At 72.6% G+C, this 55,916-nt stretch carries 57 protein-coding genes and 1 tRNA gene (2 of these 58 only partly in view); 23 read left to right on the forward strand and 35 right to left on the reverse strand.

The window, feature by feature from the left end:
* Positions 1-291, reverse strand: partial view of a 3-hydroxyacyl-CoA dehydrogenase family protein gene (locus tag FHS37_RS04730; RefSeq protein ID WP_184817768.1) — the 5' portion only. Its footprint begins 558 nt before the window's first position; 291 of the gene's 849 nt are visible here — the first part of the coding sequence; it begins with the start codon at positions 289-291; its stop codon lies off the left edge, out of view.
* A gap of 218 nt (positions 292-509) precedes the next feature.
* Here FHS37_RS04730 and FHS37_RS04735 point away from each other — a divergent pair, with 218 nt between their 5' ends.
* Positions 510-1,172, forward strand: coding sequence for a maltokinase N-terminal cap-like domain-containing protein (locus FHS37_RS04735; protein WP_184817769.1), 663 nt, complete (start codon positions 510-512; stop codon positions 1,170-1,172).
* 42 nt (positions 1,173-1,214) lie between these two features.
* Here FHS37_RS04735 and FHS37_RS04740 read toward each other — a convergent pair whose 3' ends face one another.
* A complete protein-coding gene (locus FHS37_RS04740) occupies positions 1,215-1,850 on the reverse strand; it encodes a TetR/AcrR family transcriptional regulator (RefSeq protein WP_184817770.1) in 636 nt (211 codons plus the stop codon).
* A 90-nt stretch (positions 1,851-1,940) separates the two neighbouring features.
* Here FHS37_RS04740 and FHS37_RS04745 point away from each other — a divergent pair, with 90 nt between their 5' ends.
* The 3 genes from FHS37_RS04745 to FHS37_RS04755 are packed head-to-tail and all read left to right on the forward strand — an operon-like array spanning position 1,941 to position 4,073.
* Positions 1,941-2,723, forward strand: coding sequence for an ATP-binding cassette domain-containing protein (locus tag FHS37_RS04745; RefSeq protein ID WP_184817771.1), 783 nt, complete (start codon positions 1,941-1,943; stop codon positions 2,721-2,723).
* Positions 2,724-2,737: 14 nt separating this feature from the next.
* Complete coding sequence (locus FHS37_RS04750) at positions 2,738-3,487, forward strand: ABC transporter permease (RefSeq protein ID WP_184817772.1); 750 nt, start codon at positions 2,738-2,740, stop codon at positions 3,485-3,487.
* A 13-nt stretch (positions 3,488-3,500) separates the two neighbouring features.
* Positions 3,501-4,073, forward strand: a complete 573-nt coding sequence (locus FHS37_RS04755) for a cob(I)yrinic acid a,c-diamide adenosyltransferase (protein ID WP_184817773.1) — start codon at positions 3,501-3,503, stop codon at positions 4,071-4,073.
* Between the two features lie 14 nt (positions 4,074-4,087).
* Here the strand turns inward: FHS37_RS04755 and FHS37_RS39105 are convergent, their stop codons facing one another.
* Genes FHS37_RS39105 through FHS37_RS04765 form a run of 3 tightly spaced genes read right to left on the reverse strand, consistent with a single transcriptional unit; the run spans position 4,088 to position 4,862 of the window.
* Entirely contained in the window at positions 4,088-4,192 is a 105-nt protein-coding gene (locus FHS37_RS39105; protein WP_229889946.1) for a DUF5708 family protein, read from the reverse strand.
* Positions 4,189-4,284, reverse strand: a complete 96-nt coding sequence (locus tag FHS37_RS39110; RefSeq protein ID WP_229889947.1) for a DUF5708 family protein — start codon at positions 4,282-4,284, stop codon at positions 4,189-4,191. The genes FHS37_RS39105 and FHS37_RS39110 overlap by 4 nt, the downstream gene beginning before the upstream one ends.
* Complete coding sequence (locus tag FHS37_RS04765; protein WP_184817774.1) at positions 4,281-4,862, reverse strand: hypothetical protein; 582 nt, start codon at positions 4,860-4,862, stop codon at positions 4,281-4,283. Before FHS37_RS04765 ends, FHS37_RS39110 begins: the two co-directional genes overlap by 4 nt.
* Before the next feature lie 152 nt (positions 4,863-5,014).
* Here FHS37_RS04765 and FHS37_RS04770 point away from each other — a divergent pair, with 152 nt between their 5' ends.
* The 3 genes from FHS37_RS04770 (at position 5,015) to FHS37_RS04780 (ending at position 8,831) form a co-directional block, all read left to right on the forward strand.
* Positions 5,015-6,217: a sensor histidine kinase gene (locus FHS37_RS04770; protein WP_184817775.1), complete on the forward strand. Its 1,203-nt coding sequence runs from the start codon at positions 5,015-5,017 to the stop codon at positions 6,215-6,217.
* Positions 6,214-6,855 carry a response regulator gene (locus FHS37_RS04775; RefSeq protein WP_184817776.1) on the forward strand — a complete coding sequence of 214 codons (642 nt, stop codon included), beginning with the start codon at positions 6,214-6,216 and terminating at the stop codon, positions 6,853-6,855. The genes FHS37_RS04770 and FHS37_RS04775 overlap by 4 nt, the downstream gene beginning before the upstream one ends.
* A 146-nt stretch (positions 6,856-7,001) precedes the next feature.
* Entirely contained in the window at positions 7,002-8,831 is a 1,830-nt protein-coding gene (locus tag FHS37_RS04780; RefSeq protein ID WP_184817777.1) for a glycoside hydrolase family 18 chitinase, read from the forward strand.
* Positions 8,832-8,971: 140 nt separating this feature from the next.
* Here the strand turns inward: FHS37_RS04780 and FHS37_RS04785 are convergent, their stop codons facing one another.
* The 25 genes from FHS37_RS04785 to FHS37_RS04905 form a co-directional block, all read right to left on the reverse strand.
* A complete protein-coding gene (locus FHS37_RS04785; RefSeq protein WP_184817778.1) occupies positions 8,972-9,418 on the reverse strand; it encodes a DUF2550 domain-containing protein in 447 nt (148 codons plus the stop codon).
* Between the two features lie 128 nt (positions 9,419-9,546).
* Entirely contained in the window at positions 9,547-9,924 is a 378-nt protein-coding gene (locus FHS37_RS04790; protein ID WP_184817779.1) for a F0F1 ATP synthase subunit epsilon, read from the reverse strand.
* A gap of 108 nt (positions 9,925-10,032) precedes the next feature.
* Positions 10,033-11,469: a F0F1 ATP synthase subunit beta gene (atpD, locus tag FHS37_RS04795; RefSeq protein WP_184817780.1), complete on the reverse strand. Its 1,437-nt coding sequence runs from the start codon at positions 11,467-11,469 to the stop codon at positions 10,033-10,035.
* Entirely contained in the window at positions 11,469-12,386 is a 918-nt protein-coding gene (locus FHS37_RS04800; protein WP_184817781.1) for a F0F1 ATP synthase subunit gamma, read from the reverse strand. Before FHS37_RS04800 ends, atpD begins: the two co-directional genes overlap by 1 nt.
* Positions 12,387-12,407: 21 nt before the next feature.
* Positions 12,408-14,015: a F0F1 ATP synthase subunit alpha gene (atpA, locus tag FHS37_RS04805; RefSeq protein WP_184817782.1), complete on the reverse strand. Its 1,608-nt coding sequence runs from the start codon at positions 14,013-14,015 to the stop codon at positions 12,408-12,410.
* A gap of 134 nt (positions 14,016-14,149) precedes the next feature.
* Entirely contained in the window at positions 14,150-14,965 is an 816-nt protein-coding gene (locus FHS37_RS04810) for a F0F1 ATP synthase subunit delta (RefSeq protein ID WP_184817783.1), read from the reverse strand.
* A complete protein-coding gene (locus tag FHS37_RS04815) occupies positions 14,962-15,510 on the reverse strand; it encodes a F0F1 ATP synthase subunit B (RefSeq protein ID WP_184817784.1) in 549 nt (182 codons plus the stop codon). The genes FHS37_RS04810 and FHS37_RS04815 overlap by 4 nt, the downstream gene beginning before the upstream one ends.
* Positions 15,511-15,552: 42 nt before the next feature.
* Positions 15,553-15,789 carry an ATP synthase F0 subunit C gene (gene atpE / locus FHS37_RS04820; protein ID WP_184817785.1) on the reverse strand — a complete coding sequence of 79 codons (237 nt, stop codon included), beginning with the start codon at positions 15,787-15,789 and terminating at the stop codon, positions 15,553-15,555.
* Positions 15,790-15,867: 78 nt separating this feature from the next.
* Positions 15,868-16,686, reverse strand: a complete 819-nt coding sequence (gene atpB / locus FHS37_RS04825) for a F0F1 ATP synthase subunit A (RefSeq protein WP_486388693.1) — start codon at positions 16,684-16,686, stop codon at positions 15,868-15,870.
* A 225-nt stretch (positions 16,687-16,911) separates the two neighbouring features.
* Positions 16,912-17,349 carry a Cg1360 family ATP-synthase-associated protein gene (locus FHS37_RS04830; protein ID WP_184817786.1) on the reverse strand — a complete coding sequence of 146 codons (438 nt, stop codon included), beginning with the start codon at positions 17,347-17,349 and terminating at the stop codon, positions 16,912-16,914.
* 361 nt (positions 17,350-17,710) lie between these two features.
* Positions 17,711-19,123 (reverse strand): MraY family glycosyltransferase, encoded by a 1,413-nt coding sequence (locus tag FHS37_RS04835; protein ID WP_184817787.1) that lies wholly within the window; start codon positions 19,121-19,123, stop codon positions 17,711-17,713.
* A gap of 138 nt (positions 19,124-19,261) precedes the next feature.
* A complete protein-coding gene (gene glyA / locus FHS37_RS04840) occupies positions 19,262-20,500 on the reverse strand; it encodes a serine hydroxymethyltransferase (RefSeq protein WP_184817788.1) in 1,239 nt (412 codons plus the stop codon).
* A 512-nt stretch (positions 20,501-21,012) separates the two neighbouring features.
* Positions 21,013-21,690 carry an arsenate reductase/protein-tyrosine-phosphatase family protein gene (locus tag FHS37_RS04845; protein ID WP_184817789.1) on the reverse strand — a complete coding sequence of 226 codons (678 nt, stop codon included), beginning with the start codon at positions 21,688-21,690 and terminating at the stop codon, positions 21,013-21,015.
* Complete coding sequence (locus tag FHS37_RS04850) at positions 21,687-22,334, reverse strand: L-threonylcarbamoyladenylate synthase (protein WP_184817790.1); 648 nt, start codon at positions 22,332-22,334, stop codon at positions 21,687-21,689. The genes FHS37_RS04845 and FHS37_RS04850 overlap by 4 nt, the downstream gene beginning before the upstream one ends.
* A 48-nt stretch (positions 22,335-22,382) precedes the next feature.
* Positions 22,383-23,228: a peptide chain release factor N(5)-glutamine methyltransferase gene (gene prmC / locus FHS37_RS04855; protein WP_184817791.1), complete on the reverse strand. Its 846-nt coding sequence runs from the start codon at positions 23,226-23,228 to the stop codon at positions 22,383-22,385.
* A 48-nt stretch (positions 23,229-23,276) separates the two neighbouring features.
* A complete protein-coding gene (gene prfA, locus FHS37_RS04860; RefSeq protein ID WP_184817792.1) occupies positions 23,277-24,344 on the reverse strand; it encodes a peptide chain release factor 1 in 1,068 nt (355 codons plus the stop codon).
* Positions 24,345-24,448: 104 nt separating this feature from the next.
* On the reverse strand, positions 24,449-24,670 hold the full coding sequence (gene rpmE / locus FHS37_RS04865) for a 50S ribosomal protein L31 (RefSeq protein WP_184817793.1): 222 nt from the start codon (positions 24,668-24,670) through the stop codon (positions 24,449-24,451).
* 151 nt (positions 24,671-24,821) lie between these two features.
* Positions 24,822-25,949 carry an LCP family protein gene (locus tag FHS37_RS04870; protein ID WP_184817794.1) on the reverse strand — a complete coding sequence of 376 codons (1,128 nt, stop codon included), beginning with the start codon at positions 25,947-25,949 and terminating at the stop codon, positions 24,822-24,824.
* A gap of 613 nt (positions 25,950-26,562) precedes the next feature.
* Positions 26,563-28,599, reverse strand: coding sequence for a transcription termination factor Rho (rho, locus tag FHS37_RS04875; RefSeq protein ID WP_184817795.1), 2,037 nt, complete (start codon positions 28,597-28,599; stop codon positions 26,563-26,565).
* A gap of 420 nt (positions 28,600-29,019) precedes the next feature.
* Positions 29,020-29,937 (reverse strand): homoserine kinase, encoded by a 918-nt coding sequence (thrB, locus tag FHS37_RS04880; protein ID WP_184817796.1) that lies wholly within the window; start codon positions 29,935-29,937, stop codon positions 29,020-29,022.
* 418 nt (positions 29,938-30,355) lie between these two features.
* Positions 30,356-31,414, reverse strand: coding sequence for a threonine synthase (gene thrC, locus FHS37_RS04885; RefSeq protein WP_184817797.1), 1,059 nt, complete (start codon positions 31,412-31,414; stop codon positions 30,356-30,358).
* Between the two features lie 6 nt (positions 31,415-31,420).
* A complete protein-coding gene (locus tag FHS37_RS04890; protein ID WP_184817798.1) occupies positions 31,421-32,713 on the reverse strand; it encodes a homoserine dehydrogenase in 1,293 nt (430 codons plus the stop codon).
* Between the two features lie 183 nt (positions 32,714-32,896).
* Positions 32,897-34,288, reverse strand: coding sequence for a diaminopimelate decarboxylase (gene lysA, locus FHS37_RS04895; RefSeq protein ID WP_184817799.1), 1,392 nt, complete (start codon positions 34,286-34,288; stop codon positions 32,897-32,899).
* 28 nt (positions 34,289-34,316) lie between these two features.
* Entirely contained in the window at positions 34,317-35,411 is a 1,095-nt protein-coding gene (gene nrtL, locus FHS37_RS04900) for an ArgS-related anticodon-binding protein NrtL (protein WP_184817800.1), read from the reverse strand.
* Positions 35,412-35,506: 95 nt separating this feature from the next.
* On the reverse strand, positions 35,507-35,938 hold the full coding sequence (locus tag FHS37_RS04905) for a response regulator (RefSeq protein ID WP_184817801.1): 432 nt from the start codon (positions 35,936-35,938) through the stop codon (positions 35,507-35,509).
* A gap of 185 nt (positions 35,939-36,123) precedes the next feature.
* On the opposite strand from FHS37_RS04905, the gene FHS37_RS04910 reads away from it, so the two are divergent.
* From FHS37_RS04910 to FHS37_RS04925, 4 genes are all read left to right on the forward strand, one after another.
* Positions 36,124-36,195 (forward strand) — tRNA-Arg (locus tag FHS37_RS04910).
* 216 nt (positions 36,196-36,411) lie between these two features.
* Complete coding sequence (locus FHS37_RS04915) at positions 36,412-37,917, forward strand: hypothetical protein (RefSeq protein ID WP_184817802.1); 1,506 nt, start codon at positions 36,412-36,414, stop codon at positions 37,915-37,917.
* 110 nt (positions 37,918-38,027) lie between these two features.
* Positions 38,028-38,393, forward strand: a complete 366-nt coding sequence (locus tag FHS37_RS04920) for a MerR family transcriptional regulator (RefSeq protein WP_184817803.1) — start codon at positions 38,028-38,030, stop codon at positions 38,391-38,393.
* A gap of 47 nt (positions 38,394-38,440) precedes the next feature.
* Positions 38,441-39,457: a zinc-binding dehydrogenase gene (locus tag FHS37_RS04925; RefSeq protein WP_184817804.1), complete on the forward strand. Its 1,017-nt coding sequence runs from the start codon at positions 38,441-38,443 to the stop codon at positions 39,455-39,457.
* A gap of 85 nt (positions 39,458-39,542) precedes the next feature.
* Here the strand turns inward: FHS37_RS04925 and FHS37_RS04930 are convergent, their stop codons facing one another.
* On the reverse strand, positions 39,543-39,926 hold the full coding sequence (locus tag FHS37_RS04930) for a winged helix-turn-helix transcriptional regulator (protein ID WP_184817805.1): 384 nt from the start codon (positions 39,924-39,926) through the stop codon (positions 39,543-39,545).
* Between the two features lie 63 nt (positions 39,927-39,989).
* Between FHS37_RS04930 and FHS37_RS04935 the strand changes: the two genes are divergently transcribed.
* The 4 genes from FHS37_RS04935 to FHS37_RS04950 all read left to right on the forward strand — a co-directional run bounded on the left by FHS37_RS04935 (position 39,990) and on the right by FHS37_RS04950 (position 43,238).
* Positions 39,990-40,409 (forward strand): YybH family protein, encoded by a 420-nt coding sequence (locus tag FHS37_RS04935; RefSeq protein ID WP_184817806.1) that lies wholly within the window; start codon positions 39,990-39,992, stop codon positions 40,407-40,409.
* A gap of 469 nt (positions 40,410-40,878) precedes the next feature.
* On the forward strand, positions 40,879-41,517 hold the full coding sequence (locus FHS37_RS04940) for a hypothetical protein (protein WP_229889950.1): 639 nt from the start codon (positions 40,879-40,881) through the stop codon (positions 41,515-41,517).
* Positions 41,518-41,781: 264 nt separating this feature from the next.
* Positions 41,782-42,156 (forward strand): hypothetical protein, encoded by a 375-nt coding sequence (locus tag FHS37_RS04945; protein ID WP_184817808.1) that lies wholly within the window; start codon positions 41,782-41,784, stop codon positions 42,154-42,156.
* 200 nt (positions 42,157-42,356) lie between these two features.
* Positions 42,357-43,238: an SCO4651 family lipoprotein gene (locus FHS37_RS04950; protein ID WP_184817809.1), complete on the forward strand. Its 882-nt coding sequence runs from the start codon at positions 42,357-42,359 to the stop codon at positions 43,236-43,238.
* A 144-nt stretch (positions 43,239-43,382) separates the two neighbouring features.
* On the opposite strand, the gene FHS37_RS04955 is transcribed toward FHS37_RS04950, so the two are convergent.
* The gene (locus FHS37_RS04955) at positions 43,383-44,153 is read right to left on the reverse strand and encodes a hypothetical protein (protein WP_184817810.1); all 771 of its coding nucleotides are present in this window, start codon (positions 44,151-44,153) and stop codon (positions 43,383-43,385) included.
* On the reverse strand, positions 44,143-44,658 hold the full coding sequence (locus FHS37_RS04960; RefSeq protein ID WP_184817811.1) for a SigE family RNA polymerase sigma factor: 516 nt from the start codon (positions 44,656-44,658) through the stop codon (positions 44,143-44,145). The genes FHS37_RS04955 and FHS37_RS04960 overlap by 11 nt, the downstream gene beginning before the upstream one ends.
* 227 nt (positions 44,659-44,885) lie before the next feature.
* On the opposite strand from FHS37_RS04960, the gene FHS37_RS04965 reads away from it, so the two are divergent.
* From FHS37_RS04965 to FHS37_RS04975, 3 genes are all read left to right on the forward strand, one after another.
* On the forward strand, positions 44,886-45,968 hold the full coding sequence (locus FHS37_RS04965; protein ID WP_229889951.1) for a sigma factor-like helix-turn-helix DNA-binding protein: 1,083 nt from the start codon (positions 44,886-44,888) through the stop codon (positions 45,966-45,968).
* A 113-nt stretch (positions 45,969-46,081) separates the two neighbouring features.
* Entirely contained in the window at positions 46,082-47,728 is a 1,647-nt protein-coding gene (locus FHS37_RS04970; RefSeq protein WP_229889952.1) for a transglycosylase domain-containing protein, read from the forward strand.
* A 200-nt stretch (positions 47,729-47,928) separates the two neighbouring features.
* Positions 47,929-49,704: a beta-ketoacyl-[acyl-carrier-protein] synthase family protein gene (locus tag FHS37_RS04975; protein WP_184817813.1), complete on the forward strand. Its 1,776-nt coding sequence runs from the start codon at positions 47,929-47,931 to the stop codon at positions 49,702-49,704.
* A 112-nt stretch (positions 49,705-49,816) separates the two neighbouring features.
* Here the strand turns inward: FHS37_RS04975 and ku are convergent, their stop codons facing one another.
* Entirely contained in the window at positions 49,817-50,860 is a 1,044-nt protein-coding gene (ku, locus tag FHS37_RS04980) for a non-homologous end joining protein Ku (protein WP_444545128.1), read from the reverse strand.
* Positions 50,861-50,981: 121 nt separating this feature from the next.
* Complete coding sequence (locus tag FHS37_RS04985; protein WP_184817815.1) at positions 50,982-51,785, reverse strand: nuclease-related domain-containing protein; 804 nt, start codon at positions 51,783-51,785, stop codon at positions 50,982-50,984.
* A 119-nt stretch (positions 51,786-51,904) separates the two neighbouring features.
* Between FHS37_RS04985 and FHS37_RS04990 the strand changes: the two genes are divergently transcribed.
* From FHS37_RS04990 to FHS37_RS05010, 5 genes are all read left to right on the forward strand, one after another.
* Complete coding sequence (locus tag FHS37_RS04990; protein WP_184817816.1) at positions 51,905-52,411, forward strand: protein-tyrosine phosphatase family protein; 507 nt, start codon at positions 51,905-51,907, stop codon at positions 52,409-52,411.
* Between the two features lie 124 nt (positions 52,412-52,535).
* Complete coding sequence (locus FHS37_RS04995; RefSeq protein ID WP_184818747.1) at positions 52,536-53,288, forward strand: hypothetical protein; 753 nt, start codon at positions 52,536-52,538, stop codon at positions 53,286-53,288.
* A complete protein-coding gene (locus FHS37_RS05000; RefSeq protein WP_184817817.1) occupies positions 53,285-54,553 on the forward strand; it encodes an ATP-binding protein in 1,269 nt (422 codons plus the stop codon). Before FHS37_RS04995 ends, FHS37_RS05000 begins: the two co-directional genes overlap by 4 nt.
* A 111-nt stretch (positions 54,554-54,664) precedes the next feature.
* Positions 54,665-55,579 carry an SH3 domain-containing protein gene (locus FHS37_RS05005; RefSeq protein ID WP_184817818.1) on the forward strand — a complete coding sequence of 305 codons (915 nt, stop codon included), beginning with the start codon at positions 54,665-54,667 and terminating at the stop codon, positions 55,577-55,579.
* Between the two features lie 43 nt (positions 55,580-55,622).
* Positions 55,623-55,916, forward strand: the 5' portion of a protein-coding gene (locus tag FHS37_RS05010) for an FtsW/RodA/SpoVE family cell cycle protein (RefSeq protein WP_184817819.1). It continues 1,071 nt past the right edge of the window; 294 of the gene's 1,365 nt are visible here — the first part of the coding sequence; it begins with the start codon at positions 55,623-55,625; its stop codon lies beyond the right edge, outside the window.

Raw genomic sequence — 55,916 nt, forward strand, 5'->3', positions numbered from 1 at the left:
GTGCTTCACCTCGAGCTTCTCGAACACGGCCTCGACCACGATGTCCGCGTCCGCGCAGGCGTCCAGGTCGGTGGTCGCGGTGATCCGGGCGAGGGCGGCGTCGGCGTCGTGCGCCTCCAGCCTGCCCTTGCTCACGAACTTGTCGTACGACGCCTTGATCCCGTCGGTGCCCCGCGTGAGCGCCTCGTCGGTGACGTCGCGCAGGACGACCTCCCAGCCCGCCTGGGCGGAGACCTGGGCGATACCGGACCCCATGAGGCCGGCCCCGATGACGGCGAGCTTGCGTGCCACTGTGCGACTCCCCTGATACGCGCTGTCGTTGTTCTCCAGGAGCGGACACTAGCGGGCGTCAGGGTCCCTGTGACTGACTTAGTAACGCGTTTCACGTCTCACGGAGTGAGACCCCTGTCACGTCCCGTACGACGGGTCCGGCGCGAAGTGATCGCCGTGCCCGCGGCGGGTGCGAGGGTGGGAGGGCCGGTGTCCGCTCAACGGAGGAGAACCTCGGCATGGCCGTGATCCACCGCACCACCCTCAAGCCGACCAAGCTGGAACTGCTGGCCTCCTGGCTGCCCTCACGCCCCTGGTACCACGGCGGCGCGGGGGACCCGCGGTTGGCCAGGGCCGGCGGTTTCCGGCTCGACGACCCGGAGGGGGAGGTCGGCATCGAGTTCATGGTGGTCACCGACGCCTCCGGCGCCGAGCCGGCCGCCTATCTGGTGCCGCTCACCTACCGGGGCGCTCCGCTCGGCGGTGCGGAGCACGCCCTCGTCGGCACCGCCGAGCACGGCGTCCTCGGGCGGCGCTGGGTCTACGACGGCTGCCACGACCCGGTGCTCGTCGCCGAGTTGGCGGCGCTGATCGAGGGCCGGGCCCAGGCGCAGGCCCAGAGCCTCACCGACACCCCCGACCGGGAGGTCACCCGGGCCTACGCGGGTGAGGACCCGGTCCCGGCGCGCTTCACCGCGGTCGACGACACCGAGGAGCACACCGAGCTGTCCGCACCGGACGGCACGGTCCTGCGGGTCCTGCGCACCCTGCGGCCCGCTCCGGACGGCTCGCCGCTCCCCGAGCCCGGGGCGTCGGGTCACGTGGCCGGCGCGTGGGACCTGCCCGGCGGAACCCGCGCACAGGGCCTCTTCCTCGTCCTGCACACGCCCCCTCGGGCGTAGCACCCGGCCGACAGGCCGTGCCGGACGGACCGGCGGCCCGGTTCAGCCGCGCACCGCGTAGTCGAGCACCCCGTCGCTCAGCAACTCCTCGATGTCGTCGACGAGTCCGAGCACCTCGCGGGACACCTCGGCCGGTGCGCGGCCCTTCACCATCTCCCGGCCGATCGTGACGAACACCGTGCCGTGCATCCAGCAGATCTGGCCGGCGACCAGGCCCGGCAGCGGGTCGTCGGGGGCGGCGCCCGTCTCCTCGCGGAGCGTCGCCTCCAGGTGGTCCTGGATCTCCTGCTGCAGGCTCCACAGCCGGGAGCGCAACTGCGGCGACTCGTGGATGACGCGCATGAAGCGGTCGTACCCCTCCATCAGGCCGATCCGGGGCGAGACCGCCTCGATCTCGGCGCGCAGTTCGCGCAGCACGGCGCGGGCGGCCGACTCCCCCGCGTCCCGGCCCCGCACCCAGCGGGAGAGCCGGTCGACGACGTCCTCGGAGCGGTCGAAGAAGAGGTCCTCCTTGGCGGGGAAGTAGTTGTAGACCGTGTTCACGGACACGTCGGCGGCCTCCGCCACCTCCGCCATCGTCACGGTCGTGAAGCCGCGCTCCAGGAAGAGTCCGGTGGCGACGTCCGAGATCCGCTGCCTGGTCTCACGCTTCTTCCGCTCCCTGAGCCCCTCTGCCATGCCCTCATCGTAGGCGCGCCCGACGATCGCTGGGGAAACTGAAAAATTGGGTACGTTGCAAAACTTCAGCGTCTCTGTTTTTCTGTGCTCATGACCATCATCAGTACGGCCGGTCTGGCCCGTACCTTCCGGAGCAGGCGCGGCCCGGTGGAGGCGGTGCGCGGGATCGACCTCGCCGTCCGCGAGGGCGAGATCCTCGGCTTCCTCGGTCCCAACGGCGCCGGCAAGACGACCACCCTGCGGATGCTGACCACCCTGCTCGCCCCCACCGGCGGCACGGCCACCGTCGCCGGGCACGACCTGGCGGCCGATCCGGCCGGGGTGCGGCGGGCCTGCGGCTACGTGGCGCAGTCCGGCGGAGTGGACCCGCAGATCACCGTGCGGGAGGAACTGGTCACCCAGGGGCGGCTCTACCGGCTGACCAGGGCGCGTGCGGCCGAGCGGGCCGAGGAACTGGCCCGCGAGCTGGACCTGACCGGGCTGCTCGACCGCAGGTGCGCCGCGCTCTCCGGCGGGCAGCGGCGCCGCCTGGACATCGCGATGGCGCTCACCCACCGTCCGGGGGTGCTGTTCCTGGACGAGCCGACCACCGGTCTCGACCCCGGCAGCCGTGCCGATCTGTGGGACCTGGTGCGCCGACTGCGCGACGAGCACGGCACGACCGTGTTCCTCACCACCCACTACCTCGACGAGGCCGACGCGCTCGCCGACCGCCTGGTCGTCGTCGACCGGGGCGTGGTCGCCGCCGAGGGCACGCCGGGCGCCCTGAAGCTGGCGTACGGCGGCTCGCTCGACGCCTCGCTCCAGGACACCTTCCTCGCCATCACGGGCCGGGGCCCCGCACCGGCCGACGCCGCCCCCGTAGCCGTATAGGACACCGACGCCTCATGCTGCTCCACGACACCGCCCTCATCTACGGCCGCTACATGCGCCAGTCCCTCAGGTCCCGCTTCGCACTGCTCTTCGGCGTGCTGACGCCCCTGCTGTACCTGCTGTTCTTCGGCCCGCTGCTCACCGGTCTGCCACTCGGCGGGCGCGGCGACTCCTGGCAGGTGCTGGTGCCCGGCCTGCTGCTCCAGCTCGCCCTCTTCGGCGCCTCGTTCGCGGGCTTCATGATCATCCTGGAGAAGGACCAGGGCATCGTCGAACGCATGCGCGTGACTCCCGTCAGCCGGCTCGCCCTGCTGCTGGGCCGCGTCCTGCGCGAGGCGACCGTGTTCGTCCTCCAGGCCGTCCTGCTGGTGCTGGCCGCCGTGGCGATGGGCCTGCGCGCTCCCCTGCCGGGCGTCCTGATCGGCTTCGGCTTCGTCGCCCTGCTCACGGTCGCGCTGGCCTCGCTGTCGTACGCGCTGGCGATGAGGGTCCGCACACCGCAGGAGTTCGGTCCGACGGTCAACGCGCTGACGGTGCCGTCCATGCTCCTGTCCGGTCTGATGCTCCCGATGACCCTGGGCCCGGCCTGGCTGGACGTGCTGTCGCACCTGATGCCGTTCCGCCACCTGGTGGACGCGGTGCGGGACGCCTACGTCGGTTCGTACGCGACGGCCCACGTGCTGTACGGCGCGCTGGTCGCCGTCGGTCTCGCGGTGCTCGCCGTGACGGTGGGCACACGAGTGTTCCGGACGGCCGGGGCGTAACTAGGCTGGCCGCATGGTCAATCTGACGCGCATCTACACCCGGACCGGCGACCGGGGCACCACCAACCTGGGGGACATGAGCCGGGTCCCCAAGACCGACCTGCGGATCTCCGCCTACGCCGACGCCAACGAGGCGAACGCGGTGATCGGCACGGCGATCGCGCTGGGCGGTCTGGAGGAGGAGGTCGTCGGGGTCCTCACGCGCGTCCAGAACGACCTGTTCGACGTGGGCGCGGACCTCTCGACGCCGGTGGTCGAGGCCCCGGAGTACCCGCCGCTGCGGGTCGAGCAGTTCTACGTCGACCGGCTGGAGGCGGACTGCGACCGCTTCAACGAGCGGCTGGAGAAGCTCCGCTCCTTCATCCTGCCGGGCGGTACGCCGGGCGCGGCCCTGCTGCACCAGGCCTGCACCGTGGTGCGGCGGGCCGAACGCTCCACCTGGGCCGCGCTGGAGGTGCACGGCGAGACCATGAACCCCCTCACCGCGACCTACCTCAACCGCCTGTCCGACCTGCTGTTCATCCTGGCCCGCATCGCGAACAAGGAGACCGGCGACGTGCTGTGGGTGCCGGGCGGGGAGCGCTGAGCCCGGGGCCCGCCCTACCGGGGCCCGGCCGAGGTCCGCGCGGCCCGGTACAGGCCCAGCAGGATCTCCGCGCCGCCGACGCAGGTCATCACCACGCCCGCCCTGGCCGGGTCGATCACCGGCAGGTCCACTCCCCGGCGAACAGCCACAGTCCCGGACCCGTCACCAGTGCGGCGGTCCCCGCGAGGAGGTTCCCGGACGCCCGGGTCATCGGCCGACACGCTCCTTTCCGGCGTTCGGCTCGGTCTCCGGCGCGCCCGCCGGGGCCTTCTTCGGCCAGATCCAGTACGCCAGAGTGATCAGGCCGTGGATGCCCGCCGCTCGCCAGGCCGTGTGGCGCCAGCTCTCCAGGGACGTGACGCGACCCGGGTCGTCGACGTACCAGATGGCCAGCTGGAGCAGGGCCGTCGCCACGGCGGCGCCCAGCAGCGTGCCCAGCCAGACCTTGGCCTCGTGGCGGGCCCTGGCGTAGCCGTACCGCGGGGGCCGTGGCAGCGGGCGGCCGTCGAAGCGGTGGGCGGCGTGGCCGTCGAGCCACTTCACCGTGCGGTGGCCGTGGCCCACGGTGTAGCCGATGTAGAGCGCGGCCAGGCCGTGCGTCCAGTTCGGCTCGGCACCGTTCTTCAGGTCCAGCGCGGTGGCGACCAGCAGGACGACCTCCAGCAGCGGCTCGCACAGCAGCAGCGCCAGGCCGGCGCGCGGCATCCTCAGCAGGTAGCGGCAGGCCAGTCCGGCGGCCAGCAGCACCCAGAAGCCGATCTCACAGGCGGCGATCAAGGCGACGATCACGGTTCGCTCCTCTCGGTCACCCTTTCAGGCTCCCGTGCGGACCGGCCCGTTTCGTCGTCGCCGCCGGTGAACCCGCAGTACATCGAAAGATGCAGTCCAGGACCGTTCCCGGGGATCAGGCGCCGGGTGCGCGCACCGTGTTGGATGGTGCCATGGCCGTACGACTGTCCCGCCCCCACCGCTTCGACGTGTGGGCCGCGCTCGCCGGACTCGGCGGCGGGCTGCTGCTGTGGGGCATCGGGCTGGGCACCCGGCCGGCCGACGAGCCGATCGTGCTCTTCGACGGCCGCTGGCCGCTCCTCGTCCCGCTCGCCGTGATCGCCGGCTGCGAACTGCTGCGCCGCTCCGCACCGCGCACCGCGCTGCTCCTCGGGACCCTGGCGCTGATCGCGGACACCGTCACCCGGGGCAGCATCGCCACGGTCGTGATGTACACCGACCTGATGTACGCCGCCGTCCTGTACGGCACGCCCGCCTCCGCCCGCCGCATCCCGTGGGTCACCGGCCTGCTCACCATCGCCGCGACGCTGGTGCCGTACGCCGTGTGGCGGGTGCCCGAGGCGCTGCTGATCGGTGTCGCCGTCGGCATCGTCTCGTTCGCGCCCGCGTCGACCGGCCTCATCGTGCGCAACCACCGCGACGCCGCCGAGGCCGCCCGGCTGCGGGCCGAACAGACCGCGCTGCTCGCGGAGATGGACCGCACCCAGGCGGTGACCGCCGAACGCGCCCGGATGGCACGGGAGTTGCACGACATGGTCGCCAACCACCTCTCGGCGATCGCCATCCACTCCACGGCCGCGCTCTCCCTCGACGACCCCGGGACCTCCAAGGAGGCGCTCACCGTGATCCGGGAGAACAGCGTCCAGGGGCTGTCCGAGATGCGCCGTCTGATCGGCATCCTGCGGGACGGCGCCGACGACCGGGAGCCGGCGGCGACCCCGACCCTCGAGGGCCTCGGCGCCCTGGTCGAGGGGGCCCGCGCCAACGGCCTGGACGTCGCCCTCGACGCCGCGTACGACTCCGTCCCGGCGCCGGTCGAGCTCGCCGCGTACAGGATCGTGCAGGAGTCCTTGACGAACGCGCTGAAGCACGCCGCGCGGGGGAAGGTCACGGTGTGGCTGCGCGGCCGGGGCGGCACCCTCGAGCTCCGCGTGAGCAGCCCCTACGGCGACCGGGACGCCCCGCGCGCCCCGGGCTCCGGGGCCGGCCTGGTCGGGATGCGGGAGCGGGTCGCCCTGCTGCACGGCACCTTCGGCGCGGGCCCCGAGAACGCCCCGGACCCCGCGGACGGCAAGCTCTGGGTCGTCCGCGCCTCCCTCCCCGTCTCCGACACCACCCGAGGAGAGACCCGATGATCCGCGTCCTGGTCGCCGAGGACCAGTCCGCCGTCCGCGCCGGACTGGTCCTGATCCTGCGCAGCGCGCCCGACATCGAGGTGGTCGGTGAGGCGGCGGACGGCGAGCAGGCGGTGGCGCTCGCCCGTGAACTGCGCCCCGACCTGGTGCTGATGGACGTGCAGATGCCGCGTCTGGACGGGGTGTCGGCGACCCGTCAGGTGGTCGCCGAACGGCTGGCCGACGTGCTCGTGCTGACCACCTTCGACCTCGACGAGTACGTCTTCGGGGCGCTCAGGGCGGGGGCCTCCGGGTTCCTGCTGAAGAACACGGAGGCGAAGGACCTGATCGCCGCCGTGCGCACGGTGGCGGGCGGCGAGGGGATCGTCGCCCCGGCCGTCACCCGGCGGCTGATCGCCGAGTTCGCCGCGCGGCCCGCCCGCCCGGCGACGGCCGATCCGGCGGTGCTGGACTCCCTCACCCGGCGCGAGCGCGAGGTGCTGTCCTGCCTCGGCGACGGTCTGTCCAACGCCGACATCGCGGACCGCCTCGACATGGCGGAGGCCACGGTGAAGACGCACGTCAGCCGCCTGCTGGGCAAGCTGGAGCTGCGCAGCCGGGTGCAAGCCGCGGTGCTGGCTCAGGAGTTGGGGATCTAGCGGGAACAGCGGGACAGTGGTCCAGACCTATTGACCCGTGGTCCAGACCTTTCTATTCTCGCGGCACTGCGGGCGTGATGGCTCAGTCATGCCCGCGACAACATCCCCGTTGCGCCCCGTGGCGCAAACACAAGAGGAGGCGCACCGTGCGCTTCAGACACAAAGCCGCGGCAGGGCTGGCAACCCTGCTGCTCCCCCTCTCCGGCCTCGTCGCCCTCGCGAGTCCCGCCCAGGCGGCGACCACGGCGACCGCCACCTACACCAAGACCCAGGACTGGGGCTCCGGCTTCGAGGGCAAGTGGACGGTGAAGAACACCGGCACCACGACCATCAACTCCTGGACCATCGAGTGGGACTTCCCCTCCGGCACCAAGGTCACCTCCGCCTGGGACGCCACGGTCACCAACTCCGGTGACCACTGGACCGCCAAGAACCTCGGCTGGAACGGCACCCTCGCCCCCGGGGCGTCGGTCTCCTTCGGCTTCAACGGCAGCGGCTCCGGCGACCCGTCCGGCTGCAAGCTCAACGGCGGCAACTGCGACGGCGGTCCGGAGGTGCCCGGTGACGCGGCCCCCTCCGCCCCCGGCACCCCCACCGCCTCGGACGTCACCGACACCTCGGTGAAGCTGACCTGGAAGGCGGCCACCGACGACAAGGGCGTCAAGAACTACGACGTCCTGCGCGACGGCGCCAAGGTCGCGACGGTGACGGGCACGTCGTACACCGACACCGGCCTCACCAAGGGCACCGACTACTCCTACACCGTCCAGGCCCGTGACACCGCCGACCAGACCGGTCCGGTGAGCGGCGCGGTCAAGGTCACCACCACCGGCGGCGGCGACGGCGGCAACCCGGGCGGCGGCGAGAAGGTCAACCTCGGCTACTTCGCCAACTGGGGCGTCTACGGGCGCAACTACCACGTGAAGAACCTGGTCACCTCCGGCTCCGCCGAGAAGATCACGCACATCAACTACGCCTTCGGCAACGTCCAGGGCGGCAAGTGCACCATCGGCGACGCCTACGCCGACTACGACAAGGCGTACACCGCCGAGCAGTCCGTCGACGGCGTCGCCGACACCTGGGACCAGCCGCTGCGCGGCAACTTCAACCAGCTGCGCAAGCTGAAGGCGAAGTACCCGCACATCAAGGTCATCTGGTCGTTCGGCGGCTGGACCTGGTCCGGCGGCTTCCCGGACGCGGTGAAGAACCCGGCGGCCTTCGCCAAGTCCTGCCACGACCTGGTCGAGGACCCGCGCTGGGCCGACGTCTTCGACGGCATCGACCTGGACTGGGAGTACCCGAACGCCTGCGGTCTGAGCTGTGACACCACCAGCGCCAAGAACGCCTTCAGCTCCATGATGAAGGCCATGCGCGCCGAGTTCGGCGACGACCTGGTCACCGCGGCCACCACCGCCGACGCCACCGACGGCGGCAAGATCGACGCCGCCGACTACGGCGAGGCCGCGAAGTACATCGACTGGTACAACGTGATGACGTACGACTTCTTCGGCGCCTGGGCGAAGAACGGCCCCACCGCTCCGCACTCGCCGCTGACCTCGTACGACGGCATCCCGCAGCAGGGCTTCACCTCCGCCGAGGCGATCGCGAAGTTCAAGGCGAAGGGCGTGCCGGCGAGCAAGCTGCTGCTCGGCATCGGCTTCTACGGCCGCGGCTGGACCGGCGTCACGCAGTCGGCGCCCGGCGGCACCGCCACCGGCCCGGCGACCGGCACCTACGAGCAGGGCATCGAGGACTACAAGGTCCTGAAGAACTCCTGCCCGGCCACCGGCACCATCGCGGGCACGGCGTACGCCCACTGCGGCACCAACTGGTGGTCCTACGACACCCCGGCCACCGTCAAGAGCAAGATGGCCTGGGCCAAGAGCCAGGGCCTGGGCGGCGCCTTCTTCTGGGAGTTCAGCGGTGACACCGCCGACGGCGAGCTGGTGAGCGCCATCGACAGCGGCCTGAAGTAGACGCTTCCGGCCATCCGCCGCGTTCACCCTCCCCCGGGCCTCGTCCTGGGGGAGGGTGAACGCGGCTGCGCGACGTTCACCCTCCCCCAGCAGCTCCGCTGCCGGGGGCGCCCCCACCCAGCGGGTCCCTGAACGTCGCTCTACGCGACGTTCACCCGCTGTCCGGGCGGGGCTGCCTCCAGCCACGCGAGGAAACCGGTCAGCGCGTCTTCGCTCATGGCGAGCTCCAGACGCGTGCCCCGGTGCAGACAGGCGAGGATCACCGCGTCGGACAGCAGGGCCAGCTCCTCCTCGCCCTCCGGGACGCGGCGGCCGACCACCTCGATCGCGGAGCGCTCCAGGAGGCGGCGCGGGCGGGGGGCGTAGGAGAAGACGCGGAACCACTCGACCCGGTCACCGTTGTAGCGGGCCACCCCGTAGGCCCAGCCCTTGCCGCCGGAGTCGGCCGCCTCGGGGACGTCCCAGCGCAGGCTGCAGTCGAAGGTTCCGCCGGAGCGCTGGATCAGACGCCGGCGCAGACCGAAGACGAAGAGCCCCACCACCACGAGCGCCACGACGATTCCGCACACAGTCAGAGCGAGGACCATCGACACCGACCTCCTCGTCTCCTAGGTAACGGAACGGAAAAATCATCCAGATCTGCCTCAGCCGCGACCGGCTCCGGATCGCTCCGGTGCCGGCCGCGGCTGAGTGACGTCATCTCACCGCGCTGGTGTCAGCGTCCCGCCGTCGCCGCCCGCAGACGGACATCCGCGCGGCGCTCGGCCTCGGTGTCGTCCTCGGCCTTCGCGCGGGCCAGCTCCTGCTCCGCGCGCTGGACGTCGATCTCGTCCGCCAGCTCGGCGATCTCCGCCAGCAGCGACAGCTTGTTGTCCGCGAACGAGATGAAACCGCCGTGCACCGCGGCGACGACCGTGGAACCTTCACTCGTACGGATGGTCACCGGGCCCGACTCCAGCACACCGAGCAGCGGCTGGTGACCGGGCATGACGCCGATGTCGCCGGACGTGGTGCGCGCGACGACCAGGGTGGCCTCGCCGGACCAGACCTCTCGGTCGGCCGCGACCAGCGCGACGTGCAGCTCAGCAGCCAAGGTGGCTCCTCGGGTCACCACCCGGCGGGTCTGCCGGGTGTTGGTTACAAGTCTAAGGGGCGTGGCCGAGGGGGCGGGACGCACCCGCCCCCTCGGTGAGCATCAGGCTCAGGAGACGCCCAGCTCCTTGGCGTTGTTCTTCAGGTCCTCGATGCCACCGCACATGAAGAACGCCTGCTCCGGGAAGTGGTCGTACTCACCGTCGCAGATCGCGTTGAACGCGGCGATCGACTCGTCCAGCGGCACGTCCGAACCGTCCACGCCGGTGAACTGCTTGGCGACGTGGGTGTTCTGGGACAGGAAGCGCTCCACGCGACGGGCACGGTGGACGACGAGCTTGTCCTCCTCGCCGAGCTCGTCGATACCGAGGATCGCGATGATGTCCTGCAGGTCCTTGTACTTCTGCAGGATGTTCTTCACGCGCATCGCGGCCTGGTAGTGGTCCGCCGCGATGTACCGCGGGTCGAGGATGCGGGACGTCGAGTCCAGCGGGTCCACGGCCGGGTAGATGCCCTTCTCGGAGATCGGACGGGAGAGAACCGTCGTCGCGTCGAGGTGGGCGAAGGTGGTGGCCGGGGCCGGGTCGGTCAGGTCGTCCGCGGGGACGTAGATCGCCTGCATCGAGGTGATCGAGTGACCGCGGGTCGAGGTGATGCGCTCCTGGAGGAGACCCATCTCGTCGGCCAGGTTCGGCTGGTAGCCCACCGCGGAGGGCATGCGGCCGAGCAGGGTCGACACCTCGGAACCGGCCTGGGTGAAGCGGAAGATGTTGTCAATGAAGAACAGCACGTCCTGCTTCTGGACGTCACGGAAGTACTCGGCCATGGTCAGGCCGGCCAGCGCGACGCGCAGACGGGTGCCCGGGGGCTCGTCCATCTGGCCGAAGACCAGCGCGGTCTTGTCGATGACGCCCGAGTCGCTCATCTCGTCGATGAGGTCGTTGCCCTCACGGGTGCGCTCACCGACACCGGCGAACACCGACACACCGTCGTGGTTGTTGGCCACGCGGTAGATCATCTCCTGGATGAGCACCGTCTTGCCGACGCCGGCGCCGCCGAACAGACCGATCTTGCCGCCCTTGACGTACGGGGTCAGCAGGTCGATGACCTTGATGCCGGTCTCGAACATCTCGGTCTTCGACTCGAGCTCGTCGAAGTTCGGCGCCTTGCGGTGGATCGGCCAGCGCTCGCCCTCGTAGGACTCGTCGACGTTCAGCACCTCACCGAGGGTGTTGAACACCTTGCCCTTGGTGAAGTCGCCGACCGGCACCGAGATGGCGGCGCCCGTGTCGGTCACCGGGGCCTGGCGGACCAGGCCGTCGGTGGGCTGCATGGAGATGGCGCGGACCAGGCCGTCGCCGAGGTGCTGCGCGACCTCGAGGGTCAGCGTCTTCAGCTCGCCCGCCTGCGCCGGGTCGGCGACCTGGACGTGCAGCGCGTTGTAGATGTCCGGCATCGCGTCGACGGGGAACTCCACGTCGACGACCGGGCCGATGACCCGCGCGACGCGGCCCGTCGCCGTGGCCGTCTCAACAGTGGTGGTCATTAGTTGTCACTCCCCGCGGTCGCGTCGGCCAGGGCGCTCGCGCCACCGACGATCTCGCTGATTTCCTGGGTGATTTCGGCCTGGCGGGCCGCGTTGGCAAGACGGGAGAGCGTGTTGATCAGCTCGCCCGCGTTGTCGGTGGCCGACTTCATCGCGCGCCGCGTGGCGGCGTGCTTCGAAGCGGCCGACTGGAGCAGCGCGTTGTAGATGCGGCTTTCCACGTAGCGCGGCAGCAGGGCGTCGAGGACGTCCTCCGCCGAGGGCTCGAAGTCGTACAGCGGCAGGATCTCGCCCTTGGCGGTGCCCTCCTCCGCGACCTCTTCGATGCGCAGCGGAAGCAGTCGGGAGTCGACCGCCGTCTGCGTCATCATCGAGACGAACTCGGTGTAGACGATGTGGAGTTCATCCACGCCGCCGTCCGCCGTCTCCGACCCGATGGCCTCGATCAGCGGAGCCGCGACCTTCTTGGCGTCCGCGTACGAGGGCTCGTCGGTGAAGCCCGTGAACGACTCCGCGACCTTGCGCTCGCGGAAGTTGTAGTGGGCGACACCGCGCCGGCCGACGATGTACGTGTCGACCTGCTTGCCCTCGCGCTCCAGGCGCTCGGTCAGCTGCTCCGCCGCCTTGATGGCGTTGGAGTTGAAGGCGCCGGCCAGACCGCGGTCGCTCGTGAGGAGCAGGACCGCGGCGCGGGTCGGGTTCTCCGCCTCCGTGGTCAGCGGGTGCTTGGTGTTCGAACCGGTGCCGACCGCCGTGACCGCACGGGTCAGTTCCCGCGCGTACGGCGTGGAGGCCGCCACCTTGCGCTGCGCCTTGACGACGCGCGAGGCGGCGATCATCTCCATCGCCTTGGTGATCTTCTTGGTCGCGGTGACGGATCGGATGCGACGCTTGTAGACCCGGAGCTGGGCTCCCATGAGTCAGGTCCCTTCCTTACGTCACTTGGAGGTGCTGGTCGCCTTCGGAGCGGCCGAAGCGTCCTCGCCGAGCAGCTTGCCGTCCGAGGTCTCGAACTGCTTCTTGAACTCCGCCACGGCGTCGGCGATGGCCTGGATCGTGTCGTCCGACATCTTGGCGCCCTCGCGGATGGAGGTCATGAGGCCCTGCTCCTTGCGGTGCAGGTACTCCAGCAGCTCCTTCTCGAAGCGGCGGATGTCACCGACCGGAACCTCGTCCATACGGCCCGTGGTGCCGGCCCAGATGGAGACGACCTGGTCCTCGGTGGCCATCGGCTCGTACTGGTTCTGCTTCAGCAGCTCGACCATGCGCTGACCGCGCTCCAGCTGCGCCTTCGACGCGGCGTCCAGGTCGGAACCGAAGGCGGCGAACGCCTCCAGCTCGCGGAACTGGGCGAGGTCGACGCGGAGACGACCGGAGACCTGGCGCATCGCCTTGTGCTGCGCGGAACCACCGACTCGGGAGACGGAGATACCGACGTTCAGCGCGGGGCGCTGACCGGCGTTGAACAGGTCCGACTCCAGGAAGCACTGGCCGTCGGTGATGGAGATGACGTTGGTCGGGATGAACGCCGAGACGTCGTTGGCCTTGGTCTCGACGATCGGCAGACCGGTCATCGAACCGGCACCCATGTCGTCGGAGAGCTTGGCGCAGCGCTCCAGCAGGCGGGAGTGCAGGTAGAAGACGTCACCCGGGTAGGCCTCGCGGCCCGGCGGGCGGCGCAGCAGCAGGGACACGGCGCGGTAGGCGTCGGCCTGCTTCGACAGGTCGTCGAAGATGATCAGGACGTGCTTGCCCTGGTACATCCAGTGCTGGCCGATGGCGGAACCGGTGTAGGGCGCCAGGTACTTGAAGCCGGCCGGGTCGGACGCCGGGGCGGCGACGATGGTCGTGTACTCCAGCGCGCCGTTCTCCTCCAGCGCGCGGCGGACCGACGCGATGGTGGAGCCCTTCTGGCCGATGGCGACGTAGATGCAGCGGACCTGCTTCTTCGGGTCGCCGGAGCGCCAGTTGTCGCGCTGGTTGATGATCGTGTCGACGGCCAGCGCGGTCTTGCCGGTCTGGCGGTCGCCGATGATCAGCTGACGCTGACCACGGCCGATCGGGGTCATGGCGTCGACGGCCTTGTAGCCCGTCTCCATCGGCTCGTGCACCGACTTGCGCTGCATGACCGTGGGGGCCTGCAGTTCGAGGGCGCGGCGGCCCTCGGTCTCGATCTCGCCGAGGCCGTCGATCGGGTTGCCGAGCGGGTCGACCACGCGGCCGAGGTAGCCCTCGCCCACGGCGACGGACAGAACCTCGCCGGTGCGGGAGACCGGCTGGCCCTCCTCGATGCCGCTGAACTCACCGAGGACGATGGCACCGATCTCGCGCTCCTCGAGGTTGAGGGCGAGGCCGAGGGTGCCGTCCTCGAACTTCAGCAGCTCGTTGGCCATGGCCGAGGGGAGACCCTCGACCTTCGCGATGCCGTCGCCGGCAAGGGTGACCGTACCGACCTCCTCGCGCGAGGCCGCGTCCGGCTTGTACGACTGGACGAAGTTCTCCAGCGCGTCCCGGATCTCCTCCGGCCGGATCGTGAGCTCCGCCATCTGAGTTCCCTGCTCTCCTTGTTGGGCCCGAAGTTTCACTTGGGGGGTATGGGGACTCCCCCCAATATGAGGTGAATCCTCTGCACGGCCCAACCAGGGCCGTAAGTACGTACTGCCTATTAAGAAATTGCTGCTCAGCTCGCCAGTCGGCGGCTCGCGTCCTCCAGCCGGTCCGCGAGGGAGCCGTTGATGACCTCGTCGCCGACCTGCACCCGGATCCCGCCGAGGACCGCGGGGTCCACGTCGAGGTTGAGGTGCATCTGGCGGCCGTAGAGCTTCGCGAGGGCGGCGCCCAGGCGCTGCTTCTGCGTGTCGCTCAGCGGCACCGCGGAGGTGACGACGGCCACCATGCGGTCACGACGGTCGGCGGCGAGCTTGGACAGGGACTCCAGTCCCGCTTCCAGGCTACGTCCTCGCGGCGCGGTCACCAGACGCGTCACCAGACGCTCGGTGGCCGCGTTCGCCCTGCCGCCGAGCAGGCCGCGCAGCAGCTCGCCCTTGGCGGAGGCGGTGGCGCTCCGGTTGGTCAGCGCGGCGCGCAGCTCGGTGTTCGAGGAGACGATCCGGCCGAACCGGAACAGCTCGTCCTCGACGTCGTCGAGCGCGCCCGCCTTCTGGGCGGCGGTGAGGTCGGCCAGGTTGGCCAGCTCCTCGAGCGCGTCCACCAGGTCGCGGGACTGCGACCAGCGGGAGCGCACCATGCCGGACACCAGGTCCGCGGCCGGGCCGCTGACCTGCGAGCCGAGCAGGCGCTGGGCCAGCTGGGCCTTGGCCTCACCGGCCTGCGCCGGGTCGGTGAGGACCCGACGCAGCGACACCTCGCGGTCGAGCAGCGCGGTGACGGCGGCCAGCTCGTCGGCGAGCGGGGCCGCGGCCACGGACGTGGAGTCCGTCAGCGCGTCGAGACGCTCACGTGCGGCTGCCAGGGCCTCGCGGCTCGCTCCGTTCATCGCGCGGCCTCGGCCTTCTGGTCGAGCTCGTCCAGGAAGCGGTCGATCACGCGGCTCTGCCGGGCGTGGTCCTCGAGGGACTCGCCCACGAGCTTGCCGGCCAGGTCGGTGGCGAGCTTGCCGACGTCCTGACGCAGCGCGGACGAGGCGGCCTTGCGGTCGGCCTCGATCTGGGCGTGACCGGCGGCGATGATCTCCTCACGCTGCCGCTGGCCCTCGGCCCGCATCTCGGCGATGAGCGCGGCACCCTGCTCCTGCGCCTCCTGGCGCAGACGCGCGGCCTCGTGCCGGGCCTCGGCGAGCTGGGCCTTGTACTGCTCAAGGACGCTCTGGGCCTCGACCTTCATGGACTCGGCCTCTTCGATACCGCCTTCGATCGCCGTGCGGCGCTCCTCCAGAACCTTGTTGATGTTCGGGAGCAGCTTCTTCCAGAAGAAGAAGAACACGATGGCGAAGGCGATGGTGCCGACGAGCAGCTCGGGGCCCGGAGGCAGGAGCGGGTTCTGCTCCTCACCGGCCGCCAGCTGTACCAGGTTGGCGATCACATCAGTGCCTTTCGTCGAAACGTGTCGGTGAGTAAGGGGCTCTTACTGGCCGAACACGAACGGCATAACGATGCCGATGAGGGCGAGCGCCTCACAGAAGGCGAAGCCGAGGATCTGGTTGGCGCGGATCAGGCCGGCCGCCTCGGGCTGGCGGGCGAGGGCCTGGGTGCCCTGACCGAAGATGATGCCGATGCCGATGCCAGGGCCGATGGCGGCGAGGCCGTAACCGATGGAACCGACCGAGCCGGAGACAGCGGCGAGGGTCTCAGTGGCAGCCATGCTGGATCTTCCTTCTCTTTACATGGACCGGTGGGGGTTGGCCACCGGACGACTGGAGGTGCGGGATGGTGGGGCGGCTCAGTGGTGCTCGGCGAGAGCACCCTGAACGTAGGAGCAGGCCAGCAGTACGAAGACGTACGCCTGGACGGCCTGGACGAAGAGCTCGAAGAGGATCATGACGACGGTCATGACGAACGAGACGCCGGCGGCCGGGATCATCCAGCTGTTCAGCAGGTACCAGCTGGCGACGGTGAACATCACGAGCAGCAGGTGGCCGGCGAACATGTTCGCGAAGAGCCGGACCGCGTGGGTGAAGGGCCGCACGAGGACGTTCGAGAAGAACTCGATGACCACGACGAGCGGCAGCACCGGGCCGAGCGACTTGTCGTAGCCGGTGAGGTTCTTGAACCCGCCCGCGAAGCCGTGCTTCTTGAACGTGAGCCCGAGCCACACCACGTAGACGATCGCGGCGAGCACCGCCGGGAAGGCGATGATCGAGGACACCGGGAACTGGGCCAGCGGGATCACGGACCAGATGTTCATGATCCAGATGAAGAAGAACAGCGAGACCATGAGGGGGACGTACTTCTCGCCCTCCTTCTTGCCGAGGGTCTCGTAGACGATGCCGCGGCGGACGAAGTCGTAGCCGGCCTCACCGACCATCTGCAGCTTGCCCGGCACCACCTTGGCCTTGCCGAAGGCCGCCCAGAAGAAGCCGACGACGAGGACGGTGGTGATGAGCGCGAGCAGCATCACCTTGTTGAACTCGAACCCGCCGACGGTGGCGATCGGCTTGAAGAGGAACGAGTGCAGGCCCGGAGCCGGAAAACCACACCCGTTGTCGGACATGATCCGACAGCTCCAGTCAAAGGCGAGCTGGGTCTGGTCAGCACTCACCGCGGGCTCCTTCGGCGTGACGCATAGGTACGGCAACCTCGTTGTGTCGGCGCGGCGCACGGCCGCGGATCGGCACCGGACAGGTGTTACGGATGTGGGGGCGGCTGGGGGGCATCGAGCCTCGCGATCGCTCAGGCGTCAGCTCGGATGCCCGCGCCCGCGATGCCGCAGTTGGCACCGGACGATAGCAGGAGTTCCCACCGGTCTTTATCGCGCCCCTACCCGTCACGACGACGGCCCCGTCTTCTCGGGCTTGTCGCTCTTCGCGGAGTCCGGATCGACGTAGAAGAGCTTGGCCTTCATGTGCGCACGGGCCTGCGCGGCCATCCACACGACGGTCGCCACGACGAGCGAGACCGCGAACGTCTTCGGGTTGAAGAGCGACGTGCCCTTGAAGAGCGCGACGAACATCATGAGCAGCAGGAGCTGGGCGACGTAGAGCATCAGCCCCATGGCCTGGAACAGCTGTGGGAGCGACTTCGCCGTCCACTGCAGCACGTACAGGCCGATCCCCATGAACAGGAGGGCGAGTACGACCCCGACGGCCGCGCCGAGCGCACCCTTGCCGCCGGCCACCGCACCGCTGACGGCGACGGCGACCGCACCGGCAGCGGCTGTGGGCACAGCGCACTGCAGAAGGTTCCGGGCGTCATGGGACGGCATGGCGGCAACTCCGCTTTCACAGGGGGCAGGGGTGTCGTCATGGACGAGCGTAGACCCCCGGGCCGAGTGTGAAGACCTCACCAGAATGGACCGTCGCACTACGGTCCTTCAGCTCTCTCCGGGGTTCTCGTGAACGGTATCACAAACTATTTGATGCAGTCTTTACCTGATGGGTGTGCTGACTGTCACACATGAGAGTGAACCTGCGCGCTTGAGCGCGAACGACGCCGACTTGTCTGGTATTGGGGCGGTTCGTACACCCAACACCGTCCCATCGCACTCCCACGACTTGGTAATGCTCTAGTGAGATTCTTACCTTCGCCGTGCACGCCCCGCCGGGTCGCCGGACCGGCGGGAACGGTCAGCCCGCGCCGTCGGTCTCCCGCCGGTCGGCCAGGCGTGCGCGGGGGCCGACGGCGGTCGCGCCGTTGACGCCGGAGACCCCCGCGACGACGGGGGTGCGGCGACCGGCGGTCTCCCCCCGGCCGCCCGCGGACTCGTGGCCGTCCGCGGACTCGTGGCCGTCCGCGGACTCGTGCGCCTCCGCGGTCCCGGGGGCCGCCGGCGTCGACGCGTCCGGGGCGACCGCCGACGCGCCGCGGCGACGGCGACGGCGGTAGCGCGGCGGGACGAAGCCCTCCGCCCAGCGCGGGGTGCGCGGGGTGAAGCGCGGCAGCAGGAGCAGCACCAGGCCGATCGCGCTGAGGAAGACCACGCTCAACACGATCCACATCGACGCCGAGTTGACGGAGTAGGCCAGCGCGCCGAAGGCGATCAGCGCCGACCAGAAGTACATGATCAGCACGGCCCGGCTGTGCGAGTGGCCGATCTCCAGCAGCCGGTGGTGCAGGTGGCCCCGGTCCGCCGCGAACGGCGACTGACCGCGCCAGGTGCGCCGCACGATCGCCAGGATCAGGTCGGCGGCCGGCACCGCGATGATGGTGAGCGGCAGGATCAGCGGGATGTAGACCGGCACCGTCTGGTGCACGGCCTCCTTCTCCGAACCGGCGAACAGCTTCAGCGCGTCCGGGTCGACCTGCCCGGTCACGGAGATCGCACCGGCGGCGAGCACCAGGCCGATGAGCATCGAACCGGAGTCGCCCATGAAGATCCGCGCCGGGTGCATGTTGTGCGGCAGGAAGCCCAGGCACATGCCCATGAGGATGGCCGCGAAGAGCGTGGCGGGGGCCGCCGCCTCGATGTTGTAGCCGAACCAGATGCGGTAGGCGTACAGGAAGAACGCGCACGCGGCGATGCACACCATGCCCGCCGCGAGACCGTCCAGCCCGTCGACGAAGTTCACGGCGTTGATGGTGATGACCACCAGGGCGACGGTGAAGAGCGTGCCCTGCCACTGGGTGAGCGCCACCGTGCCGACACCCGGCAGCGGGATCCACAGGATCGTCAGACCCTGCATGACCATCACGCCGGCGGCGATCATCTGGCCGCCCAGCTTGATCAGGGCGTCGATCTCGAACTTGTCGTCCAGGACGCCGATCAGCCAGATCAGCGCCGCTCCGGAGAGCAGTGCCCGCGGCTCGTTGGACTTCTCGAAGAGCTGGCCGAGGTTGGTGAGGTGGTCGGCGACCAGCAGGCCCGCGCACAGACCGAAGAACATCGCGATCCCGCCGAGCCGCGGAGTGGGTTCCCGGTGCACGTCACGCGCCCGGATCTCCGGCATCGCCCCGGCCACGATCGCGAACTTGCGTACCGGACCGGTCAGCAGGTACGTCACCGCGGCCGTGACGCAGAGCGTCAGCAGGTATTCACGCACGGGCTTCCCCACAGGTCTCGCTGGCCATCACAGCCCCACACCCTAGCGAGGCACGCATACGGGTGAGGACTTCCGGGTAGCGACGATGGTTGCACGCGCGGCTGTGCACACGGCTGCGCCTACCCACACCGACGGCGTTCAGCGCGGGTACGGCGGGAAGGCCGCGGTCAGTTCCCGTACGTCCTCCCGGGCCCGCGCGGCCTCGGTCCCGCCTCTGAGGACGCTCGCCAGCAGTCCGGCGACGATCGGCATCTCCCGCTCCCCCATGCCCTGCGTGGTCACCGCCGCCGTGCCCAGGCGCAGGCCGCGGGCGTCGGCGTGCGGCAGGGCGCAGCAGTCCAGGACCAGACCGGCCGCCGCGAGCCGGCCGCGCGCGGCACGTCCGTCGACACCGAGGGGGGCCGGGTCGGCGGTGATCAGGTGGGTGTCCGTGCCGCCGGTGGTGACGACCAGCCCCTCGGCGGTCAGTGCGGCGGCCAGCGCCCGCGCGTTGGCGACCACCCGGTGCGCGTACGCGGCGAACGCCGGCGTCGCCGCCTCCCCGAACGCGACCGCCTTGGCGGCGATGGTGTGCATCTGGGCGCCGCCCTGGGTGAAGGGGAAGACGGCCCGGTCCACCCGCTCGGCCAGTTCCGCGCCGCACAGGAGCATTCCGCCGCGCGGGCCGCGCAGCACCTTGTGCGTGGTGGCACAGACGATGTCGGCGTACGGCACCGGGCTGGGCGCCGCTCCGCCGGCGACGAGCCCGATGGGGTGCGCGGCGTCGGCGATCAGGTACGCGCCCACCTCGTCGGCGACCTCGCGGAAGAAGGCGTGGTCGATGTGGCGGGGGTAGGCGATGGAGCCGCACACGATCGCCTTGGGGCGGTGCGCACGGGCGAGGGTGCGGACCTGCTCGTGGTCGATCAGACCGCTCTCGGCGTCCACGCCGTAGCCGACGAAGTCGAACCAGCGGCCGGAGAAGTTCGCGGGCGACCCGTGGGTGAGGTGACCGCCGTGGGGCAGGCCGAGGGCGAGGACGGTGTCGCCGGGGCGCAGCAGTGCGGCGTAGGCGGCCAGGACGGCCGAGGAGCCGGAGTGCGCCTGGACGTTGGCGTGCTCGGCGCCGAACAGGCCCTTGGCGCGGTCCACGGCGAGGCGCTCGGCGACGTCGACGATCTCGCAGCCGCCGTGGTGCCGGGCGCCCGGGTACCCCTCCGCGTACTTGTTGGCCAGCGGCGAGCCGAGGGCGGCCAGCACGGCGGGCGAGGTGAAGTTCTCCGCGGCGATCAGCTGGAGCGTGGTCGCCTGCCGCTCACGCTCACCGAGCAGGACGTCGGCGAGCTCGGGGTCCTGGCGGCGCAGGACATCGACCTCGAGGGCATGGGTGACCGTCATGGGTGGCTCCCGGACGTCGACGCTGACGTACGACCAATGTAGGCCCGGTGCCCGGGGAGCGCGCGGTCGTTGCGCCCTCCGGGCCGTCCGCGTCCGGGCGCCCCCGTCGTCGGTGGTGCGGCGACGGGTGGGGCGTGGGTCGCCGGCACCCGCCCGGGGCCGGCCCGTGGGAGAGGGCGCCGGCAGGTGAGCCGCGTCGGGCGCCCCCCTCCGGGGTCCCGCCGCATCGCACGGCCCACGCGTCCCGCGCGCACCGGCCGGGCGCCCGCCCTCGGACAACGAGACCCGAGCACCGCCGCCACCGGCCCGCACGGGGCCGGGACCGGTCCGCACGCGCGGAGGGGGCCGGCCGCCCGGGAGCCGCCGACGGGCAGCACCCGCGCGGGGCCGGGGCGTCGGGCGGCGGGCCCCGTCCGGAAGGCCGCGAGCGGATCCGGCGGACCGGGACGGAGACCGACCGCTCCCCGCGCCGGCACCGGTCCGGGGCGCCCGGGAGTGCGGGCCCGCGGGGGTCAGGCGCGCGTCGGTACGCCCGTCAGGGCCGTGACCACCGGGTCCAGGGCCTGGTGTATCTCGTCGCCGATGGAGCGGAAGAAGGTCAGCGGCGCCCCGTACGGGTCGTGGACCTCGTCCGCCTCGACCGTCGGGGCCAGGAGCCACCCGCGTAGAGCGGCGGCCGCGCGGACCAGGGCGCGGGCGCGCATGACCAGGCCGTCGTCCAGCGGGGGCAGGGTCGCCGGGTCGATGGCGTTCACCAGGCGGGTGAACTCCTTCAGCGTGAAGGTGCGCAGGCCCGCCGAGTGGCCCATGGAGATCACCTGGGCGCGGTGGTCCCGGGTGGCGGTCAGCACCAGGTCGGCGCGGATCACGTGCTCGTCCAGGAGCTCGCGGCCCGTGAAGCCGGAGGCGTCCGCGCCGAAGTCGGCCAGCACGGTCTCCGCGTGGGCCTCCATGGGAGCGCCCTCGTGGCCCCAGGTGCCCGCGCTCTCCACGATCAGCCCGCCGCCCAGGACGCCCAGCCGCTGGCTCACGAAATGCCGGGTCAGCCGCTCGGTGATGGGCGAGCGGCACACGTTCCCGGTGCTGACGTGGAGGATGCGGAAGGTGTCGCGCGGAAACCCGAAGGTGGTCGTCACTTCCGCGCTGGATTCCCCGTTGCCTATGCCACGCCCCGCTTCAGGGGCCGTCAATTCGCCACCTCGAGGTCGGGTACCACCTTGCGCAGCTCGTCCGGCGAGAGCGCGCCCTCGCGCAGCAGCACGGGCACGGGCCGCGTGACGTCGACGATCGAGGAGGGCACGTTGCCGGGCGTCGGGCCGCCGTCGAGGTACACGGAGACGGAGTCGCCGAGCATCTCCTGCGCGGCGTCGCAGTCCTCCGGCGCCGGGTGGCCGGTGAGGTTGGCGGAGGAGACGGCCATGGGGCCGACCTCGGTGAGCAGCTCGATGGCGACCGGGTGCAGCGGCATCCGCACGGCCACCGTGCCGCGGGTGTCGCCGAGGTCCCACTGGAGGGACGGCTGGTGCCTGGCGACGAGCGTCAGCGCGCCCGGCCAGAACGCGTCGACCAGTTCCCAGGCCAGCTCGGAGAAGTCCGTGACCAGGCCGTGCAGGGTGTTCGGGGAGCCGATGAGGACGGGTGTGGGCATGTTGCGGCCCCGGCCCTTGGCTTCCAGCAGGTCGCCGACGGCCTCCGGGGTGAAGGCGTCGGCACCGATGCCGTACACCGTGTCCGTCGGCAGCACCACGAGCTCGCCCCGGCGGACGGCGGACGCGGCCTCACGCAGACCGGTCGCGCGGTCGGTCGCGTCGTTGGTGTCGTATCGCCGAGCCATCTGGCGGGCCTCCTCGTACGTGCTGGGGGGATGGGGTCTGCGGAACGCTCACGGCAGCGCCTTGCGGGCGGTGGCGAACCGGGGGCGGTTGTTCAGGTCGGGGTGGTCGGCGGCGTCGGTCCAGCCGCGGTCCTCGGCGAAGATCCACGGCACCTGGCCGCCCTGGGTGTCGGCGTGCTCGACGACGACCACGCCGCCGGGGCGCAGCAGCCGGTGCGCGGTGCGCTCCAGGCCGCGGATGAGGTCGAGGCCGTCCTCGCCGGAGAACAGGGCCATCTGTGGGTCGTAGTCGCGGGCCTCCGGGGCGACGTACTCCCACTCGGTGAGCGGGATGTACGGCGGGTTGGAGACGACCAGGTCGACCTGGCCGTCGAGGTCCGGGAAGGCCGTCAGGGCGTCGCCCCGGCGCAGCTCGACGCGGGAGCCCTCCATGTTCTTGCGGGTCCACACGAGGGCGTCCTCGGACAGCTCCACGGCGTGCACGCGGGAGCGCGGCACCTCCTGGGCGAGGGCGAGGGCGATCGCGCCGGAGCCGGTGCACAGGTCGACGATGCAGGGTTCGACGACGTCCATGGCGCGGACGGCGTCTATCGCCCACTCGACCACCGACTCGGTCTCCGGGCGCGGGACGAACACCCCGGGTCCGACCTGGAGCTCCAGGTAGCGGAAGTAGGCGCGCCCGGTGATGTGCTGGAGCGGTTCGCGCGCCTCGCGGCGGGCGATGACCTCCCAGTACCGGGCGTCGAAGTCGGAGTCCCGCACGGTGTGCAGCTCGCCGCGCTTGACGCCGTGCACGAACGCGGCGAGCTCCTCCGCGTCGGTGCGCGGCGAGGGCACGCCGGCGTCGGCGAGCCGCTGGGTGGCCTGGGCCACCTCGGCGAGCAGCAGGTTCACGCGATGCCTCCGGAAGTACTCGTCCTACGTGCCTCGTGCCTGGTGTCCTTACGCGGCGGCGAGCTTGGCGGCCGAGTCCGCGTCGACGCAGGCCTGGATCACCGCGTCGAGGTCGCCGTCCAGGACTTGGTCCAGGTTGTACGCCTTGAAGCCGACGCGGTGATCCGAGATGCGGTTCTCCGGGAAGTTGTAGGTGCGGATCTTCTCGGAGCGGTCGACGGTGCGGACCTGGCTGCGGCGGGCGTCGGCGGCCTCCCTCTCCGCTTCCTCCTGCGCCATGGCGAGCAGCCTGGAGCGCAGGATACGCAGTGCCTGCTCCTTGTTCTGCAGCTGGCTCTTCTCGTTCTGGCAGGAGGCGACGACTCCGGTCGGGATGTGCGTGATGCGCACGGCGGAGTCGGTGGTGTTGACGGACTGGCCCCCGGGGCCGGAGGACCGGTAGACGTCGATGCGCAGGTCGTTCGGGTTGATCTCGACGTCGACCTCCTCCGCCTCGGGGGTCACCAGGACGCCCGCCGCGGAGGTGTGGATGCGGCCCTGGGACTCGGTGGCCGGCACGCGCTGCACGCGGTGCACGCCGCCCTCGTACTTCAGCCGCGCCCACACGCCCTGGCCGGGCTCGGTCTGCCCGCGGGTCTTCACGGCGACCTGGACGTCCTTGTAGCCGCCCAGCTCGGACTCGGTGGCGTCGATGATCTCGGTCTTCCAGCCGACGCGCTCGGCGTAGCGCAGGTACATGCGCAGCAGGTCGCCGGCGAACAGGGCGGACTCGTCGCCGCCGGCGCCCGCCTTGATCTCGAGGATGACGTCCTTGTCGTCGCTGGGGTCGCGCGGGACCAGCAGCAGGCGGAGCTTCTCGGTGAGCTCCTCGCGCTGCTTCTCCAGCTCCTTGACCTCGGCCGCGAAGTCGGGGTCGTCGGCGGCCAGTTCGCGCGCGGTCTCGATGTCGTCGCCCGTCTGCCTCCAGGAGCGGTACGTGGCGACGATCGGGGTGAGCTCGGCGTAGCGCTTGTTCAGCCTGCGCGCGTTGGCCTGGTCGGAGTGGACCGACGGGTCGGCGAGCTTCTTCTCCAGGTCGGCGTGCTCGGCGACGAGTTCCTCGACGGCCTCGAACATCTTGGGCTCCTGCGATTGCGTGGGTGAAGGGCGGGCGACCAAAAACGCCGGTCCCGGCGCACCCCCGGGAGGGAAGCGGCCGTGGACCGGCGGAATGGGGCTCGCTACTTCTTGGAGCCGGCGGCCTTGCCGAAGCGGGCCTCGAAGCGGGCCACACGGCCACCGGTGTCGAGGATCTTCTGCTTGCCCGTGTAGAACGGGTGGCACTCGGAGCAGACCTCGGCACGGATGGTGCCGCCGGGGATCGTGCTGCGGGTGGTGAACGACGCGCCACAGGTGCAGCTGACCTGCGTCTCGACGTACTCGGGGTGGATGTCGCGCTTCAAGGTGTCTCCTAGGTTCCGGGAGGGCGCCGGGTCGCTGCCGCGGGGTGCGGGAGCGTGAACCGGGGCCGACGTACCAGTCTGCCAGGACTGGCGCCTTCCCCCAAAACCGGGGGGCGCCGTCGTCTATTCCCCCGCGGGCCGGCCGCACCCCTCAGGGGGTCACCACGTCCTTGGCCTCGCCCGCGGCCGTGTCCTCGGTGGCGCTCTCGGGGATCGGTCTGTCGTCCTTCAGCGCGTTCCAGACCTGCTGGGCCTTGTCCCGCAGGGGGAGGACGCGGTTGGCGTCCTCGGGGTCGTAGACGACCGGCATGGTGATCATGTGCATGTCGGCGGGGTCGATGCCCTTCAGGCCGTTCGCGAAGGACATCAGGGAGTTCACCGAGCCGAGGCCGGAGTCGGTGGTGACGGTCCTGGTGGCGGTGTCGGCGAGGTCGTACAGCTTCTTGGGGCTGGTGAACAACCCGACCTCCTTGACCTGCCGCATCAGCGCCTTGAGGAAGGCCTGCTGGAGCTGGATGCGGCCGAGGTCGGAGCCGTCGCCGACGCCGTGCCGGGTGCGCACCAGGCCGAGGGCCTGCTCGCCGTCCAGCCGGTGGGTGCCGGCCTTCAGGTCGAGGTGGCTCTCGGGGTCCTCGATGTCCTCGGTGGTGGTGACCTCGACGCCGCCGAGCTCGTCGATGAGCTTCTGGAAACCGGCGAAGTCGATCTCCAGGTAGTGGTCCATGCGCAGATCGGTGATCGACTCGACGGTCTTCACGGCGCAGGCGGCCCCGCCCGTGGAGTAGGCGGAGTTGAACATCACGCCGGTCGCGGCGGGGTGGGTGCCGCCCTCGGCGTCGGTGCACTCGGGGCGGTCGATGACGGTGTCGCGCGGGATGGAGACCACGCTGGCCTTCCCGTGGCCCTCGTGGACGTGCACGATCATCGCGGTGTCGGAGCGGGCGGTGCCGTCGTCGGTGCCGCCGCCGAGCTCCTCGTTGCTGCCGGAGCGGGTGTCGGAACCGAGGACGAGGATGTTCTCGGAGCCGTTGTCGGCCCTCTCGGGCCGGTCGGTGCCGAGGGCCTGGTCGATGTCGACGCTGTCGATGTTTCCGTTGAGCCTGAAGTACAGGTATCCGGCACCGGTGCCGCCCAGGACGACGATGCCCGCGGCGGTCCAGGCCATGACCTTCAGGCCCTTGCGCCGCTGCTTGCGCCGGCGCCCCCTGCCCCGGTGACGCCCGTGCGCCGTGCCGGGCTCCTGCGGTATACCGGGGCCCGGTGTGCTCTCGGCAGACATGTGCTCCTCAGCTCTCGTCCGGTCGCCGACCCTCCTGCGTCGGTGCCGGACCCGGCCGGTTCGCTCCCTGTACGGCACCCATCGTCTCGCCGTCCGCTCAGACGGGAAAACGCGGCACAGGGTTGCACGGCACCCTGTGCCCGGCCTGTGGGCGGCCGGGCGCGGGACGGTTCCGCAGGCGAGCGGTGAACGCGCCGCTCACCTGCGGTTTCAGCCGAGGGTGTCGTACTGCTCGGGATCGGTGCCGACGGGGATCCGTGTGGCGAAGATCTCGCTCGTGGCCTTTCCGGTGCCCTTGTACGGGCACCGGGTGCCGCCGGTGCACCGGGTCCTGGTGGCCGTCCCGGCCGAGGCCGGTCGGCAGGACGAGGCCGACGCCCTTCCAGCTGCCCCCGGGACCCGCGGGCGGCGGAGGAGGAGTCCTCGGGGTCCTCGGAGCAACCGGTCGCCGGGGCTTCCGCGGTGGCGCGGTGGCGGCGCCGGCCGACGAGGTCGGCGGCACGGCCGGAACCAGCGGCGGGTGTCGGCCCGGAGCAGGGTGATCGTGCACCTGTCCGCGTACGGACGAAGGGCCGTTTCCCGGGGGAAACGGCCCTTCGCGGAAGGACGGACGTCAGTCGCCGTTGCCCGGCGCCGGCGTCGTCTTCTGGATCTGCATCAGGAACTCGACGTTCGACTTGGTCTGCTTCATCTTGTCGAGGAGCAGCTCGATCGCCTGCTGCTGGTCGAGCGCGTGCAGCACCCGGCGCAGCTTCCAGACGACGGCGAGCTCCTCGCTGCCGAGCAGGATCTCCTCCTTGCGGGTGCCGGACGCGTCGACGTCCACCGCGGGGAAGATGCGCTTGTCGGCGAGCTTCCGGTCGAGCTTGAGCTCCATGTTGCCGGTGCCCTTGAACTCCTCGAAGATCACCTCGTCCATGCGGGACCCGGTGTCCACCAGGGCGGTGGCGAGGATGGTCAGCGAGCCGCCGTCCTCGATGTTGCGGGCCGCACCGAAGAAGCGCTTCGGCGGGTACAGGGCGGTCGAGTCGACACCACCGGACAGGATGCGGCCGGAGGCCGGGGCGGCGAGGTTGTACGCACGGCCCAGGCGGGTGATCGAGTCGAGCAGCACGACGACGTCGTGACCCAGCTCCACCAGGCGCTTGGCGCGCTCGATGGCGAGCTCGGCGACCGTGGTGTGGTCCTCGGCCGGGCGGTCGAAGGTCGAGGAGATGACCTCGCCCTTGACCGACCGCTGCATGTCGGTGACCTCTTCCGGACGCTCGTCGACGAGGACGACCATCAGGTGGCACTCGGGGTTGTTGTGGGTGATCGCGTTGGCGATCGCCTGCATGATCATGGTCTTGCCGGTCTTCGGCGGGGCCACGATCAGACCGCGCTGGCCCTTGCCGATCGGCGACACGAGGTCGATGATCCGGGTGGTCAGCACGCCCGGGTCGGTCTCCAGGCGCAGGCGGTCCTGCGGGTACAGCGGGGTGAGCTTGTTGAACTCCGGGCGGCCGCGGCCGTGTTCGGGCGCCATGCCGTTGACGGAGTCGAGGCGGACCAGCGCGTTGAACTTCTCGCGCCGCTCGCCCTCCTTCGGCTGGCGCACGGCGCCGGTGATGTGGTCGCCCTTGCGCAGGCCGTTCTTGCGGACCTGGGCGAGGGAGACGTACACGTCGTTCGGGCCCGGCAGGTAGCCGGAGGTCCGGATGAAGGCGTAGTTGTCGAGGATGTCCAGGATGCCCGCGACCGGGATCAGGACGTCGTCCTCGGCGATCTGCGGCTCCTGCACGTCGTCGCGGCCACGGCGGCCACGGCGGTCGCGGTAGCGCCCGCGACGGCCGCGACGGCCGCCGCCGTCCTCGTCGTAGCCGTCGTCCTGGCGGCCGCCGCCCTGCTGGTTCTGCTGGCGGCCCTGGCCGCCCTGGTTCTGCTGGTCGTCGCCCTTGCCGCGACGGTCCCCGCGGTCGCCACCACGGTCACCGCGGTCACCACGGTCGCCGCGGTCACGGTCGCGGTCGCGGCCGCGCTCACGGCGGTCGCGGCGGCGGCCCTCGCCGCCCTCGTGGTCGGACTTGGCCTCGCCCTGCTGCTGCGACTGGGCCGGGGCCTCGGCCTTGGCCTCGGCGGTGACCGTCTCGGCCGCGGCGGCCGGGGCACCGGCCTCGGCGGTGGCGCGACGGCGGCGGCGCTCGGCGGGGGCGGCCTCCTCGGCGGGGGCCTGCTCGGCCGGGGCGGAGGCCTTCGGGGAGGGCTGGCCCGGGATCTCGATCTGCTGCTGGGCCGCGGCCTTCTCGGCGGGGGCCTGCTCCTCCTTGGCGTCCGCCTTCTTCTCGGCGGCCTCGCCCGTACGGGTCCGGGAGGTGGTACGGCGCTTGGGCTTGGTCTCACCGGCGGCGGGCTCGGCCTTGGCCGGGGCGGCGCCGCCGGCGGCCTGCGCCTCCTTGATGACCTCGATCAGCTGGCTCTTGCGCATGCGCGCGGTGCCCCTGATGCCGAGGCCGGACGCGACCTGCTGCAGCTCGGCCAGCACCATGCCCTCGAGGCCGGTACCGCGGCGCCGCCGGGAGCCGGCACCGGTGGCAGGCGCGGAAGCGTCCGTGGCGGGCGCGGCAGCGGTCTCCTCGACACGTGCGCCCATCAGATCGGTGGTGTCGCTCACGAAGGGTCCTTCCCTGGAGCGGACGTCGGCCTGTCTGGCTCGGCGACCGGTTGTGCTGTCCGGCTTCGGTTCTTGCTGTGCGAACCGTGCCGGGGCGGTTGTCCGCCTGAGCGGCGGAAGAGATAACTGGTGATGGCGCTTCCGCGAGTCGTGGCACCCAGTGTCACGTGGCGTGGTCGCACCGGTTCCGGAGCTCCCCCAGAGGGGATACCCCCACCGGCGGGCCGCTCAGCGTCCGCGTACGACGTACTGCCCGCGTACGAAGCAGAGAACACAGTGCGGCTTGGGGAGCTCCCGGAAGAATGTCTGTCCCGGACGGGGACACGAGGCACCTCGCCATGGTGGGGTCGGGTGCAGACTTGAGATTAACACTACCGGATCCAACAAACATTCCCCCTCTCCAAATCCGGCAACCGTGTGTCAGGTCGCGAGCGGAAGCACGCTCGCTCCCTGCACGTCGAGGCTGAGCCGATTGGCGGCCCAGTCGGTGCCGGCCAGCGCTTCGACCTTGTCGGCGGTGGCCGCGTCGGCCAGCGCCATGACCGTGGGTCCGGCGCCGGAGATCACCGCGGGGACGCCGTCCCCGCGCAGCCGCTCCACGAGGGCCGCGCTCTCGGGCATGGCCGGGGCGCGGTACTCCTGGTGCAGGCGGTCCTCGGTGGCGGGCAGCAGCAGCTCGGGGCGCCGGGTGAGCGCCTCGACGAGCAGGGCGGCGCGGCCCGCGTTGGCGGCGGCGTCGACGTGCGGCACGGTGCGCGGGAGCAGGCCGCGCGCGGTCTCGGTGAGGACCGGCTTCCCGGGGACGAAAACCACCGGAACGATGGAATCCGCGGGCTCCATCCTGATCGCCCGGGCCGCGCCGCCCTCCATCCAGGAGAGGGTGAAGCCGCCCAGCAGACAGGCCGCGACGTTGTCGGGATGGCCCTCGATCTCGGTGGCGAGCTCGAGCAGCGCGGTGTCGTCGAGCTTGGCCTCGGCCCCTATCGTCACGGCGCGGGCGGCGACGATCCCTGCGCAGATGGCGGCCGAGGAGGAGCCCAGGCCCCGGCCGTGCGGGATGCGGTTGGCGCAGACGATCTCCAGGCCGCGCGGCTGTCCGCCGAGCAGGTCGAAGGCGGTGCGCAGGGAGCGTACGAGCAGATGCCTCTCGTCGCGCGGGAGGGTCTCGCTGCCCTCACCGGCGATGTCGATGTGCAGTCCGGAGTCGGCCACCCGGACGACCACGTCGTCGTACAGGCCCAGCGCGAGGCCGAGGGCGTCGAAGCCCGGGCCGAGGTTGGCGCTGGTGGCGGGGACGCGCACCCGGACGGCGGCGGCGCGGAACGCGGGACCGGCCATCGCTCGAAGACTCTCCTTGAGCTACGTGACTGTCGAACGGCGTTCGACGGACATCCGACGACGGGACACTCGATGACGTACAGAACCCCCTGGGGCAGCCCCTGGGGCCGCCGCCGGCCGGGCTGGCCGGCCGCTTTCCGGGCCGCCCCGGGCCACTGTCCGGACCACGAGGACGACGCGAGACCGCGGCATATGCGGCGGGCGGGTTCAGTACAGCCTATCGAAGGAAGGTTCTGTGGCGACATAGGGCGCACAGGAGGCGCACGATGCGTGTCGTAAGCCCCCTGTGCACCCCCCGTAGGGAACCCTCCCCAGGTGAGCGCCTCCTTACGCCGGTCCCACCGGATCGGGACGGACGGCGCGCCCCGGTGGCACCTGGCGGCCGGGGCGGCCCGGTGTCACCCTCGCGGCGGCCGGGTCAGACCAGGCCGAGGCGCTCGGCGGCGGTCGCGGCGTCGACGGGGACGGTGACCGGCTGCGGGGCGCCGGCGACGGCCCAGTCGGGGTCCTTCAGGCCGTTGCCGGTGACGGTGCACACGATCCGCTGCCCCGGGTCGACCTTGCCCTGCTCGGCGGCCTTCAGCAGACCGGCGACCGACGCGGCGGACGCGGGCTCGACGAAGACGCCCTCCTGGGAGGCCAACAGCCGGTAGGCGCGCAGGATCTCACGGTCCGTCACCTCGTCGATGGCACCGCCGGACTCGTCCCGCGCGGCGAGCGCGAAGTCCCACGAGGCGGGGTTGCCGATGCGGATGGCGGTGGCGATGGTCGACGGGTCCTTGACGACCTCGCCGCGCACGATCGGGGCGCTGCCGGAGGCCTGGAAGCCCCACATGCGGGGGGTCCTGGTGGCGACGCCGTCGGCGGCGTACTCCTTGTACCCCTTCCAATAGGCGGTGATGTTGCCCGCGTTGCCCACCGGCAGCACGTGGATGTCGGGGGCGTCGCCCAGCATGTCCACGATCTCGAAGGCGGCGGTCTTCTGCCCCTCTATCCGCACCGGGTTGACGGAATTGACCAGCGCCACCGGGTAGTTGTCGCTCAGGGCGCGGGCGAGCGTGAGGCAGTCGTCGAAGTTGCCGTCGACCTGGAGGATCTTCGCCCCGTGGACCAGCGCCTGGCCCATCTTGCCGAGCGCGATCTTGCCCTGCGGCACGAGCACGGCGGACACCATCCCGGCACGCACCCCGTACGCGGCGGCGGAGGCGGAGGTGTTGCCGGTGGAGGCGCAGATGACGGCCTTGGCGCCCTCCTCCTTGGCCTTCGAGATCGCCATGGTCATGCCGCGGTCCTTGAAGGACCCGGTCGGGTTCGCGCCCTCGACCTTGAGGTGCACCTCGCAGCCCGTGCGCTCGGAGAGCACCTGCGCGGGCACGAGCGGCGTGCCGCCCTCGCGGAGCGTCACGACCGGCGTGGTGTCGGAGACCGGCAGCCGGTCCCGGTACTCCTCGATGATTCCGCGCCACTGGTGAGTCATTGCTGGTTACTCTCCTTCGACCCGCATGATGCTGGCGACACCGCGCACGGTGTCGAGCTTGCGCAGCGCCTCGACGGTGCCGCCGAGGGCCGCGTCGGACGCACGGTGGGTGACGACGACGAGCGACGCCTCGCCGTCCTTGCCCTGCTGACGGACCGTGTCGATCGAGACTCCGTGCTCGGCGAACACGGTCGCGACCTGGGCGAGGACACCCGGTTTGTCGGCCACGTCCAGGCTGATGTGGTACCGGGTGACGACCTCGCCCATCGGCGAGACCGGCAGCGCGGCGTACGCGGACTCACCCGGCCCGGTCGCTCCGCTGAGCCGGTTGCGGCCCACGGCGACGAGGTCGCCGAGCACCGCGGAGGCGGTCGGCGCACCGCCGGCTCCCGGCCCGTAGAACATCAGCTGCCCGGCGGCGTCCGACTCGACGAACACGGCGTTGTACGCCCCCCGCACCGAGGCGAGGGGGTGGCTGAGCGGGATCATCGCCGGATGCACCCGCGCGGTGACCGACGCCCCGTCCTCGGCCCGCTCGCAGATGGCGAGCAGCTTGATGGTGCAGCCCATCTCCCTGGCGGAGGCGAAGTCGCCGGCGGTGACCTCGGTCATGCCCTCGCGGTGGACGTCGTCGAGCCGCACGCGCGTGTGGAAGGCGATCCCGGCGAGGATGGCGGCCTTGGCGGCGGCGTCGAAGCCCTCGACGTCGGCGGTCGGGTCGGCCTCCGCGTACCCCAGGGCGGTGGCCTCGTCGAGTGCCTCCTGGTAGCCGGCGCCCGTGGTGTCCATCTTGTCGAGGATGAAGTTGGTGGTGCCGTTGACGATGCCGAGCACCCGGTTGACCTTGTCACCGGCGAGCGACTCGCGCAGCGGCCGGATCAGCGGGATGGCGCCGGCGACGGCGGCCTCGTAGTAGAGGTCCCGGCCGTGCTTCTCGGCGGCGGCGTGCAGCGCGGCCCCGTCCTGGGCGAGCAGTGCCTTGTTCGCGGAGACGACGGAGGCGCCGTGCTCGAGGGCGGTGGTGATCAGCGTGCGGGCGGGCTCGATCCCGCCGATGACCTCGACGACGATGTCGAGGTCGCCGCGTTTGACGAGGGCGGTGGCGTCGGTGGTGACCAGGGCGGGGTCGATGCCCTCCCGCACCTTGTCGGGCCGCCGCACGGCGACCCCGGCGAGCTCCACCGGGGCCCCGATGCGCGCGGCGAGGTCGCCGGCGTGCGTCGTCATGATGCGCGCCACCTCTGAGCCGACCACTCCACAGCCCAGCAGCGCCACCTTCAGCGGACGCGTACGCATCATCCGACCTCGTTTCCTGATTACCGTCTCGGTTGCACCAGTCTCACTCACCGGACGGGAGTTTCTGCCCTATGTCCGGATCGTGAGACGTCTATTTCATTTTCATGACCGGGAAGACAGGAGATCTTCCAGCGGCGGGTTCGTCGTCGCGGACCGGCCACCGACCGGCCCGCGACCGGTCGTGCACTATCCGACGTCGAGGCGGAGGAGGTCCTCCTCGGTCTCGCGCCGGACGATCACGCGCGCCTCGCCGCCCTCGACGGCGACGACGGGCGGGCGCAGGACGTGGTTGTAGTTGCTGGCCATCGACCGGCAGTACGCCCCGGTGGCCGGTACGGCGATGAGGTCGCCCGGCGCCAGGTCCCCCGGCAGGAAGGCGTCCCGGACCACGATGTCCCCGCTCTCGCAGTGCTTGCCGACGACCCGGCACAGCATCGGCTCGGCGTCGGAGCTGCGGGAGGCGAGGGCGACGGTGTACTCGGCGTCGTACAGCGCGGTGCGGATGTTGTCCGACATCCCGCCGTCGACGGACACGTACGTCCGCAGCCCGTCGAGCGGCTTGACGGTGCCGACCTCGTAGAGCGTGAAGGCGGTCGGCCCCACGACGGCCCGCCCCGGCTCGACGGAGATGCGCGGCGTGGAGAGCCGCGCGGCCTCGCACTCCCGGGTGACGATCTCGGTCAGCGCCTTGGCGATCTCGTGCGGCTCCCGGGGGTCGTCGTCGCTGGTGTACGCGATGCCGAGCCCGCCGCCGAGGTCGATCTCGGGCAGCTCGACCCCGTGCTCGTCCCGGATGTCCCTGAGCAGCCCCACGACCCGGTGCGCGGCGACCTCGAACCCGGACATGTCGAAGATCTGCGACCCGATGTGGCTGTGGATGCCGATGAGCTCCAGCCCGTCGAGCTTCAGGGCCCGCCGCACGGCTTCGGCGGCCTGCCCGCCGGCCAGCGGGATCCCGAACTTCTGGTCCTCGTGGGCGGTGGCGATGAACTCGTGCGTGTGCGCCTCGACACCGACGGTGACCCGGATCTGCACCCGCTGCCGCTTGCCGAGCGACTGCGCGATGTGGGCGACGCGCACGATCTCCTGGAACGAGTCGAGCACGATCCGCCCGACCCCGGCGCGGACGGCCCGCTCGATCTCCGCCGCGGACTTGTTGTTGCCGTGGAAGGCGATGCGGTCGGCGGGCATGCCGGCGGACAGCGCGGTGGCGAGCTCGCCGCCGGAGCAGACGTCGAGGTTCAGCCCCTCCTCGTGCAGCCACCGCACGACGGCCCGGGACAGGAACGCCTTGCCCGCGTAGAACACGTCGGCGTCGTTCCCGAAGGCGGTGCGCCAGGCCCGCGCCCGGGCCCGGAAGTCGGCTTCGTCCATGACGTACGCGGGCGTGCCGAACTCCTCGGCGAGCCGCTTGACGTCGATCCCGCCGACGGTGAGCACGCCGTGCTCGTCCCGGGCGACGGTCCGGGCCCACACCTTCGGGTCGAGGGCGTTGAGGTCGGCGGGGGGTGCGGAGTAGTGCCCCTCGGGGAGGACGTCGGCGTGACGGGGCCCGGCGGGGTGTGCGGAACGGCTCATTTCTTCGCAGGCTCTCTTCGCTGGCTCTTCACAGATGGTCGGGTGCGTCGATGCCGAGCAGGGACAGGCCGCCGGCCAGCACCGTCCCGGCGGCGTCGGCGAGCGCGAGCCGGGCCCGGTGGGCGGCCGAGGGTTTCTCCCCGCCGAGGGGCAGGACGGCGGGGAGCAGGGGCAGCACGGCGTCGGCGACGGCGACGAGGTGCCGGGCGAGCCGGTCGGGCGCCCGGTGGGCGGCGACCGCCGCGAGGACGCGGGGGTGGTCGGCGAGGACCCGGAGCAGCGGCTGGACGCCGGCGCCGGTCACGGCTCCGGCGTCCGCCGGGGGCGCTCCCCCGCGGTCCGCCGGGGTCACCGGGCCGGGCTCGGGGGCGAACCCGAGGTCGGCGGCGTTGCGGAGGAGGGTCCGGGTGCGGGCGTGGGCGTAACGGACGCGGAAGAGGGGGTTGCCCTCCCGCTGGACCAGGTGATCGCCGCTGATCCGGGGCCGGTCGTGCGGGGCGGGGTGCAGCAGGGCCCAGCGGGCGGCGTCACGGCCGAGGGGAAGCGGATCGGCGGGAGCGGGGACGGGCCGGAGGACGACGCCGTCGGGCGGTCCGGCGCTCCCGGGAACGTCGACGCGGAGGCCCAGGACGGTGACCCAGCCCGGCTCGGGCGGAGCGGCGCAACCGGTGCGGACGTCGGCGCCCTGGGAGCGGAGGACGCGGGCGAGTACGTCGAGGTGGACGAGGGCGCGGACCTCGTGGGGGGCGTGCAGCCGGACGAGCCGTCCGCCCAGGAAGTCGCCGTGTCCGTACCGGGGACCGCGCCGCAGGATCTCCTCCACGAGGGCGACGGGCGCGGCGCTCCGCAGACTGATGTTGAGGAACCCGGGCCCGGTGACGACGACGTCGGCGATGCCGCCGGTGCGCAGCAGGTGGGGCCGGAGGATCTCGGCGACGCGGTGGGCCGGCTGCCCGGCCGGACGGGCGAGCTGGAGGGCGACGTTGGTGGCGTAGTCCCCGCACCCCCCGGGCCCGGGAGGCGCGACGAGGGCCCTCTCCGGCACGGCCACGCTCAGCTCCCCCTCGTCGACGGCACGGCGCACCGCGTGCAGCACGGTGCGGGAGAGCTCGACGGGGGTCACGGGACAAGCGTAGGGGAGGAGGGGGGTGGGTAGGCGAACCGGTTTGGGCGTGGTTCCGGGATGTGGACGAACTCACGCGGCGGAAGCCCCGGCCCTCACCCTCCGGCGTGTCCGGCGGGCGAGGTCGGCCCGGTGTCCTCGGCCTCGAGGACCCGCCCCTGGATCAACCGCCGGACGACCCGGACGAGCTCGCCGGGCTCGAAGGGCTTGGCGAGGAAGGCGTCGACACCGGCCTCGAGCCCGCTCTCGACCTCGTGCTGCGTACAGGCACTGACGATGGCGAGCGGGAGGTCGCGCGTACGGGGGTCGGCACGCAGCCGGGCAGCGGTGCGGAGCCCGTCGAGCCGGGGCATGACGACGTCGAGGGTGACGAGGTCGGGCCGCACCTGGTGAACGACTTCCAGACACTCGGCACCATCGGCCGCGGTCACGACCTCGATGCCCTCCAGCTCGAGGTTGACCCTGATCAACTGCCGGATGACCTTGTTGTCGTCCACAACAAGAACCCGGCCAGAAGCGCCTGGCACAACTCGAGAGTAGGTCCGGACCGGCCACCGCGTCCGGCGTTTCCCGACTTCCGCCCCGCACGGGCGACGCCCCGCACTCCGGGCCGCCCCGGCCGTCCCCCGCCCGGCTCCGGGAAACGGGTTCCTGACCACCCCGCCGAAGCTGGTAATGTTCTACCCGTCGCCGCGATCACCGCGACCGACACGCCCCCGTAGCTCAGGGGATAGAGCAACGGCCTCCGGAGCCGTGTGCGCAGGTTCGAATCCTGCCGGGGGCACCCGGTATGAGGTGCCCGAAGGCCCCGTCACCAGCGGAAACGCTGAGGGTGGGGTCTTCGCGTATGGGCAGGCGTGTGCCGTCCGGAGCGGCCGTACGGCAGACGTGCCGGGGTGTCGCTGCGGGTGAGTCGGCCTCTGTAGGGTCCGGCGCTGCCTGGTTCAGCGGGGTTGTCAGTGCGTCGGCGTGGTTGGGTGATCGCTGCCACGATGCTTCGGTGCCCTCCTCCTCCCTCACGGACCTGTGGTTCCGCGGTGTCGCCGCCAATCCGGCCGCGCCGTCCGGCGTGCTGCTGCGGCTGCTGCACCCGGCCGCGCGCACGGCCTGGAGGGTGTTGTGCGAGGAGCGTGTCCTTCCCTCGGACGTGGTCGACGCGGTGATCGCGCACCCGGAACGGTCGGTTCGTAGGGCCTTCGCCCGCAATCGTCATGCGGACCCGGCGCAGCGGAGCCGACTGGTCGACGATCCCGATGCCTTCGTCCGTGCCGACCTCGCCTCCGGTCTTCATCCGCGGCCGGGGCGAGTGAGGGCGCTTCCCGAGGACGTCATCGAGACCTTCCTGACCAGGCAGGACGACGGTGATCACCCTCAGCCGGTCACGGCCGACGAGATCAGGCAGGAGCTGGCGGTCTCCGGGCAGATACCCACGTCCTTCCGCCGTGGGATGCGGGCTCACCAGAACCCCGAACTACGGGTGCAGGCAGCCGGCTGGTGGCTCTGGCTCACTCCCGGGCAACGCGATGCCCTGCTGACCGATCCGGAAGCCGTCGTGCGTGACGCCGCACGTGAGCAGAGTCGCCTCCTCGATCCCGCGGCCATGGAGGCCGAGTTGGCGGAAGCCGACTGCCACCACCGGTCGCTCCTCCTCGTCGACTACGCCGTCTCCCGCACCGTGGCCGAGGCTTGTCTCACCGACGGGCGGGACCTGTGGTCCCTGGCCCACAGCCGCCACACTCCCGCCGACGTCGTCGCGCGTCTCTCACGCCATCCCGACCCCCGCGTACGTGAGCGTGTGGCCGGCCGGGCCGACCTCGATCCCCTCCTGCTGGAGGAACTCGCCGAGGATCCGGACGACACCGTGCGGACCCGGGCGCGGGTGCATCCTCTGCCGCGGACCTGGGCCGAACGCCAGGCGATCGACCGGGTCGTCGGCCGCACCGCCGAGGACGTCGGTCCGGTCGCCGAGATGACGGTGGAGCCGGACGTCCGCCGGTACAGCAGGTGCGCGGTGTCCACGCGTCCCCTGCTCCGCCGGGTCGCCGCCGCCTGTGCCGGACTTCCCCGGGAGCTGACGCGTCGTCTGGGCGGCGACCCGGACCCGCAGGTGCGGTACCTGCTCGCCTGCAACCACCCGCTCGCGCCGGCCGGGACCGTTCTCGACGCCTTCATCGCCGCTCCACGGCAGCGCCCGCATCTCCTGACGCTGTCCCGTCTGCCCCGCACCGGTCTGCAGCACCTCCTCGACCACGAGGACCCGGACGTGCGCGGGCTGGCCGCCGCCGACCCCGCGCTGGACCGGCCTCCCGTCCACCTGCTCACCGACGCCGACGCCGGCGTACGCCGGGCCGCCGTCGCCAGCCCGCTCCTGCCTCTCGACCTGGTCGCGAGGCTTCTGGACGACCCCGGGACCGCGGAAGGAGCGGCGGCCGACCCGGGCCTGCCCGCCGAGCGCCTCCACGAACTGCTCGACCGCGCCGGCCTGTCGCACACCACCGGGAGGTGAATCGGCGCGTCGGCCGCGTCTCACCCGGCTCCGGGGTGCGTGTCGGGCAGGCGGCTGCTGGGTGCAGGGGGTGATCGGAAGAGCGCGGGGCGTCCGGGCGTTGTCCGGGCATGAGGATCGGTGAGGCCTCCAGGGCCAGCGGCGTGAGTGCCAGGTCGTTGCGGTACTACGAGGACGAGGGGCTGATCACCCCCGGCCGGTGCGGCAACGGGTACCGCGACTACTGCCGGTCCACCGTCGACCGGGTCCGCGTCGTCCGCTCGCTGCTGGAGTCCGGGCTGCCCGTGCGCCTGATCAAGGAAGTCCTGCCCCGCCTCACCCCTGGATCCGGCGCCGGCACGGACGCGGTGTGCGTGGAGTTCCTGCGGGAGGTGGAGAGGTATCGCGACCGGCTCGCCGCGCGCATCGCCGGTCTCAGCGAGCAGCGGGCGGCACTCGACGCCTACCTGCGCCAGGCGCGCCGTACCGGTCGATGACCGCGGCTTGACCTTGACACGGGTGTGAGGCTCCTACGGTCCCCGGCATGGAGATCGACGAGCAGCGGCACACCGCTGAGCAGACGGTACGGGCATTGGTCCAGCGATCGCGTCGAGGACCGGAGGACCTGGCCCTCATGACCGACCTGCGCCGCCCCGCCCCGGGGCCCGGCGAGTACCTGGTCCGAGTGGGCGCGGCCGGGGTCAACTTCGCGGACGTCATGCAGACCCGCGGCACCTACGGAGGAGGCCCGCGGGCACCCTATGTGGCGGGCTTCGAGGCCGCCGGCGAGATCGTGGGCGCCGGCTCGGGGATCGAGAGCCCGCTCCCGCTCGGCACCCATGTCGTCGGCACGGGCCCGGGCGCCTTCGCGCAGTACATGACGATGCCGGCCGCGGGTGCGCTTCCCGTCCCCTCCGGCTGGAGCGACGCCGAAGCTCTCGGCCTGGTGCTGAACTGGGCGACCGCGCTGGCGGCGCTGAAGCCGCTGGGCGGGGTCGAGGCGGGTGACGCGGTCCTCGTCCACGCCGCGGCCGGGGGCGTGGGGCAGGCCGCCGTCCGCCTCGCCCGTCACTACGGTGCGCGTGTGATCGCCACGGCGTCGCCGGCCAAGCACGACACCGTCAGGGCGCTCGGTGCCGACGGGGTCCTGGACAGCGCGCGCCCCGATCTGGCGGAGGAGATCGTCCGTCTGACCGGTGGTGTCGACCTGGTCCTGGAATCGGTGGGACGTGTCACGTTCGGGGCCAGCCTGAGGGTCGCCAAGCCCTTCACCGGGCGCGTCGTCGTGTTCGGTGCCGCTTCCGGTGACGCCCGCCTCAGCACGCGTGATCTGGTGTTCACCCACCAGGTCCAGGTCAAGGGCCTGCACATCGGTGCGCTGGCGACCGCGGCCCCCTCCGTTCACCGGTCGCTGCTCGTCGAACTCGAGGCGCTCATCGCCCAGGGCGTGTATCCGCCGGGCACGCCCCAGGTCCATCCCCTGGCCGAGGGGCCGGCGGTGCTGCGGCAGCTCGAAGCGGGCCGGACTCGTGGCAAGCACGCCCTCGATCCCTGGCGCTAGGGGCCGTCCGGGACGACACCGCAAGTCCGGGGCGTCGTGGTCGGCCTCGGGTCGATCGCCGAAGGGGCTTGCCCCACGGTCGCTCTCAGCCTCGCCCCCTCGGTTCGGGGCCTCCGCTCCCCCAGTCCCACAGGGCCTGGAGGACGGGGCCGAGGCGGTGTCCGTGCGGGGTGAGCGCGTAGCGGACCCGGGGTGGCCACCCCGGGCGCCGGTCGCGTTCGACGACTCCGGCCTCGCCGAGCTGTGCCAGCCGGTCGGACAGCACCTTGTCGGACAACGTGGGCAGGGCCGCGCGCAGTTCGCTGTAGGAGCGGTCGCCGCGCAGCAGCTCGCGGATCACCAGGGTCGTCCAGCGGCCGTGCAGGGCCGCCAGCGCGATCTCCACCGGGCACCCGGGGGTGGGCGCGGTGACGTTCGCGTGCGGGTCGTCGGGGAGCCCTGCCGGGTGACCAACCGTTCGGTGAGTCACGGGATCGCCTCCTAACGTGTGGGGCGCTTCGATTCTCCCGGTCCGGAAGGAGGTCCGTCGATCATGCGGGAACTGGCCGATCGGCCCGAAGAGGTGCCCGCCGTGTTCGCCGAGCGGTTCAACAGCGGCGACGCCGCCGCGCTGGCGCAGGTCTACGAGGAGGCGGCGGTGCTGGTCCCGCGGCCCGGTACGCCGGTGACCGGTCCGGAGCTGTGCGCCGCCAACGGACGGCTGCAGGAGCTCGGGGTTCCCATCGCGGTGCGTCCGCGGCACGTCTACCGCAGCGGGGACCTGGCGCTGCTGATCGTCGACTGGGTCATCGACGGGACCGGTCGGGACGGACGGGCGGTGCGCGTCGAGGGCACCGCCACCGACGTCGCCCGGCGGGGCCCGGACGGCCGGTGGCGGTACGTCGTCGACAACCCCTTCGGCGTCCGCTCGCTGCAGCTCGCCGGGGAGGACACCGCGGAGCCGGCGTTCTGAGAGTGTCCGCCCGGGACCCGGTCCGCTCGTCGGGGCTGTTCGTCGGCCTGGAGCCGGACGGCCGGCTCCGGGGCCGGGTCCTCGCCGGATGTCATCGCCACGGGGAAGGCGGTCCCGGGCAGGGGCGTCCGTGCGTGGGGGACGTCCGTGCGTGGGGTCGTCAGCCCGCGCGGCCGGTGGCGGGACGGCCTCGCTCGGCTCCGCGCACCAGGCGCCGTCCGGCAGGGCGCGACAGGACCGGGTGCGCGGTGACGGCCTGCGTGGACGCGCGGCTCCGGCACGTCCGCAGGCCGCCACGGCCGCCGCGCCGGAGTCTCGCGAGTGTTCCGCCCGGCGTCCGGTCGCGCCCCGGCCGAGGACACGATTCCAACACGAGGCCTCCACAAACCCGCCCCCGCCAGGAATGATGCATCACGCACCTACATACGTCCTTGGGGGGACCATGAGTTACGGCGCCACGCCACCGCCCATGCCCGGCTTCTCGCCGGCACCGCCACCGCCGCCGCCGTCGAAGAACGCGAAGACGCACACGGTCGTCATCGCCTCCGCCGCCGCCGCGGTCGCCGCGGTCGTCGCGGCTGCCGTCACCGTCGGCGTCACCGGTGACGGCGAGGCCGAAGCCGCGCCGACCGTCACCGTCACCACGACGGAGACCGTCGAGGGCGCGGACACCGCCGCGGACACCGGGTCGGAGGAACCGGCCGACGAGGAGAGCGGCGGCGATTCGTACGGCCTCGGCGACACGGTGGCCTACGAGAACGACGTCGAGGTCAGCCTGTCGAAGTTCTCCCGCAGTGTCTCCAGCGACTACGCCTCCCCCGGGAACACGCCCTACGCCAAGTTCACGATCAAGGTCGTCAACGACTCCTCCGAGACCGTCGACGCGACCGAGATGACCGTCAACTGCGCCTACGGCGACGAGGGCAGAGAGGGCGAGGCCATCTTCGACGAAGGGCTCGACGGGCTTCCCGACACCCGCGTCCTCGCGGGCCGTTCCCTGTCCGTCACCTGGGGCTGTGAGCTCCCGAAGAACGAGAAGTACCTCCAGGTCGAGGTCGCACCCGACTTCGAATCGGAGGCGGCGATCTTCGCGGGCGACGTGAAGTAGCGCGCGGCAGTCGTCGTTCGCCGGGGGCCCGGCCCGGCCCGTCGCCCTGCGGGGGCGCCCCCGCGTCCGGCTCACGGGCCGCGTCCGTCCGGCAGCCGCACCGGGTTCCGCTCGCCCTTCTGGGTGTGCGCAGGTCGGTGACGGTCGCGGTGGTCCGGTTGTCCCCGGTCTCGCGTCCCGGTGGCCCGGGAGCGCGAGGAGGGCGCCGGGTCCGGCACGGATACGGAATCGTCTACTCCGTCGGGCCGAGGGCACGCGGTGCTCATGACACTGGCTCGCTCCTTACCCGACGACGCCACCGAGTGGTGGATCTTCCTGGGCGCGTTCGGCCTCTACATGCTCGGCCGGTGGTTCTTCGCCTGGCGGCAGGCCCGGCGGGAGGGCGACGCCCACCCCGTGCGCGCCGCGTTCGCCGAGGAGGAGGGGCCCGACGCGGTGGACGCTGCGCCGACAGGGGGCTTCCGCTCCTACCGGCAGTTCTCGGGCTTCGTCGCCGGCGCCGTCATCGTGACCCTGGCCGCCGCCCTGACGGACGGCCGTCTCCGCGTCGCGCTGCTGTGGGTCATCGTCCCGCTGCTGATCGTGGCGTTGTCGTACCTCGACTTCCGGCAGGCCCGGAAGGCGCGTTCGGCGGCGTGACGGTGCGCCGGGGCCGTTCACGGGCCGTGCCGTCCGGTCCCGCCCGTCCGCGCGCGGCATCCCCCCGGCCCGCTCGACAAGCGGCCAGAAGTACTCAACTTCTTCACAGAACAGGTGTTTTCCGGGCGACAAGGGGCATTCGGGACTGCGGATCGGCATTTGCTGAGAACACGTCAGAAGCCTTGAGGAGAGAGGGACTTATGCGTGGCAAGGGGATGAAGGTCGGTGCGATCGCGGTGGCGGCCGTCACGGGAAGCGTCGTGCTGACCGGCTGCGGCGGTGACGGCGGCTCCGACTCCGACTCCGGGTCCAAGAAGAACGGCGCCTCGGCGAGCGCGAGCAGCGGTGCCGGTGCCCGGGAGGAGGGCACGGCGGCCGTGCGCACCGCGTACGACAGGACCGCCGAGGCCGAGACGGCGCGGATGGAGATCGAGGTGAAGGCCGCCGCGGACGGCAAGACGGTCACGTCCACCGGCCAGGGGACGCTCGACATGGCGGACGGCGACAGCGTCATGACCGTCACCGCGGAGGGCCAGCGCCTCGAGCAGCGCGTGGTCGACCAGGTCCTGTACCAGAAGATGGAGGGCCAGAAGGCGCCGGGCGGCAAGTCCTGGGCCAAGATCGACCTGGGGAAGGTCGCCGAGAAGCAGGGCGTGAACCCCCAGCAGATCGGTGACCCGGCCCAGTCCGCCGCCTACGCCAAGGCGATCACCGACAAGGACGTCACCGAGGTCGGCACCGAGAAGGTCGACGGGGTCGACACCACCCGGTACAAGGTCACGGTCGACGTCGCCGAGCTGCCGGGCGGCGCCCAGCTGCGCCGGCAGATCGGTCCGACGCTGCCCATGGAGGTCTGGCTCGACGACCAGGGCCGGCTCCGTCGCCAGCAGGTCGACATGACCGTGAAGGCATCGGCGGCCGGCGGGCAGCCCGAGGGCGGCACCGCGCCCCAGCAGGTCAAGGTCAGCACGCTGATGGAGTTCTCGGACTTCGGCACCGAGGTCGACGCCGAGGCGCCGCCCGCGCAGCAGGTCGCCGACATGACCGACGAGGCCCTCCGGGGCGGCCAGGGGCGGAGCTGACCCGCAGCGGAGCACCCCGGGTCGACGGTGCCCGGTCCGACGGTGCCCCCCGGGCCGTGACCCCGGTCCGACGGTGCCCCACCACGGGCGGGCGAACGGCGGGGCCCCGGCAGACGGGCGGGGGGGGCGGCCCGGGCCCGCCGGTCAGCCCGTGTGCTCCGGCGTCCCGGGGGTGCCGCCGCCGGTTCCGTCCGTGGTCGACGTCCCCGTCGCCGTGCCTGTCTCCGTCGGCGGTCGCGTCGGGGTGGCGGTCGCTCCTCCCGCGCCCGGGAGGAGCGTCGACGTGAGGGCGATGCGGTCGCCCGTCCGGGCCCGCGCGTAGAACCACTCCGCGTCCGTGAGGCTCATGCCCAGCCAGCCCGCCTCGTCGGGGAGGGCGGCGAGGGCCCTGAGGTCGAAGGTGAGGGCGCCCGCGTAGACCGGTTCGCCGTCGGGGGTGCGCAGCTCCACCAGGTAGGGGACCTTGACCTCGTGACCGGCCTCGGCGCCGCCCTCGAGCGGCAGCAGCTCCAGCTCGGACTTGGCGGTCACCGTCAGCCGGGTGCCGGGCGGGAACCGGCCGAAGGCGTGCGAGTCGACGCGCAGGACGCGGTCGCCGACCGTGAGGGTGTGGCGGCCCAGGTCCAGCCGGCCGGACGGAGGGGGAACGGGGACCGGGGTCGCCGGGCTCCGGCTCGGGGTGTCCGACGCGGTGGCCGGAATCCGATGGTTCCGGCCGGGGTCCTCGGTGTGCAGCGTGAAGGCCACGGCGGTCAGCGCGCAGGCCGCCGCGGTCGCCGCGCCGAGTGCGGCGGCCGCTCGGCGGCGGCGGGAGCGGCGCCCCGCGCGGGTGCGGACCTCGGCGGCGCCCACGCGCGGCGGGGTTTCGTGCTGTGCCGCCAACTCGCGCAGTGCCCGGGCGAGTTCATCCGACACGGCCGCTCTCCCTCCACGCCGGCCCCTCGGCCTCGTCCACCGCCAGGTGTCTGGCCAGCGCCGCCCGTCCGCGGGACAGCCGGGCCTTGACCGTCCCCACCGGTGCGCCGGTCTCGGAGGCTACCTGCTCGACGCTGAGGTCGCACAGGTGGTGCAGGACGATCGCCATGCGTTGCGTCTCGGGCAGTTGGCGCAGCGCCGCCACCAGGGCGGTGCGTTCGGGGCCCGGTCCGGGGGTGGTCTCCGGTGGCGGGGTGCGGCGCACCAGTTCCAGCCAACGTCTGGCCCGTCTCCAGCGGCTCACCGCCAAGCGCATGGCGACCGTGCGGACCCACGCCTCGGGCGCCTCGTCGGCGAGCAGCTTGCGGCGCCGGTCCCAGGCCCGTACGAACGCCTCCTGGACCACGTCCTGGGCCTCGCCGAGGTCCCCGGTGAAGGCGTAGAGCTGGCCGGTCAGACGGGGGAACGCGGCCGCGTAGAAAGCGTCGAACTCGTCCTCGGTCATGCCCTCCACCGGTGTCTCGGATTTCCCGTGCAACCCGGCCGCCCCCGCCGTGCGTACAGGTTCCGCAGGTCGCGCACATCGAAGCACACCCCTGGAGGAGGACGATGAAAACGGGTACGGGGATCCATCGACCCGTCGCGCGGGTGGGTGCGCAGCACAGAGGGGCGGCCGTCGCGGAGGGGGCCCGCTCCCCTCTCCGCCCGGTGCGCCCGTCCCCTCTCCGCCCGGTGCGTCCGCCTCGGGCCCCGGCCGAAGTGCCGTACGTCGAGGGCGACTTCGCCGACTACGCGCGCGATCGCTGGCCGGGGCTGGTCACCACCGCCCGTCTGCTCACCGAAGACCCGCGCGCCGCCGAGGAGTTGGCGCGGCTCACCCTGGTGCGGGCGTACGCGCGGTGGCGGCGGATCCCGCGCGACGACGTCGACTTCCACGTGCGGCGCTGCCTGGTGCGGACCCGTCTGCGGGGGTGGGCCCGGCGCGCGGGCGGCCGGCGGCGGGTGGTGCTGGTGCTGCGGTACTGGGAGGGGCTGGGCGAGGCCGAGATCGCCCAGGTGCTGGGGTGTTCGGTGGGGGCCGTGCGCGCGGTGCTGCGGCGCGAGGGGAAGCGGCTCCGGCCCGGGGACACGTGTGCGGGGTTCGCCGCGGCGCTCGCCGGGTTCGTGCCGCCGGCCGTCCCGCTCGACGCCGTCCGGCGGGACGGTGCGCTGCGGCGCCGGCGGCGGGCGGGGACGGTCGCCGCCGGGTGCGCCCTGCTGCTCGCTCCCCCGGTCGCCCTCGGTCTCGGCTCCGGCGCGGGCGGTGACGTCACCGGGGCCGCGGAGGCGCCCGACAGTCCGGCGCCCGGGACCGTGCGCATCGTCGCCCCCGGGGAGCGGGTGGCCGCCGCGCCGGGTGTGGAGCTCTGGCTGACGCGGGACGGCGGGCACTGGTCCTCCCCGCAGGCGCCGAACCGCTTCCGCGCGGTGCGCGACGGAAACCTGGACCGCACCCGGGCGGGTGTCTCCGTCCAGGGCGAGCGGCTGGACGGGACGTACTTCCAGTCCGGCCTGTACCACGGCCTGACCGCCGAACCGGCCCGCGTCGAGGTCCGCACCGGCGGCAGGACGGTGACCGCGGACGTCCTGACGCTGGCGGGCAGCCCGGGGTGGGGCGTGTGGTACGCGCGGACGCCCCTGGCGGAGAGCGGCACGGGCCGGGCCGGGGGCGGACAGACCGTGACCGTGTACGACGCGGCCGGTGAGGTCCTGGCGCGGTCGGACGCCGGGCCCGCGGTCACGGAGCCGGTACGCGTCGGGGCGTGGCGCCCGTGAAGCCGTCCCCCGCCGTCGGCCGGCTCCTCGACCGGCTCCTCGTGCGGTCCCCCGGCCGGTTCCCCGGCCGGCCCCTCGGCCGGTCTCCGCGCAGGGCCCCGGGCCGTCCCCGCGTGCCCGTCCGCGTCCGTCTGCGCCGGTCCCGCGGGCGGTGGCTGCGGCGGCTGTGCGTCACCTTCCTCGCGCTCGCCGCCGTCCTGTGCGGGGCGGTCGTCGTCGCCTACCGGCTCACCGTCATCCCCGAACCGCACCCGGAGACGGTCGTGCAGAGCACGGTCTTCGTGGACGCCGAGGGCTCCTACCTGGGCCGGCGCGGCCCGGTCGACCGGCAGGAGGTCCCCCTGTCCCAGGTCCCCCGGCACGTCCAGGACGCGGTGATCGCCGCGGAGAACCGCTCCTTCCGCACGGACTCGGGGATCTCGCCGCGCGCCGTCGCCCGCGCGGTGTGGGCCACGGTGTCCGGCGGTGCGCCGCAGGGCGGTTCCACCATCACCCAGCAGTACGTGAAGAACGCGCTGCTCAGCCCGGAGCGGTCGCTGTCGCGCAAGGCGCGTGAGGCGCTGATCGCCGTCAAGCTCGACCGGACGCGCGGCAAGGACGAGATCCTGGAGGGGTACCTCAACACGGTGTACTTCGGCCGGGGCGCCGCCGGGATCCAGGCCGCCGCCCGCAACTACTTCGACGTGGCGGCGGAGGACCTCACCGTCTCCCAGGGCGCGGCGCTGGCGGCGATCGTCAACATCCCCTCGTACTACGAGAAGGCGGGCTCCGACCCGGAGGTGACCGCGACGCTGCGGGACCGCTGGGAGTGGGTGCTCGACGCGATGGAGGCAGGCGGCTCCCTCACGGGCGGGCAGCGCGCCGCCGCCCGCTTCCCCGCGTTCCGGTTCTATCCGCCGGGCGGGACCGAGGGGCAGCGGCAGTACCTGATCGACGTGGCCGCGAAGGAGGCCGCCGACCGGCTCGGGATCACCGAGGACGAGCTGGCGCGCGGCGGCTACACCGTGCACACCACCTTCGACCTGGCGCTGCAGGACGCGACGGCCGAGTCGGCGAAGGAGCACACGAGGGGCAAGGAGGGTTCCGCCGCCGAGGACGTCCGGGTGCACACGGCCGTGGTGGGGATCGAGCCCGGTGACGGGGCGGTGCGGGTGCTGTACGGCGGGGCGGACTACGCCCGGCAGCCGTTCAACGACGCGGTGAGCGGGGCGGTGGAGGCCGGCTCGGTGCTCGATCCGTTCGCCGGTGTGCGGCTCGGCGGGCCGCTGCGCGGCCTGCGCGACTCGACGGCGCCGACACCGCTGCGGCTGGCCTCGGCGTACGCGGCCGTGGCGGCGGACGGCGTGTACGCGGCTCCCCGTACCGTGGTCCGGATCACCCGGGAGGGGCGGACGGTCCACACCGCGCGCCCGGAGACCCGGCGGGTCCTGGACGAGAAGGGCGCCCACCTGGTGACGGCCCGGGCGCAGCACGGCTCCGGCGGCCCGCCCGGGACCGGCGTTCCGGCCGTCGAGCGGGCCGGCGTCAGCGGCGGGAGCGGTGCGTCCCTCACCGCCGGGGCCGGGGGCGGCGTCACCCGGCGCACCGTGTGGTCCGTCGGGTACGACTCCCGACTCACCCTGACCGTGGCGCTGTTCGCCGACCGGCCCGGTGCGAAGAAGCACACCACCGTGCCCGCACAGCTGCCGAGCGATCCGTCCCCGACCGGGCACGCGGAGGAGCTGGCGCGGCGGGTATGGGACTCGGCGGAGGATTCGTGACGTTTTCCACAAGACATGCGAATCCGGGTAACTCGTCCGCAGTGGTGGTGATTTGGCCCGTGTGTTCCGCGTCACCCCCACGGTAGAGCGGGGCAAATCGGACACGTCCGGAGTCCGGCGATGGCCGGTCCGCACTCCGTGCAGAACACTCGTAACCGCCCGCTGTACGACAGTTCGGACCGAAGAGAGCATCCACGGCCATGACGCACTCCCCGGAAACGCCTGAAGTACCCATACGCCCGTACGCGGTCACCGCCGCCGAGGTCGTCCCCGGCGATCTGCTCGCCCTGTCGCGCGAGGACGCGGAGCGGCACCGGTGGCACGTCGTCACGCACACGCTGCCCGAGACGCCGGAGGTGATCCGGGTCACGCTGCGGCCGCCGCTGGGCGGGACGGACCGGGAGGAAGTGCTGCGGCGCGAACAGCGGGTGACCGTCGCCGGGCGGCGGATGGACGCGGCCGCGGTTCCCCTGGTGACCTCGCCCGCCCTCGACGGCGTCGGCTTCCGGGACGGGGACCGGGTGAGCTCCCTGCGGGCCGTCGATCCGGAGGCCGTGGAGGTGACGTACGTCCGGCGCTGGGGCTCCTGGCGCCGGGAAGCCGACGAGGAGGGCACGGCCGGGACCGTGACCGACGCCGACGTGCGCCGGTGGGCCGCCGAGGCCGACCGGGAGGGTCTCGTCGTCCGGTACGAGCCGCGGCCGGTGCGCGCGCCGGAGGCGGCCGGGGCACGGCGGGTCGTCGTCACCGGGCTCGGCGCCGTCACCCCGTTGGGCGTCGGGGCGGGCGAGTTGTGGCGCGGACTGCTCGAAGGGCGGCACGGCGTACGGGAGTTGACGGGGGAGGAGTTCGACGGGCTGCCGGTGCGGATCGCCGGGACGGTGCCGGTGGACCCGGCCGGGCTGCTGCCGCGCCCGGCGGCGCGGCGGATGAACCGGGCCGCGCAGTTCGCCGTGCTGGCGGCGCGGGAGGCGTGGGCCGACGCCGGGTACGCGGACGGCGGCACGCGCGAGAGCGGGCTCGACCCGGAGCGGGTGGGGGTGAGCCTCGGCGCGATCCTCGGGGACGCGTCGGTGCTCGTCGGCGGCGACCGGAAGCTGCGGGAGAAGGGGCCGCGGGGCGTCTCGCCGCTCACCACGCCGATGACCGTGCCGTCGCAGGCCGCCTCCCAGGTCTCGCTCGACCTGCACATCACCGGTGAGGCGCGGACCGTCACCAGCGCGTGCGCCTCCGGCACCGAGGCGATCGGGCAGGCCGTCGACCGCATCCGGCACGGCCGGGTCGACGTGGCCCTCGCGGGCGGCGCGGAGGCGGTGATCACGCCGGCGATCATGGCGTCCTTCGCCGCGATGCGGGCGCTCGCCGACGGCGACCCCTCCGGCGGCTCGCCGTCCCGCCCCTTCGGCAAGGACCGCGACGGGTTCGTCAACGGGGAGGGCGCGGGGGTGCTCGTCCTGGAGTCCGAGGAACACGCGCGCGCCCGTGGGGCGCGCGTCTACTGCGAGGCCGCGGGATGGGGGCTGTCCACCGACGCCCACCACATGGCGGCGCCCGACCCCTCCGGCGGCGGCATCGCGCTGGCACTGCGCCGGGCCCTGCAGGACGCCGAGGGGCACGTCGCGGACGTCGTGCACGTCAACGCGCACGCCACCGCCACGGTCGACGGCGACCTCGCCGAGGCACGGGCCCTGCGGGGCGTCCTCGGACGGCGCGACGTGCCGGTCACCGCCCTCAAGGGGCACCTCGGGCACCTCCAGGGCGCCGCGGGCGGGGTGGAGGCCGTGGCCGCGGTGCTCACGCTGCACCACGGGGTGGTGCCCCCGACGATCGGCTGCGCGGAGGTCGACGACGCGATCGACCTGGACGTCGTCCGGGGCGCACCGCGCGCCCTCCCGGGCACCGGCGATCTCGTCCTGAGCAACTCCTTCGGCTTCGGCGGCCACAACGCGGTGCTGGCGCTGCGGCGGGTGGCGTAGGGGCGGGAGCGGACGGGCGCGGGAGCCGCGGGCCGTCCCCGGCGGCTCCGTCCGGCCCCGTTGGGCTCCGTTCGGCTCCGTTCGGCCCGCCCGACGGGGCGGGCCGAACGGATCAGGCGGAGCGCTTGCGGGAGGCCGGCTTCTTCGCCGGGTCCTTCTGCGCGGGAGCCTTCTCCGCCGTGCTCCTCGCCGCCGCCTTCCGCGTCTCCCGGCCCGTCGCCCCGCCCTGTCCCGTCCTCGCGGCCGGCTTCCTCGCCGACGGCGCCGTCTTCTTCGCCGCCGTCTTCTTCGCCGTGGAGGTCGGCTTCCGGCCTCCGGTCTCCTCGGGGGTCGCGCGGGGCGCCCCGCGCGACGGCGGCCGCTCGGCCCCGGCCCCCTCCACCGGCTCACCGCGGGCCGCGCGGACGCTCCACTCCAGGGCCGTCGTCAGGTCCAGGACCCTGACGCCGCGCTCCGGCTCGGGCACCTCGGGCAGGGCCTCACCGGAGATCTTGGCCGCGACGACCTCCTCCACCGCCTCGCGGTACTCGTCGCGCAGGTCCTCCAGGCCGACCTCGCTGAGGGCGTCCATCAGGGCGTCCGCGAGGTCCAGCTCCCGGTCCTGGAGGGTGACGTCCGCGTCGGGGGCGATCCCCTCGGGGGCGCGCACCTCGTCCGGCCAGAGCAGACCGTGCATGGCGATCGCATCGCCGACCACGCGGAGCATGCCCAGACGTTCGCGGCCCCGCAGCGCGAACTTCGCGATGGCCACCCGGTTGCCGCGCCTCAGGACCTCCCGCAGGAGCGTGTACGGCCTGGCGGCCGGCGCCCTGCCCGCCGCCAGGTAGTACGCGGCGCCCATCTGGAGCGGATCGACCCGTTCCTCGGGGACGAAGGTGACGATCTCGATGGTCCTGGTGGTGGGGATCGGCAGGTGGGCCAGGTCCTCGTCGGTGATCGGGATGATCGTTCCGTCCGCCTCCTCGTAGCCCCTGCTGATCTCCTGGGCGGTGACCTCGCGGTCCTCCAGCTCGCAGAACTTGCGGTGGCGGATCCGGCCGCCGTCCTCCGTGTGGATCTCGCGGAAGGGGACCGCGTGGCTCTCGGTGGCGTTCACGAGCTTGATCGGGATCCTGACCAGGCCGAACGAGATCACGCCGTTCCAGATGGACCTCACGCGCAGCACCTTTCCGGTCGTCCGCCGATCACCGCCGGGAACTTTGTCCCTTTTGGGGGGAATTCTCATCGTATAGCGGCTGCCGTCGGGGTGCCGAGGAGCGGGGACCGGCCCGCCCGGCTCACACCCGCGCCCAGGTGTTCCGGTCCCGTGCCATCGCGTACAGGGCCTCCACGTCGGCCGGTTTCAGCACCGCGCCGAGGCCGGCCAGACCCGCCACCTCCCCGTCCGTCAGGACGCGCACCTCGCGCGGCGGGGCGAGGACCGTCACGTGCGACGCTCCGACCAGGACGAGCACCGGGCGGACCTCGGCCGTCAGGGCGTAGGAGGCGCGGTCGGCGCCGGCCCGGACGCGGGGCAGGAGCGGCTGCGGTTCGTGGCGGCCCAGGCCGACCCGGGGGCCGTCGACCGTCACCCGCTGCCTGTGGGCGTACAGGGCGTGGACGGCGTACAGGCCGCCGGGGCCGATGAACAGGTGGTGGATGCGGTCGCCGCCGGGGAGCGGGACCGAGTGCAGGGTGCGCCAGCCTGCGCCGTCCATGCGGTCCAGCGCCTCGCCGACCGCCTGCTCCGCCGTGAGCGCCCTGCGGCGCGGGTCGGGGCGGAGGCGGTGGGCGGGGCCGGGGTCGCGGTCGAGGGCGATCAGCAGCGCCTCGCCGGGCCGGTTCGGCGCGAGGTCGTCGTCGGGGTGCAGGGAGAGGCGTGTCAGCTCGGCGGGGGTGGGGACCGGGGGCGGGCCGACCGAGACCGGGCCGGTGAGGAAGGGGCCCAGCGCTTCGAGGACGTCCTCCTCGCGGTCCGCGCCGAGCAGGGTGACCCTGGCCGCCTCACGGTCGTACCAGGCGATGTTCCTGCCGTCCGGGAGGCAGACGTACAACCGTTCCCGGCCGTGCCGCCAGGTCGGTATGACGCGCAGACCGTTCATGCACCATCACCCCACGACCATGGGAACAGGCGGTCGCGCCCGGGGCAAGAACACGGGGAACCCGGTTACCTTGGAGAGGAGTTGGGCATGCCCACGGGCGGGATGGTGGGGAGGCGCCGTTGCGTACCCGCAGGAAGCGACCCGACGTACCGGCCCCGGGCAGCCCGTGGAACGAGATCGTGCCCGGCCTGTGGATGGGCGGGCACGAGTTCCGGGGCCTCACCGGGCGGCTGGAGTTCGCGGTGGTGGGCCAGGAGTTCGATCTCGTGCAGACGCTGCTGCGGCTGCCCGGGCACGGGCCCGGTCCGGGGGTGGAGCACCACGTGTGGCCGATCCCCGACGGGCCCCTCGACGGGACGCAGCTCGCGGGCGTCATCCGGCTGGCCGAGGCGGCGTGCGAGGCGCTGGACGGCGGCCGCACGGTCCTCGTCCGCTGTTACCACGGGTACAACCGCTCCGGCCTGGTCGTCGCGCACGCGCTGATGCGCCGGGGCAGCACCGCCGAGGCGGCGATCCGGCTGATCCGGTCCCGGCGCTCGCGCTGGGCCCTGCACAACGAGCTGTTCGTCGACTACCTGCGGGCGGGGCTCACCACGGCCCGGCTGCTGGAGGAGCTGGCGGAGTAGGCGGGAGCACCCGGTACGCACGGCGGGAGCACCCGGTACGCAAAAAGGACTTCCTCGCGAATAAGGTGTGCGCAGCCGACCGTGCCCCCGGAAGTCCAGGAGTGCAGTGCCCCTCAGCCGCCGTATGCGCGCCCCGTGCCGTGCCGCCGCCGTCGCCCTGCTGTCGGCGGCGGCCGTCGGCTGCGGGGACACCGGCGGACTGCGCGGGGCCGGGGCGGCGCCGACCGCCGTCAGTCCCGCGCGGCTGTGGCCCGAGCTGCCCCCGGCGTCGAGCCCGGCGTTCGACCTCGGCGAGGTGGACACCGAGGTGGTCGAGGGGGTCGCCGTGCCGGGCGGCGACATCCGCGCGGTGGACCCGGCGGCCGTCGTCCGCGCGGAGATCACCGCCCACCCGGAGGAGTACCGCGGTGACCGCGCCCCCTACCGGGAGACCGTCCGCCGCATGGGCGACTGCGCCGGCGGCGGCGAGGACGGCCGGGACGGCGCCACGACCGGGTGCCCGCTCCTCGCACCGTACTACCGCGACCTGACCGGCGACGGACGCGACGACCTGACGCTGGGCTTCCGGCTGCTGCCCGAGGACCTGACCGCCGTGCGCGTCTACACCGTCGACGGCGACCGTCACCGGCTCACCCGGGTCATGGCCTACGACGACGCCCTGAGCGGCGTGGAACTGGCCGGGCGGTCGGTGATCGTCCGCTCCCCCTCCGAGGTCGCCGGGTACGAGTACCGCCTGCAGTGGACCTGGGACCCGGACCAGCGGGCGATGCTGCTCACCCACGACGAGATGCTGCGCACCGGGCACCCGAGGTCCACGCCGTCCACGCCGTCCACGCGGCCCGCCCCGTCCGCCACCTCGTCCGCGGACGCCCGGTGAGGCTCGCGCTCCCCCGGTGGGCCGGCCCGCTCGCGGTGCGGGCCGCCGTCTTCATCACCGTGATGTGCTGCGCGCTCGCCGCCCTGCTCGGCGTGCTCGTGCACGTCCAGGTGACCGACCAGACCGTCGGCCAGGCGCGCGACGCCGCGCTCCGGCGGCTGGCGGAGGCCACCGAGGCGTACGAGGCCGGGGAGGCGCTGCGGCCCGGGGCGGGGGTGGACCCGCCGGGGCTGCCCGGGCGGCTGCGGGAACTGGCCGTCGCCGGGGAGCGGGGCACGATGCTCGCCCCGTACGGGGGACGGCCCACGATGTGGGCGGCGGGCCCCGTGGACGGGCGGCGGGCGCTCGCGGTCCGGATCGACCACTCCCAGGGCAGGCGCACCATCGACGGGCTGGACCGGGCCATCGTGTGGTCGTCGGCGACGGCGATCGGGGCCACGCTGCTGGTGGGCGCGTTCGCCGTGACCCGGGTGACGCGGCGGCTGCACACCACCGCGCGGGTGGCCCGGCGGATCAGCGCGGGCGATCTCGACGCGCGCGTCGGCGATCCCCGGGCGGGGGACCGGAGCCGCCCGCAGGACGAGGTGGCCGCGGTCGCCGCCGCGCTGGACTCCATGGCGGCCTCGCTGCAGGGCAAGCTGCTCGCCGAGCAGCGGTTCACCGCGGACGTGGCGCACGAGCTGCGCACCCCGCTGACCGGGCTGCACGCGGCGGCCGAGCTGCTGCCGCCGGGCCGCCCGACCGAGCTGGTGCGGGACCGGGTGGCGGCGCTGCGCACCCTCACCGAGGACCTGCTGGAGATCTCCCGGCTGGACACCGGGCGGGAACGGCTGGAACTGGACACCGAGCGGCTCGGGGAGCTGGCCCGGCGGGTGGTGCGAGCGTCGGGCGACGGCACGGAGGTCAGGGTCGTCCGGGACGCGTCCGTGGAGACGGACCGGCGGCGGCTGGAGCGGGTGCTCGGCAATCTGGTCGCCAACGCGCACCGGCACGGGCGGGCGCCGGTGACCCTGACCGTCGACGGTCCGGTCGTCACCGTGCGGGACCACGGGCACGGCTATCCGGAGTACCTCCTCGCGCACGGGCCGCAGCGGTTCCGCACGGAGGGCGGGACGAAGGGCCATGGGCTCGGCCTGACGATCGCGCGGGGCCAGGCGGAGGTGCTCGGTGCCCGCCTGGACTTCGCCAACGCCCCGGAGGGCGGGGCGGTGGCACGCCTGACGCTCCCTCACCCCACCCCTGTCACCAGGGACGACGCGGAGTAGGGCGGGAACGCCGTCCCCGATGGCGCACCAACACGGGCGGGCACCGGGGGCCGCTCCTAGTGTGGCGGTTAGTCACCTTCGACCCATTGTCCCTCATATGGAGGTACTGCCATGTCCCTGCGTTCTTCGCGCTCTCCCCGCGCCCGCCGCCTGCCCATAGTTCTCGCCGCCGGCGCCCTCGCCGTCGCGGCCGCCGTCACCCCCGCCGTCGCGAACGACGACGGGGGCCAGGGCGGCGGCAACGGGAACTGGAACCAGCAAGGCGGCGGCGGCAACGGAAACGGAAACCAGCAAGGCGGCGGCAACAACGGCTGGAACCAGCAAGGCGGCGGCAACAACGGCTGGAACCAGCAGGGCGGCGGCAACAACGGCTGGAACCAGCAGGGCGGCGGCAACGGAAACGGAAACCAGCAGGGCGGCGGGGGCAACGGCGGCCACGACAACGGCGGCGGCAACGGCGGCGGCAACGGAAACCAGCAAGGCGGCGGAGGCAACGGCAACCAGCAAGGCGGCAACGGAAACGGCCACGGCAACGGCAACCAGCAGGGCGGCGGAGGCAACGGCGGCCACGACAACGGCGGCGGCAACGGAAACCAGCAAGGCGGCGGGGGCAACGGCAACCAGCAAGGCGGCGGGGGCAACGGCAACCAGCAGGGCGGCGGCAACGGAAACGGCCACGGCAACGGCAACCAGCAGGGCGGCGGGGGCAACGGCAACCAGCAAGGCGGCGGCAACGGAAACGGCCACGGCAACCAGCAAGGCGGCGGGGGCAACGGCAACCACGGCGACCGGGGCCGGTACAAGGGCGTCGTCACGGCGGACTCGCTGGCCCTGCGCAGCGCCCCGAACCGGGGCTCGCGGATCATCCGGTACGCCCACAGGGGCGAGGTCGTCTCGATCTTCTGCAAGGTCTCCGGCGAGAAGGTGCACGGCAACCCCCTCTGGTACCTCCTCACGGACGGCACCTGGGCCTGGGGCCCGGCCCGCCACATCGACAACATCGGCCCCGCGCCACGCTGGTGCTGACGAACGAAGCACGCAAAGCGTGTCATGTGGGTAAGTTCCGGGCATGAGCAAGGCCGGAATCACCCTGGCGACGGCGCGCGGACCGGCCGCGCCCACCGTCCGCCCCTCCCGGCGCCGGGGCATCGAACTCACCCTGATCGTCCTGGCCGTCCTGCTGTCGGTGTACGGGTACTGCGCCGTCGGCCTGGCCCAGAACGGCTCCGTCCCGCCCGGCGCCGCCGGTTACGGCGCCGGGCTCGGCGTGCTCGCCCTGGTCGCGCACCTGGCGGTGCGCTGGCGGGCGCCGCACGCCGACCCGCTGCCGCTCCCCATCGGCGTCCTGCTCAACGGCCTCGGC

Origin of the sequence: Streptomyces griseomycini, assembly GCF_014203535.1 — a bacterium.
Taxonomy (GTDB): domain Bacteria; phylum Actinomycetota; class Actinomycetes; order Streptomycetales; family Streptomycetaceae; genus Streptomyces; species Streptomyces griseomycini.

Excerpts from the sequence above, each read along its gene's own strand:
- FHS37_RS04950 (WP_184817809.1), top strand. The coding sequence starts at position 42,357 with ATGCGTGGCAAGGGGATGAAGGTCGGTGCGATCGCGGTGGCGGCCGTC.
- FHS37_RS04995 (WP_184818747.1), top strand. The coding sequence starts at position 52,536 with ATGCGCGCCCCGTGCCGTGCCGCCGCCGTCGCCCTGCTGTCGGCGGCG.
- FHS37_RS04785 (WP_184817778.1), bottom strand. The coding sequence starts at position 9,418 with ATGGTCCTCGCTCTGACTGTGTGCGGAATCGTCGTGGCGCTCGTGGTG.
- FHS37_RS04920 (WP_184817803.1), top strand. The coding sequence starts at position 38,028 with ATGAGGATCGGTGAGGCCTCCAGGGCCAGCGGCGTGAGTGCCAGGTCG.
- FHS37_RS04750 (WP_184817772.1), top strand. The coding sequence starts at position 2,738 with ATGCTGCTCCACGACACCGCCCTCATCTACGGCCGCTACATGCGCCAG.
- FHS37_RS04925 (WP_184817804.1), top strand. The coding sequence starts at position 38,441 with ATGGAGATCGACGAGCAGCGGCACACCGCTGAGCAGACGGTACGGGCA.
- FHS37_RS04800 (WP_184817781.1), bottom strand. The coding sequence starts at position 12,386 with ATGGGAGCCCAGCTCCGGGTCTACAAGCGTCGCATCCGATCCGTCACC.
- FHS37_RS04985 (WP_184817815.1), bottom strand. The coding sequence starts at position 51,785 with ATGAACGGTCTGCGCGTCATACCGACCTGGCGGCACGGCCGGGAACGG.
- FHS37_RS04890 (WP_184817798.1), bottom strand. The coding sequence starts at position 32,713 with ATGATGCGTACGCGTCCGCTGAAGGTGGCGCTGCTGGGCTGTGGAGTG.
- lysA (WP_184817799.1), bottom strand. The coding sequence starts at position 34,288 with ATGAGCCGTTCCGCACACCCCGCCGGGCCCCGTCACGCCGACGTCCTC.
- FHS37_RS05005 (WP_184817818.1), top strand. The coding sequence starts at position 54,665 with ATGTCCCTGCGTTCTTCGCGCTCTCCCCGCGCCCGCCGCCTGCCCATA.
- FHS37_RS04975 (WP_184817813.1), top strand. The coding sequence starts at position 47,929 with ATGACGCACTCCCCGGAAACGCCTGAAGTACCCATACGCCCGTACGCG.
- FHS37_RS04770 (WP_184817775.1), top strand. The coding sequence starts at position 5,015 with ATGGCCGTACGACTGTCCCGCCCCCACCGCTTCGACGTGTGGGCCGCG.
- FHS37_RS04940 (WP_229889950.1), top strand. The coding sequence starts at position 40,879 with ATGCCCGGCTTCTCGCCGGCACCGCCACCGCCGCCGCCGTCGAAGAAC.
- thrB (WP_184817796.1), bottom strand. The coding sequence starts at position 29,937 with ATGGCCGGTCCCGCGTTCCGCGCCGCCGCCGTCCGGGTGCGCGTCCCC.
- FHS37_RS04935 (WP_184817806.1), top strand. The coding sequence starts at position 39,990 with ATGCGGGAACTGGCCGATCGGCCCGAAGAGGTGCCCGCCGTGTTCGCC.
- FHS37_RS04775 (WP_184817776.1), top strand. The coding sequence starts at position 6,214 with ATGATCCGCGTCCTGGTCGCCGAGGACCAGTCCGCCGTCCGCGCCGGA.
- atpD (WP_184817780.1), bottom strand. The coding sequence starts at position 11,469 with ATGACCACCACTGTTGAGACGGCCACGGCGACGGGCCGCGTCGCGCGG.
- FHS37_RS04960 (WP_184817811.1), bottom strand. The coding sequence starts at position 44,658 with ATGACCGAGGACGAGTTCGACGCTTTCTACGCGGCCGCGTTCCCCCGT.
- prfA (WP_184817792.1), bottom strand. The coding sequence starts at position 24,344 with ATGTTCGAGGCCGTCGAGGAACTCGTCGCCGAGCACGCCGACCTGGAG.
- atpA (WP_184817782.1), bottom strand. The coding sequence starts at position 14,015 with ATGGCGGAGCTCACGATCCGGCCGGAGGAGATCCGGGACGCGCTGGAG.
- atpE (WP_184817785.1), bottom strand. The coding sequence starts at position 15,789 with ATGGCTGCCACTGAGACCCTCGCCGCTGTCTCCGGCTCGGTCGGTTCC.
- FHS37_RS04740 (WP_184817770.1), bottom strand. The coding sequence starts at position 1,850 with ATGGCAGAGGGGCTCAGGGAGCGGAAGAAGCGTGAGACCAGGCAGCGG.
- FHS37_RS04810 (WP_184817783.1), bottom strand. The coding sequence starts at position 14,965 with ATGAACGGAGCGAGCCGCGAGGCCCTGGCAGCCGCACGTGAGCGTCTC.
- FHS37_RS04735 (WP_184817769.1), top strand. The coding sequence starts at position 510 with ATGGCCGTGATCCACCGCACCACCCTCAAGCCGACCAAGCTGGAACTG.
- FHS37_RS04870 (WP_184817794.1), bottom strand. The coding sequence starts at position 25,949 with ATGTCTGCCGAGAGCACACCGGGCCCCGGTATACCGCAGGAGCCCGGC.
- FHS37_RS04755 (WP_184817773.1), top strand. The coding sequence starts at position 3,501 with ATGGTCAATCTGACGCGCATCTACACCCGGACCGGCGACCGGGGCACC.
- FHS37_RS04830 (WP_184817786.1), bottom strand. The coding sequence starts at position 17,349 with ATGCCGTCCCATGACGCCCGGAACCTTCTGCAGTGCGCTGTGCCCACA.
- FHS37_RS04745 (WP_184817771.1), top strand. The coding sequence starts at position 1,941 with ATGACCATCATCAGTACGGCCGGTCTGGCCCGTACCTTCCGGAGCAGG.
- FHS37_RS04945 (WP_184817808.1), top strand. The coding sequence starts at position 41,782 with ATGACACTGGCTCGCTCCTTACCCGACGACGCCACCGAGTGGTGGATC.
- FHS37_RS39110 (WP_229889947.1), bottom strand. The coding sequence starts at position 4,284 with ATGACCCGGGCGTCCGGGAACCTCCTCGCGGGGACCGCCGCACTGGTG.
- glyA (WP_184817788.1), bottom strand. The coding sequence starts at position 20,500 with ATGACGGTCACCCATGCCCTCGAGGTCGATGTCCTGCGCCGCCAGGAC.
- FHS37_RS04850 (WP_184817790.1), bottom strand. The coding sequence starts at position 22,334 with ATGGCTCGGCGATACGACACCAACGACGCGACCGACCGCGCGACCGGT.
- thrC (WP_184817797.1), bottom strand. The coding sequence starts at position 31,414 with ATGACTCACCAGTGGCGCGGAATCATCGAGGAGTACCGGGACCGGCTG.